Source organism: Pyxidicoccus sp. M15, from assembly GCF_056858435.1.
Genome location: NZ_CM166495.1, coordinates 12,812,501 through 12,869,886, shown reverse-complemented (window position 1 = coordinate 12,869,886; position 57,386 = coordinate 12,812,501). Strand labels below are relative to the sequence as shown.

Below are 57,386 nucleotides of genomic sequence, written 5' to 3'. Positions count from 1 at the left end.
GCGCGAGCGCGTCGTCCTGCGCCCAGCTGCGGTTGAGCACGTAGCCGGCGAAGGGCAGGCCGCGCTCGAGGAGCGTGTCGCGGAAGAAGGCGGCCTCGCGCAGCGCGGCGGACTCGGGTGACGTCACGAGCAGGAAGGCCGCCTCCGGAGAGGCCAGCCGGGCGCGCAGCCGCTCCGTGTGCAGGCGGATGCCGCCGAGCAGTCCGCCGAAGGCGCCGACGAAGCCGCGCATCTCGTGGGTGAAGCCCGCGCCGAAGACGCCGTCCAGCACGCGGCCCACCAGCGCCTGCGCGCCCTTCCACAGCCGGGCGCCGCGCACGGGCTCCTCCGGGCCGAAGAGGGAGACGATGCGCTCGTCGAGGAAGCGCGACAGGCGCCCGGGGGCGTCGAGGAAGTCCAGCGCGTGCCGGCTCGGGGGCGTGTCGAGGACGATGAGCTCGTAGGTGTCATCGTGGAGGAAGCCGTCGAGCGCCTCGGTGGCGGCGTATTCCTGCACGCCGGCGACCAGCTCGGAGAGGAAGCGGTAGATGCGGTGCTCGAGGATGGTGCGCGCGGCTTCGGGCGAGGGCGCGAGGCGGTGAATCATCCGCTCGAAGACGAGGCCCGGCTCCAGCATCCACACGTCCAGCCGGCCGGGGCCGGGCGCGCCGTCCGCGAAGAGGCGCTCGGTGGGGACGGTGGTGGGCTCGGCGCCATTCTCCGGCAGGCCCATGGCCTCGGCGAGGCGGCGCGCGGGGTCGATGGTGAGCACCAGCACGCGGCGCCCCGCCCGCGCGGCCGCGACGCCGAGGGCGGCGGCGGTGGTGGTCTTCCCCACGCCTCCCGCGCCGCACAGCACCAGCACGCGCTTGTCGCGCAGCAGCCGGTGCATGTTGAGGGCGCTCATGGTGTCGCCTCCCGTGCCGCGTTGCCGGCAGTCGATGGGGCGAAGGCGTCCGCGAGGCGCTCCACCAGGTCCGCGCCGGTGGTGGGCAGCTCCGGCAGGGTGAGCAGCGGCACGCGCAGGCCCGCGGCCAGCCGGGCCCGGGCGGTCCGCGCGCGCTCCAACCTCCCGAGCGCGCGCGTGCCCTGGTGCGGTCCATGCGCCGCCAGCAGCCGCCGGAGCGCGGCGTGTGACTCGGGCGTGAAGGGGTCCTCGGGCATGCGGTTGAGGACGGCCGCGGCCAGCGGCAACCCCAGTTGCTCCAGCTCCGAGGCCAGGGAGAGCGCCTCGCTCACGGGCAGCGGCTCCGGGAGGCTCGTGAGGAGGACGGCGGTGCGGGCCGGGTCCTGGAGGAGGTCGAGCCCCTCGCGCACGGAGCGGCCGATGGGCCCGCCCGGCATCAGCGCCAGCACCGTGCGCGGCAGCGAGGCAATGGCCAGCGCGTGGCCGGTGGCGGGCAGGTCGATGATGGACAGCGGGTACTCGAAGCGCCCATCCGGCAGGGTGCGCCGCAGCAGCGCGAGCATCTGATACAGCAGCCCCATCTCCCGCAGCGCCGGGCCCGCCTCCAGGAAGCGGCGCAGCGCGCGGGAGCGCAGCGCCGCGTCGGCCAGCCAGCGCAGGGGCAGGGTGTCCTGGAGGAAGTGCCGGTGTCCCTCCGACGCGGCCAGCCGCACGAAGCGCAGCCCGGGCCGCACCTGCGTCACCCGGGAGTCCACGCCCCGAGCGCCCACCAGCGTGCCCAGGACGGAGGGGCCGCCCTCGTCCGGAGCCATCTCCGCCAGCAGCACGGGCCGGCCGGCGCGCGCGGCGGCCACCGCGAGCGCCGCCGCCAGCGTCGTCTTCCCCACGCCCCCCTTGCCCGACACGAGCAGGGCGCGCTTGTCCCACAGTGCTCCGAGCACCGGTCACCGTCCTGTCGCGCGCCGGAGGGCGCCGTCATCTCACAGTGAGGAAGGTGGCGCGCCGCGACAACCGCCGCCTTCGTGCGCCGTCCGCTGGCGCGCAGCCGCCCGGATGCCCGGCAGGCTGCCTGCAAGAACCGATGCGGGAAGACGCTGACTCACGCCAAACCCTGCAATCCCTGGCGAGGCAATATCATGTATTTGAAACTGGATTGTTGACTGCAACAAAAGGGCAAGAAGGAGTTCGCCAGACGTCTGAACCATCAGACTTTCGTGTGAGCGAAGGTCTCGCCTGGTCCGCCTTCCCGCCCCCACATCCTGACTGTGTCCAGGTGTCTCACCCTCCCCCCCGGAGACACCGATGACAGCACTGCTTCGTTCCACACCGTGGTTGTTACTCCTCCTCGCGACAGGCGCCTCCGCGCAGGTCGTCAACGACGCCGCGCGCCCGGACAACGCAAAGGCGGTGCGTGACGCCGCCTCCGCGTACCAGCGCGGCCGGCCGGTCCCCACGCATGCCAACAACAATGACAGGGCCGACTTCGGCCGCTGGGCCACGTACTCCAAGGGCCTGCCGCACGACTCCTTTGGCGAGCCCAACACCACCCAGTACGACGCGCTGCTGAACGCGCTCATCTCCGGCAGCCCCACGGCGCTGGAGGCGGTGGTGCTCGGCGGGGTGCGCAGGCTGGTCAACCCGCAGGCCGGCTTCGCCTACGTGCTGGAGGGCGCGGACCCGCAGTCGCTCACCATGCGCCCGGCTCCGGACTTCGACAGCGACGAGGCGGCCGGGGAGATGGAGGAGCTCTACTGGATGTCCCTGGTGCGCGACGTGCGCTTCGACCAGTACACCGGCAACTCCACCATCACCAGCGCCGTCAACGCGCTCAACGCCCTGGACGAGTACCGGGGCGCCAAGAACAACAGTGGCCTGGTCTCCACGAGCAACATCTTCCGCGCGGAGCTCAGCGGCGCGGAGCAGGGCCCGTTCATCTCCCAGTTCCTCTACAAGGTGATTCCCTACGGCGGCGGCCCCCTGGCCACCGAGCTGGACCAGAACCCGCCGCCGCCGCCCGACCCGGACGGGGGCACGGACGCGGGCGTGGTGGAGCCCACCGCGCACCAGACCATCGACCAGCGCATCTACACGCGCTTCGCGGGGGATGACCGCGTCACCGCGTATGGCGAGTGGCTCGACATCCAGAACGGCGCGGCGCCCGCGGACCCGGTGGACACGCTGGAGGACATGGACAACACGAAGCGCTACCTGCGCAACGGGCGTGATTTGGCCGAGTGGGTGCACTTCGACTACCCGCTGCAGGCCAGCCTCAACGCCGCGTTCCTCATGGCGCGCCAGGGGGACTTCAACGCGAACGGGACGTACGACTCGGACCCCAAGTCCTCGCCGCGGGCGGTGGACACCAACAACCCCTACCGCAACTACGCGAAGCAGGAGCCCTTCGTCACCTTCGGCAACGGCGACACGCAGTCCTTCGCCGCGCTGGTGACGAGCACGGCGCTGCGCGCGCAGTGGTTCCAGAAGTGGCAGGTGCACCGGCGCCTGCGCCCCGAGGAGTACGGTGGCCGCGTCCACAACACGCTGACGAACACGCGCGTCTACCCGGTGCCGGCGGCGCTGCTCAACTCGGGGGTGATGCCGCTGGTGCTCGCGCGCAACGCGGCCCGCAACGCGGAGCGCGGGCTGGGCACGGCGGGCACGTACCTGCTCAACCAGACCTTCCCCGAGGGCAGCCCGGTGCACCCGGCCTATGCGTCCGGGCACTCCACGTACATGGGCGCGGGCATCACAGTGCTGAAGGCGTTCTACGCGGACTTCCCCGTCATCAACCCGCAGGTGCCCAACTCCTCGGGCACGGGGCTGGTGCCGTACAGCGGCACGCTGACGATGTTCAACGAGCTGGACAAGCTGGCCTCCAACGTCGGCGTGGCGCGCCTCTTCGGGGGCGTGCACTACCGCAGCGACCATGACCACGCGGTGCGCCTGGGCGAGCTGTTCGCACTGCGGGCGCTCCAAGACTGGTCGCGCCTGTACCCCGAGGACGGCTTCCAGGGGCTCCAGGTGCGCACGCTGGGCGGCAACACGCTCATCGTGACGGCCACCACACCGGCGCTGCCCAACCACGTCAGCGTGGTGAGCCACTTCGTCCTCTACAACGCGGACACCGGCCAGCCCGTGCCCGAGGCCAATCCCATTCGCAACGGCCAGGTCATCCGGATGGCGGAGCTGGGGCTCACCCGCATCAACATCCGGGCGACCACGTTCCAGCCCACGGTGGGCAGCGTGAAGTTCACCTACGACTCCGTGAGCTCCACCGACAACACGTCGACGTATGACCTCTTCACCACCGGCCAGGTGCCGACGACGGGCACCCACGTGCTCTCCGCCACGCCATTCAGTGAGACGAACGCGGGCGGCCTGGGTGGCGTGCCGCTCACCCTCCGCTTCAACGTCCAGCCGTAGCGTCGCCGCCGGCCTGGAGCCTCAGGTGCTCCAGGCCGGTGCGGCCGTCAGTGCACGGACCAGCGCTCGGCGATTTCCTCGCAAGCGAGCACCACGTCGCTCAGCCGGCGGATGTGGGCACGGGGCGCGGTGAAGATGGTGCCGGCGAACACGTCCACCACCTGGATGAGCCGGTGGTCACACGGGCCGAGCTGGCACAGGTGCTGCTCCGCAAAGCGCTGGAGCATGGTGCCGATGTACTGGCCCGAGCGCTCGTCGAGCGGGGTGTGCTTGGCGAAGTAGAGCTTCATCAGCCCCACGCGCGCGTTGCCGTGTTTGTCCATGCGCTGGAGCACCACCTCCGGCCGCACGCTGATGGTGACGCCCGCCATCTCCAGCACGGGCGGCTCGGCGCCCACCGCGCTGATGATGGTCTCGTTCAGGTCCAGCCACGGCACCAGGTCCGCGAAGCGCTCGAGCGCCTCCGAGCACAGGTGCAGGCGCTGGGCCTCGAACTCCGTCTGCGGCACGCTGCACGCGAAGCGGCGCTGGTGGTCCCGGAGGATGGACAAGTCGAGCCCGCGACAGAGGAAGTCGGTAATCGCGTGCGACGCCTCCGGATAGCGGAGGTACTGCTGCTCCGGCGGGTGCTTCTGGTCGTAGATGATGCGCTTTCGGCGCGCGGGCGTCGCGGTGAGGTACTCACCCAGCTTGTTTACAGACACGCGCGGCAGCTCACGGATTTCCGCCATGGATTGCTCCCCCTGGGTGCTGTCGATTGGGTTCACAGTACAGAAGGGGTCTGACATTCATGAGACAGCGTGAGTGCTTGAAATCAGGGGGGTGACGGGCCGCGTAGGTCGCGGTTGGGAGACGTGACTTCGCGAGGCGGGCAGCGCCCGGCTGCTTCGAGCAGGGGCGCGGCTCCCGGGAGCGCGCGCGGGGCGCGGTGGGCGCGCGGGGCGGGCTCCCAGAGGGAAACCGGGCGTCGTACCCGGGAGCTCGGGGCTCGGGGTTCAGGGGGAGGCGGAGGACTCGGGAGGTCTCCACGTGAAGCCGCGCGGTACTGGGGGCGGATCAACAGCGGAGGAGCGTGGGTGGGAGAGGCCGTGAGACGTAAGGCAGGCGGGCGCTCCCGGGCTTTCGCCGCGCGTGGAGCGCCCGCCGTGTGAGGACTCAGTCTTCTTCGGGTTTCCGGTCCGGGTATGCGGACCAGTAGACATCGGGCAGCGGGTTGGTGCCGGCGTCGCTGCGCGGGCCGTCACCGTCGGGTATCTCGTCGAGGATGGCACCCGGCGTGCGCTCGGTCGGGTCGATGGCGTGCGCGTGTTTCTCCTGCTCACGCCCTTCGTCGGGAGCCGGCGTCCCGATCCGCTTCTGGCCCTCCTGCTCCTGCGCGTCCCGCCGGGGACCCGTCTCACGCCCGTAGTAGTCCTCCGAGGGCTGGATGCCTGGCTGCTTCTTGTCGCGCTCGCCCATGGTGAAAACCTCCGTCACCCTACGGTCGTGACTGGGAATGAAAGCGGCAATGGGACACGTGGCCCCGCCGTGACGCCCGGAGGGCAGGCGGGCGAGCGGCGCGGACGGAGCTGGGCAGGCGCATTGCTCCGCGGTGGACACTCACGGCGGCGTGGATGGCACGGGCGCCTTTCCGTGCCCGGGGTGTCTGGGATTGCGTCGGCGGGAGGCCCGGGGTGGGTACCCGGCCTGTGTCGACGAAGCGACGGCCATGCTCCGTCCCGAGGTGATATCTGTCCTCCGAGAGCGGGGTCTCCGGCGGAGACTCCAGCTGCCTGGGGGAGCGCGCATGTCCGAGCAGTCGAGGGAGACGATGTCCGCGGTGACAGGGCCCCGGCTCCACCTGGGCTGTCCGTCGTGTGGAGCGCAGCTGGTGGTGGAGGCCTCGCTGCGCACCATGCGGTGCCCGTACTGCGCGGCGCCCAACGTGGTGGAGCGCCCGCCCTCCGCGGGAGTCCCGGAGCCCGTCTTCGCGCTGGGCTTCGCGCTCACCCACGTCGCCGCGAAGGAGCACGTGGCGCGGTGGCTGAAGACGCGCAGCCGCTTCACCCGCTCCGGCATCCGCTCCGCCGCGCCCGGCGAGGTGCGCGGCGTCTACGTGCCCGCGTACCTCTACAGCGTGCTGGCCCACTCGCGCTTCCGCGCGTCCATCGGCGAGGACTACCAGGAGCAGGAGACGTACACGACGACGGAGAACGGGAAGACGGTGACGCGCACCCGCACGGTGACGCGCACCGAGTGGCGCTCGCTGAACGGGGAGCTGAAGGGGTACGTGGCGGACGTGCTCGTCACCGCGTCCACCGGCCTGCGCAACGACGAATTGGAGGCGCTGGAGCCCTTCGACTTGCGCGGACTGGCACGGTACACGCCGGCCCTCATCTCCGGCTGGGTGGCCGAGGAGCCCTCCCTCACCCGCGAGCAGTGCCTCGCGCAGGCGCGCCAGGAGGCGGAGGAGCGGGTGGGAGGACGCCTGGGACAGTTCATGCCGGGGGACTCGCACCGCGAGCTGCAGCACGAGTCGCGCCTGGAGTGGGAAGCGCTGGACGTGTGCCTGCTGCCCGTCTGGGTGCTGGCCGTGCGCTACGCGGAAGGCGAGCCGCCGCTGCGGGTGCTGGTGAATGGCCAGACGGGCGAGGTGCACGGCAAGGCGCCCCTCTCCGTGTGGAAGGTGACGGCCGCCGTGCTGGTGGTGCTCGCGCTGGTGGCGGTGGGGTGGCTGCTGTCGCAGGGAGGTGGACGGTGAGCACGGCCGTGCCTGGGGTGGCGCCGTGCCAGCGCTGTGCGAGCGCGCTGGAGGCGGAAGACTTGCGCTGCCCCATCTGCGGGCTGACGACACCGCCGCCGGTGCACGGGGCGGTGGAGCGCGAGACGGCGCGGGTGGTGCGCTGTGAGAACTGCGGCGCGGCCATGGAGTACTCGGCCGAGGCGAAGGCGCCGAGGTGCGACTTCTGCGGCTCGGTGACGCGCGTGGAGACGACGGCGGACCCGGTGGAGCAGGCGGAGGTGTGGCTGCCCTTCACGGTGGACCCGGCGGCGGCGCGCGCCGCGCTGATGGGCTTCCTGGGGAAGGGGGGCTTCTTCCGCCCGTCCGGGCTGGCCGAGGAAGCCGCGGTGGAGTCGCTGCAGCCGCTGTGGTGGCCGGCGTGGAGCTTCCAGGCGGGCGTGGACGCGAGCTGGACGGCGGACTCGGACGCGGGAGCGGGGCGCTCGAGTTGGGCGCCGCACGCGGGGCGCACGCGCTTCGACTTCGAGCACATCCCCGTGCCGGCCTCGAAGGGCCTGAAGGTGAAGGAGTGCGAGGCGTTGGCACCCCACTACCAGCGCGGCTCGGCGGAGGGCGCGCCACGTGGCCCGGAGGGGGCGCACGTGGAGCGCTTCGAGGCCACGCGCTCGGGGGCGCGGCGCGCGGTGCTGGAGGCGGTGGAGCGGCTGTCGCGCGAGCGGCTCCAGCAGGGCGTCATTCCCGGGCGGCGCTTCCGGAACGTGCATGTCGCCGTGGCCCTCTCCAGCCTGCACACCACGCGGCTCGCGCTGCCCGCGTACGTGCTCGCGTACCGGTACAAGGGCAAGGCGTACCGCGTGGTGGTGCACGGGCAGGACGCCGGAGTCGTCCTCGGCGAGGCCCCCATCTCCGGATGGCGTGTGGCGGCGGTGGTGGCAGCGGTGCTCGTCCTCTTGCTGGGGGTGCTGCTGGTGATGGGACGGTGAGCCGCTCAGGGCTCCGAGTCCTCGGCGTCGGCCTGGGGCTCGTCGGTGTCCGGGCTCCGGGGAGCGCCCGGGGCCTCGTCAGCGGGCTGGTCCGGCGTGGCCGGGGGCCGGACGGCGTTGAGCGGTCCGACTTCGGATGGCCGTGCGTCTGCTTCAGCCTGGGCCGGGGGCGACAGGGCTTCCGGCGTCTGTGCTGCCATGGGCGGCTGTGCCGCGCTCGGGTCTCGGGGCTCCACCGGGGCGCTGCCTGACGGGGGCTCGGGCTCCAGCGAGACGGCGGCCTCCTCGGCCGTGAGCTCCTCCGGGTGGAGTCCGCCTTCGAGCAGCTCCGCCTGGTTGCGCCGGCTCGTGGCCTCCGCCGCGGCGCGGGCGAGCTCCTCCGCTGCCTCGTGCCGCCCGTAGCCCGGTGCGTTTGCGCGCAGCCAGGTGCGCAGCGCGGCCGCCATCTCCGCGCCCGACTGGAAGCGCTCGGCGGGTTCCTGGCGCAGGGCGCGGAGGACCAGGGCGCGCAGGTCCTCGGGGACGCTCGTCGTCAGCCGGGCCACCTTCTCGGAGTCCAGGAGCACCATCCGCGCGGCCACCTCGTTCACCGGCATCCAGGTGGGGCCCTGGGCCTCCAGGGGCCTGGTCTCCGTGGGCACGGGCACGGTGTCCTCCACCATCAGCGGGTGCCGGCTGGTGAGCAGCTCCAGCAGGACCAGCCCCAGCGAGAACAGGTCCGAGCGCGCATCTACCTCCGTGCGCTTCAGGGCCTCTGGAGAGGCATAGGTGATGTCGCCCTTCACCAGCGGGCGGCTGGTCACCTCGCGGCCCGTCATGGAGGATGCGGCCGCGGTGAAGTTCGTCAGCTTCACCTCGCCGTGGATGCCGACCCGGATGTTCCGGGGGCTCACGTCGCGGTGGACGATGTGGAGCGGCCGGTTGAGGTCATCCGTCAGGCCGTGCGCGTGGTGCAGGGCCTCGGCGACCTCGGCCATGACGTACGCGGTGAAGGCCGGGGACATGGGGCTGCGCCGCATGGCGGCCAGGTTCAGCACCGTGTCGAGCGAGCGGCCCTCGACGTATTCCATGACCACATGCGGGGCGCCCCGGTACAGCTTGAGGTGGTGCACCTTGGCGATGCCCGGGTGGTTGAGGCGGAAGGTCAGCTCCACCTCCTCCACCAGGCGGCGGCGCTCCACGAAGCTCGCCGGGTTGCTCAGCCGCTTCACCACCACCGGGCCTCCGAGTCCTCCGCGGTAGCGCCGCCGCGCGAGCATCAGCAGCTCTCCGGTGGAGCGCACCTCCAGCTTGCGGACGAACTCGAATGCGGTGCCGCCCACGGTGAACAGCACCCGTGGCCGGCGAGGAACTCCGGGAACCTCCTCCGTCGTCGTGTCGGGCGTCGTCATCTCCTGCCTCTGGACCTGTGAAGTCGGGTTGGGACTGCTCGACTCCGGAGGTAACACGAATGCAGGCCCGTAGGGAACCTCCTACGTTGGATGAGGCGGAGTGAACCTGGAGGGTTTGAAGTGTACTCAGTGCCGTCCACGTGCGCGGAGCGCGGCCAGTCCCCGCCGCAAGGTGCCCAGCCGCTTGCGCAGCCACACCTGCCACAGCGAGGGCCTCACGGCCCCCACGGCCCCCGGCTCCGTGCGAGGCGTGCGTCGCCGGGACGGCGGCAGCGTGTCCGTGTCCCAGTCCGCACCCGGCCGCTCCGGAGCGCGCATCCAGCGGCGCAGCTCGCGCGCGTCCTCGTCGCCATCGAAGAGCTCGTCGGCCTCCTCGGTGACGGCCTCCTGGAGCGGGCGCGGCGGGAAGAGGGGCTCGTCCCACGACGCATCCGCCGTCTCCAGCGCCGCGCTCAGCGCACCGTACAGCTCCGCGCCCGTGAGGTAGCGGCCGTCGGCGCGCTTGTGCAGCAGTCGCAGGGTGATGGGGTCCAGCGCCGGGGGCACGCGCGGGTTGAGCACCGAAGGCGCCCTCGGCTCCCAGGCCTCGATGCTGGCCAGCAGCGCGGTGGGCGGCAGGTGGGCCGGGTAGGGGAACCCTCCGGTGAGCACCTCATGGAGCACCAGCCCCAGCGAGTAGAGGTCATCGGTGGGCTCGAAGCGGTAGCGCGAGCCCGACACCCGCGGCCCCGTCCAGAAGCGCAGGGCCTCCGGGCTGCGGTAGCTGGGCGTGCCGGGCGGCAGGCTGCTCTCGGTAATCGCGGCCGAGCACGCGTGGTCTCCCGAGCCGAAGTCCACCAGCACCGGCTGCCCGTCCGAGACGCGGATGAGGATGTTGCTGCCCTTGATGTCGCGGTGGAGCACGCCCTCGCGGTGGATGGCGTCCAGTGCGAGCGCCACCTGCGAGAACACCTCCGCCACGCGCCGGGCCGTGGGGCTCGAGCGCCGGGCCCACTCGGACAGCGTGGGGCCCTCCACGTAGCTCAGGATGAGCATCAGGTAGCCGTCGTGCGCGTCCGGCCAGCGGCGGTAGCCCAGCAGCTCCACCACGTTGGGGTGCTCCAGGCGCATGAGGACGTTGGCCTCCTTCATCGTGCGCGCGTCCACGTGGGCCTCGTCTTCCAGGGAGGGCCCCTGCAGCGCGAACTTCAGCGCCACGGGCCGGTGCGTCTCCGACTCGGCGAGGAAGATGGCGCCATAGCCGCCGGTGGCCAGCCTCCGGATGATGCGGAAGGCGCCAATCTCCTCCGAGCCGCGCAACAGCAGCGGGTGCACGTCCTGGGTGGAGTTCATGGCGCGCGCCTCCCGGCCCCCGCGCGCGGGCCTCCCCGGCGGCGTCGGTCCGGAAGCGTTCCTCTCCCCGCACGCGGGGCATCAACGGGAGGATGTTGGAGGTCCTGCATACGTCTGGAGGTCGGGGTGGATGGCATCGTATGTGGCATGGAGATTCAACCTCTGGGGTCCATAGCACGCGGGCCGCCTCTTGGGGTAGTCTCCTGCCTTGGACGGTAGGGTTCCGGACATGGGACGTGACGGTTCCCATCAGGGAGAGGCGCGAGGACGATGAACGAGGAACTGGCCATCACCGTGGGGGCCGCCGCGCGGGCCGCGCGGTTGCGGCTCGGGCTGACCCAGGCGGACGTGGCCGAGCGCGTGGGCATCGCCATGGAGGTCTACAGCCGCATGGAGCGCGGCAAGGTGCTGCCCAGCGTCACCACGCTGCGCAGGCTGTGCCAGGTGCTGCGCATCGGCGCGGACACGCTCCTGGGCCTGGAGGTCGAGGCGCGGGTGGACGCCCCCGTGGAGGAGGCCCCCGTCACCACCGCTCCGGGAGAGGACCCGCCCCGCCTGCGCCGGGTGGTGCGCGCCCTGCGGGCCCTGGACGCCGAGCAGCTGCGCGCCGTGTCCCAGGTCGTCCACGGCGCGCTCGGCCTGCTGCGCAGGTAGGCCCCGCCCCGAGGCCGGGTGGGAAACTTGCGTGGCCCCGGGCCCGTGCGACGCTCGTCCGCCATGCGTGAGCCCGTCGACCACAAGCTCGCGGTCCTCCTGGGAGCGGCCGCTCGCGAGGCCCGCACGCGCCTGGGCCTCACCCAGGGTGACGTGGCCGAGCGCATGGGCATGGCCATGGAGGTCTACAGCCGCATGGAGCGCGGGAAGATGCTCCCCCGCGCGCAGACGCTCCGGCGCCTGTGTGACGTGCTGCAGGTCTCCGCGGACACGCTGCTGGGCGTGGGCCGCTCCGGCGCCCCGGTGCCGCTGGCGCCCCGCAAGTCCCCTCAGGAGGACCCGCTGGAGCTGCGCCGCATGACGCGCAAGCTGCGGGATTTGGAGCCCTCACAGCTCCGCGCGGTGTCCCGGGTGGTGAACGCCGTCGTCACCGTGATGCCCCGGCCCGGGGCCGCGGCCGCCGCGCGCCCCGTCCGCAAGCGCAGGGCGACGGGGTAGGGGCCGCCGGCGGCTCGCGAGCCGCCGCCTCCCATCCCCCCGGCTCCACTCCCGCGGGAGGGAGCCCGGCGGGCGTCGTGGCGCTCAGCCAATCTCGAGCTTGCAGACCGAGCTGCAGCCGTCGCGATTCTGGGTGTTGCCGTCGTCGCACTCCTCGCCGCCCTCGGCCTGGACCGTGTTGTCGCCGCAGCGCGGGCCACGCACGCAGCCGCGGGCGCACTGGCCGTAGCCGCCGTCATTCACCCCGTCGTCGCACTCCTCACCCCTGGTGGCGTCCACGATGCCGTCGCCACAGGTGGCGGAGCACACGGTGCGGCGCGTGGCGAAGTTGTTGAGGGTGAGCTTGTACGAGGAGCCGCTGGTGCGCCGCTCGGCCTGGAACACGGCGACTTCGTAGATGCCGCCCACGGTGAGGTCCAGCGCGGAGGCCCTCTGGGACACGGTGATGCTGCCGTCCAGCGCGCCGTGCACGCCGCCCAGGTCCATCGCCAGCTTCCGGTTGATGAACACCCACACGTCGTCGTCGCCGCGGAAGGTGAGCACCTCGGTGCCCTTGTACTCGAACCAGTAGCGGGCCTCGCTGGTGAAGCTGAAGTTGTGGCCGTTGTCGCGGGTGGGCTCGTCGCCCGAGGCCTGCCAGCCCTGGCCGTCCAGCGGGAAGAAGGCCGGGTTGTCGTACAGATATGCGCCGTCGCTCTGACGGCGGTCCAGCTCCAGTGTCCCGACGAGGGGCTTGTTGACGTTCTCCACGTCCCGGTACCACTGGTCGAAGCTCTCCTTGCCGTGGGTGGTGAGGGAGCTCACGCCCTCTTTCGCGTACACGGGCTTGCCGTCGGCCCCGAGCGTCGTCGTGACGATGCCCGTTTCGATGCCGTTGCCGTTCTCGAAGTCGATGTGGCCGCGCGGCAGGCTGCTCGTCGCCGCCAGGTCATGGCCGCGGAAGTCGCGGTAGACGATGGGGATGGAGAGCTTCGCGGGCGGGGCCTCCGTGACGACGGTGCAGGCGAAGCCCTCCTCCAGGCGGCACGTCGGAGAGCAGCCGTCGTCGGCGCGGGTGTTGCCGTCGTCGCACTCCTCGGCCGTGCTGTTGGGCAGCATCACCCCGTCGCCGCACACGGACTTGCAGACGCCGTTGGTGCACTCCGGCTCCTTCTTGCACTGGGGCGAGCAGCCGTCGCCCATGTCGTGGACCTTGACGGGGCCGTCATCGCACTGCTCGGTGCCCTCGATGACGCCGTCGCCGCAGAGGGTGGCCTGGCAGGTCTGGCCGAGGTCGGGGCACTTGTAGCCCTCCTCCAGGCGGCACTGCGTGCTGCAGCCGTCGTTCGCGGCGGCGTTGCCGTCCTCGCACTCCTCGTCACCGGCGATGATGCCGTCGCCGCATGCCGCCGCGTGGCAGCGACCACCGGACTGCGGGCAGTTGTAGCCGGGCTCCACGGTGCACGTGGCGCTGCAGCCGTCGTTGGAGGCGGTGTTGCGGTCGTCGCACGCCTCGGGCGCCTCGACGCGGCCGTTGCCACATGCGGCCTCGGTGCCCGCATCCGTCCCCGCGTCCGTCCCCGCGTCCGTGCCTGCATCGGTGTCGGGCTCGCTCCCCGCGTCCGTGCCTGCATCGGTGTCGGGCTCGCTCCCCGCGTCCGTGCCTGCATCGGTGTCGGGCTCGCTCCCCGCGTCCAGGCCGGCGTCGGCCCCCGCGTCGTCGCCCGCGTCCGTGCCCGCATCGGTGTCGGGTCGGGTCCCCGCATCGGTGCCGCCATCCCGCGTGGATGCATCCGGGGGGGACCCGCCGTCGGGCTCGCGGGAGTCGTCGTCACCGCACGCCGTCAGGGTGAGAAAGAGGGCGGCGAGCAGGACACCCGCGAGGCGCGCTGGCTGGGTCTTCATATGTGACGGATGGTGAAGTCAGCCTGCTCGGGGTGTCAATCGCAACCTCATGCCGGGTCATTCGTGAGCGCGCGGCTCCGGGCGTCCCACCCTCACGCCCGGCTGCTCGCGGAGCAGGAGTCACCGCGCGAGTTCGACGGGAAGGTACGATTCGCGCCTGCCCGTCCGCCCGACGCCTCTCGGAGCGGGCCGCCGCTGGTCGCCCTCTCCCCATTCGCGGGCATGTGGGTTAGCACTGCGGCGCCCTCCCATGATTCCTCCCTCCCTGCCCCCGGACGAGGCCTGGCGCCTCCAGGCCCTGCGCGGCCTCTGCGTGCTGGACACTCCGTCGGAGGAGCGGTTCGACCGCATCGTCCGCACCGCGGCGAAGCTGTTCCGCGTGCCCACCGCCCTGGTGTCGCTGCTGGACGAGGGCCGGCAGTGGTTCAAGGCCCGCGTCGGCCTGGACGCCTCCGAGACGCCGCGCGACATCTCCTTCTGCGGCCACGCCATCCTCGGCACGAGCACCTTCGTGGTGCCGGATGCCGTGCGAGATTCGCGCTTCCACGACAACCCGCTCGTCGTCGGCGCGCCCTTCATCCGCTTCTACGCGGGCCACCCGGTGCGCGCCCCGGACGGCAGCCGCGTGGGCACCCTCTGCCTCCTCGACTCCACGCCGCGCGACTTTTCCGACGCGGAGCGCGCCGCGCTCGCGGACCTGGCGGCGTGGGTGGAGCTGGAGCTGGACGCCATCACCGTGGCCCTGGCCCGTCAGGCCCTGGAGGAGCAGCAGCGGCTGAAGAACGAGTTCATCTCCACGGTGAGCCATGAGTTGCGCACGCCGCTCACCTCCATCCGCGGCTCGCTGGGGCTGCTGACGGGCGGCGTGGCCGGGCCGCTGCCCGGGCCGGTGGCGGAGATGGTGGACATCGCCCACAAGAACAGTGAGCGGCTCATCCGCCTCATCAACGACATCCTGGACCTGGACAAGGTGGAGGCCGGCAAGCTGGACCTCTACCTGGAGGTGGCGGAGCTGGCGCCGCTGCTCCACTACGCCGCCGAGGCCCACCGGGGCTACGCGGGCGAGTACGGTGTGCGGGTGGAGCTGGTGCTGGAAGCGTCCGGCGCCCGGGCCCGGGTGGACGCGGACCGGCTGGCGCAGGTGCTGGCCAACCTCCTGTCCAACGCCATCAAGTTCTCCCCCCGGGGCGAGGCCGTCACCCTGCGCCTGTCCCGCCACGCCGGCCGGCTGCGCGTCAGCGTGGAGGACCGGGGGCCCGGCGTGCCCGAGGACTTCCGCGCCCGCATCTTCCAGAAGTTCGCCCAGGCGGACGGCTCGGACACGCGGCGGCGCGGCGGCACGGGCCTGGGGCTGAGCATCGCCCGCGCGCTGACGGAGCGGATGGGCGGCGCGCTGGACTTCACCTCCGCCCCGGGCGCCGGCACCACCTTCTGGTTCGACCTGCCCGAGTGCCCTCCGGAGGCGAAATGAATCCGGAATCCCGCCGCATCCGTACCCCGACCCACGCCCCGGACCGAGGCCCGAATCCATGACCACGCTACGCAAGGTGATGCTCGTCGACGACGAGGATGACATCCGCACCATCGGCAACCTGAGCCTGAGCCGGGTGGGCGGGTGGCAGACGGTGCTGGCCGCGTCCGGCGCCGAGGCGCTGGAGAAGGCCGCCGCGGAGAAGCCGGACCTCATCCTGCTGGACGTGATGATGCCCGGCATGGACGGGCCCACGACGTTCGGCAGGCTGCGCGCCCAGGAGGCCACCGCGCACACGCCCATCATCTTCATGACGGCGAAAATCCAGAAGCAGGAGGTGGCGCGCTACCTGGAGCTGGGCGCCCTGGGTGTCATCGGCAAGCCGTTCGACCCCATGACGCTCCCCGCCGAGATTCGCAAGCTGGTGCCGGCGTGAAGAGGGGCTCGCGCCTGTCCAAGCGGTCGGTAGTGCTGGCGGCGGGCGCGCTGCTGCTCCTGTGTGGCCTGTTCATCGTGGGTCGCCCGTGGGAGGTGTCGCAGAACGACCGCTACCGCACTGCCTTGCGGCAGCTGCGCGTGGCCAGCGCCGAGCTGGAGCTGGACGTGCTGCGCTCGCGCCTGGGGCTGCCGGAGGTGCATGGCTCGGCCGCGTCGGACTTCGCCGCGCTGCGGGCCCGCGCGGAGGCGCTGCGTGACTACCCCTCCTTCCTGACGGACGAGGACCGCCAGACGCTCACCGCGTCGCTGGACGCGTACCAGCGTGCGCTCGGGGATGCGGAGGGCCTGCTCACCCGCGCCCGGGACGCGGATGCGCGGGGTGCGCAGCGCGAGGCGAACGCGGCCGTGCAGGCGCTGCTGGAGCACACCGCCAGCGTGCAGGCGGAGCGGCTCATCACCACCTATCTCCAGCTCTACGAGCGGGCGCAGGGGCGCAACGAGCGCTCGCGCGTGGCCTTCTTCGTGGTGTCGCTGGCCCTGGGTGCGTACGTGGTGGTGGTGCTGGTGCGGCTGTCGCGCGCCACCACGGAGCTGGCCGCGTTCAACGAGGGGCTGGAGCGCCGGGTGGAGGAGCGCACCGCCGCGCTGTCCACGGCCAACGCCGAGCTGAGCGCGAGCGAGGCGCGCAAGGCGGCGATTCTGGAGGCCTCGGCGGACGGCATCCTCCTGCTGGACGGGGAGGGGAAGCTGCTGGAGCTGAACCCCTCCGCGGAGCGCACCCTGCGGCTGGCGTCCGGGCAGGGCGTGGGCCGGGACTTCCTGACGCTGGCGCTGCCCGCGTCGCTGCCACCCGGAGAGCGCGAGCGCGTGGCCGCCGCGCTGGACGCACCCGCGGGCGCCTCCACCCGCCTGGAGTCACAGTGCCTGCGCGCGGACGGGGGCGTGTTCCCCGCGGAGCTGACGCTGGCCCGCGTGCCCGGGGACGGGCCGAAGCGCTTCACCGTCTTCGTGCGCGACATCACCGAGCGCAAGGCCGTGGAGCGGATGAAGAACGAGTTCATCTCCACCGTGAGCCACGAGCTGCGCACGCCGCTCACCTCCATCCGCGGCTCGCTGGGCCTTTTGGAGGGCGGCATCATGGGCGAGCTGCCCCCTCAGGCGCTGGACATGGTGCGCATCGCCCGCACCAACACCGAGCGCCTCATCCGGCTCATCAACGACATCCTCGATTTGGAGAAGATGGAGGCCGGCAAGCTGGAGCTGAAGCTGGCGCCGCTGGAGTGCGCGGAGCTGGTGGAGGCCACGCTCGCTGGCGTGCAGGGCATGGCGGACGCGGCCGGGGTGACGCTGCGCTCGGAGGTCGAAGGCGCGCCGCGCGTGCGCGGAGACAGGGACAGGCTCATCCAGGTGCTGACCAACCTGGTGTCCAACGCGGTGAAGTTCTCCCCCCGGGGCTCGCCGGTGGTGGTGCGCGCGCTGGACGTGGAGGGCGGCCGGGTGCGCTTCAGCGTGGTGGACCAGGGGCCGGGGATTCCGCCCGAGCAGCGCAGCCGCCTCTTCGGACGCTTCCAGCAGCTGGACGGCTCGGACACGCGCTCCAAGGGAGGCACGGGGCTGGGGCTGGCGATTTCGCAGGCGATTGTGGACCAGCACGGCGGCCGCATCGAGGTGGAGAGCGAGGAGGGCAAAGGCTCCACCTTCACCTTCGCGCTGGACGCGATGAAGCCCGAGACGCACACGGCGCCCGCGTCGGTGCCGCGCGACGAGTCCCGCCACAACGTGCTGGTGACGACGGCGGACACGGAGCTGTCCACGCTCTTGCGCGGGCTGCTGGCGGCGGAGGGCTACCGCGTGGTGCGCGCCGCGAACCTCGCGGAGGCGGCGAAGGCGCTGGACGAGTCGCTGCCGGACGCGCTGGTGGTGGACACGCAGATGCCGGACGGGCAGGCGCTGGAGTGGGTGCGGGGTCTGCGCGAGCAGCCGCGCACGCGGGAGCTGCCGGTGCTGGTGCTGTCCGGACGCTCCTCCGAGGGCGAGGGCGTGGGCATGCCGATGTGGGTGGACTGGATGGCGAAGCCGCTGGAGGAGACGCGGCTGCTCAAGACGCTGCGCTACGCCATGCGGCAGCCCGGTCAGGCGCGCGTGCTGGTGGTGGATGACGACGCGGCCACCCGGCGCGTGCTGTGCGCGCAGCTGGAGCGGCTGGGCGGCGTGCAGGTCTTCGAGGCGGCGGACGGCGAGAGCGCGGTGGCGCTCGCGCGCGAGACGACGCCGGACCTCATCGTGCTGGACGTGGGCCTGCCGAGGCTGGACGGCTTCGAGGTGGTGGACATCCTGCGCCAGGGCAAGGGGCGCACCACGCCGCTGATTGTATTCACGGGCCGCGAGCTGTCCCGCACGGACCAGCGGCAACTGACGCTGGGAATCACCCGGCACCTCACGAAGGCGCGCTCCTCGGAGGACGAGCTGGTGTCCTCCGTGCGCGAGCTCCTCAACGGCCTGCTGGCGCGGCGAGATGCCGTGACGGCGGCGGCGAGAAAGGTCTGAAGGGTTTTTTATGAGCAGCACTCGGACGCTCCTGTTCCTCGAGGACGACAAGGATTTGCAGTCGCTGGTGTGCACCTTCCTGCGGGAGAAGGGCTACCGCGTGGAGCCCGCGCGCACCGCCGCCGAGGCCATGGCCGTGCTCTCGCGCGTGCCGGTGGACGCGGCGATTGTGGATGGCCTGCTGCCGGGGATGACGGGCGCGGACTTCATCCGCGAGCTACGCAAGACGCAGCCGGAGCTGCCCATCCTCTTCGCGTCGGCCTTCTGGAAGGACCTGAAGAGCCACGAGCTGCTCACGCGGCAACTGCGCGTGGCGCGCATCATCCACAAGCCGTACCGGCCGGAGGAGCTGCTCGTCTGGGTGGCGCAGCTCTTCGCGTCCGTGCCGCCGCCCCCGCCGCCCGAGGCGCTGGAGGAGGTGGAGGCGGTGGTGGGGGACGACCTGGCCGCGAGCCTCGCCGCGCTCAACGCGGAGTACGGCGCGAGGCTGCGGGAGAAGGTGTCCGGGCTGGAGGCGCTGCTGGGCCGGGCGCGCGCGGGGGAGACGGAGGCGTTGGACGAGGCGTACACGGTTGTCCACAAGTTGCACGGCACGGCGGGCAGCTACGGCTACGCGGAGGTGAGCAGCGCGGCGGGCCGGCTGGAGCTGGTGCTGAAGCCGGCGCGCGAGGGTGGGGCGCTGGACGTGGGGGCGATGGAGGAGGCCTTCCGCGAGCTGGCGGCGAAGGCGGCGGTGTCGGTGAAGCCGGCGCCCGCGGCGAAGGCGCCGGGGCCGCTGCTGCCCACGGAGGGCGTGCTGCTGGTGGTGGACGGGGACGCGGCGGTGCTGGCGGAGGCGGAGCGGCTGGGGAAGGCGCACGTGGTGCGGGTGCTGACGGCGCGCACGGCGGACGAGGCGCTCGCGGTGGCGCGGCGGCAGTGGGTGGACGGGGTGCTGGTGCACATGCACCTGGACGGCCCGCTGGGCGGCATCCCGGTGGCGCACGCGCTGCGAGCGGAGGAGGGGCTGGGGATGTTGCCGCTGGCCTTCACGGGGGCGGGCGGGACGCTGGAGGACCGGGTGGCGGCGGCGCACGCAGGGGCGTCGCTGTTCCTGCCGAGACCGTTCACGTCGCAGGACTTCACGGCGGCGGCGGAGCGGATGGTGGCGGCGCGGCGTCCGGAGCGGGCGCGGGTTTTGGTGGTGGACGACGACCCGGAGGCGATTACGGCGCTGACGCACGCGCTGGCGAGCGACCACATCGAGGTGGTGGGGCTGGGGGACGCGCACGGGCTGATGGAGGCGCTGGCGGAGCACCGGCCGGACCTGCTGTTGCTGGACGTGCAGATGCCGGGGCCGAGCGGGTTCGATTTGTGCCGGATTCTGCGCTCGACGCCGGAGTGGCAGGAGCTGCCGGTGCTGCTGATTACGGCGCACGTGGGGCTGGAGTTCCGGCTGGCGGCGTTCCAGGCGGGGGCGGACGACTACCTGTCGAAGCCGGTGCTGCGCGAGGAGCTGCGGGCGCGCGTGCAGGCGAGGCTGGAGCGGGCGCGGCTGTCGAAGGAGCGCGCGGAGCGGGATGCGCTGACGGGGCTGCTCTTGAGGCGGCCGTTCATCGACGGGTTGAGGGCGCGGCTGGCGGAGGCGCAGCGGCTGAGCAAGCCGCTGGCGTTGTGCTTCCTGGACGTGGACCACTTCAAGCAGGTGAACGACAAGTACGGGCACCTGGCGGGAGACCGGGTGCTGACGCGGCTGGGGCGGCTGTTGGGGGCCAGGTTCCGTCGCGAGGACGTGCGGGGACGGTGGGGTGGAGAGGAGTTCGTGGTGGCGCTGCTGGGAGAGACGGCGGCGAGCGCGAAGGAGATTCTGTCGCGCACGGCGGCGGAGCTGGCGGGGATGACGTTCGAGGGCGACGCGGGCGAGTCCTTCCACATCACGTTCAGCGGGGGCATCGCCGTGTCATCGACGGACGGGGCCACGGTGGAGGAGTTGTTGAAGACCGCGGACGCGCGGCTGTACCGCGCCAAGGCGAACGGGCGGAACCGCATCGAGACGTGAGGGGCTTCAAGGTCTCACGATTCTGTGAGGCGCTTGAATGTGTCGATGCGCTCCTGGAGTTCAGGAGGAATCGGGCGCTGAAGGAGTTCATGGAGCTTCTTGACGTGAGCCACCATGAGGCCGGTGTTCTGCTCCAAGGGCTTTGGAAAACGCAGGAAGAATGGCCAGAGCGTCTCGATGGCCTCAATTGCTGCGATAACAGCCTCTCTCTGTCTGCCCAGGGAACTCAGAATGGAACCCAGGTTGTTGAGGTTCGCGGCAAGGAGGGGTTGGAATGCGTCCGAGTTGCGTGCCGCGAGGCCCCGGTAAAGTGACACGGCTTCTTCGGTCGCTATCAGTGCCTCCTGCCGCTGACCCAGGGCACTCAGCCTGTTGCCCAGGTTGCAGAGGCCGATGGCGAGGTCAGGCTGGAAGACGTCTGGTTGGCGTGCCGCGAGGTCCCGGTAGAGTGGAACTGCTTCCTCCGCGGCCGTCAGCGCCTCTTGTCTCCGGCCCAGGTCACTCAGCCTGTTGCCCAGATTGTTGAGGCCGCTGGCGAGGTCAGGCTGGAAGACGTCTGGTTGGCGTGCCGCGAGACCCCGGTAGATGAAAACCGCTTCCTCGGTGGCCACCAGCGCTTCCTGGTGCCAGCCCAGCGCACTCAGCATGCTGCCCAGATTGTTGAGGCTCATGGCGAGGTCGGGCTGGAATGCGTCCGGGCTGTGCGCCACGAGGGCTCGGCGAATGGATACAGCTTCCTCGGTGGCCGTCAGCGCTTCCTGACGCCGGCCCAGGTCACTCAGTACACTGCCCATGTTGTTGAGGCTGGTGGCGAGGTCGGGCTGGAATGCGTCCGGGCTGCGTGCCGCAAGGGTCCGATAGAGTGCCCCGGCTTCCTCGATGGCCGTCAGCGCTTCCAGCCTCCGGCCCAGCGCGCTCAGCATGCTGCCCAGGTTGTTGAGGCTGGTGGCGAGGCTGGGCTGGAAGACGTCCGGATTGCGTGCCGCGAGGCTCCGATAGAGTGAAACCGCTTCCTCAGTGGCCGTAAGCGCCTCCTGCCGCCGGCCCAGGTCTCTCTGCCTGTTGCCTAGGTTGTTGAGGCTCGAGGCTAGGTCTGGCTGGAAGGCGTTCGGGCTGCGTGCCGCGAGGCCTCGGCGGATGGATACGGCTTCCTCGGCGGCAGCCAGCGCTTCCTGCCGCCGACCCAACGCGCTGAGCATGCTGCCCAGGTTGTTGAGGCTCATGGCGAGGTCGGGCTGGAAGACGTCCGGTTGGCGTGCCACGAGGCCTCGGCGGATGGACACGGCTTCCTCGGTAGCTGTCAGCGCCTCCTGCCGCCGGCCCAGCGAGCTGAGCATGTTGCCCAGATTGTTGAGGCAGGAGGCGAGGCCAGGCTGGGAGGCGTCCGGATTGCGTGCCGCGAGGCTCCGGTAGAGCGACACGGCTTCCTTGGTGGTTGCCAGCGCCTCCTGCCGCTGGCCGAGCGCGCGCAGCCTGGTGCCCCAATTACCAAGAAGCCCTGCGCGCTCAGCGACTGCCTCGTCGTCATGCTGATTTGGAAGAACCTGCAGACGCATACGGGTCGTCCATTCGGCAACCCGGTCAAGCGAGACCGTGGGGAAAGGAATCCCCACTGCGTCAAGCCGGCGCGCGTGCTCGATGGTGCCCGCTGCTTCAAGCCTGTCAGCCAGAACATCACCCAGCACGGAGAAGGCGGTGCGCTGCCCAACAGCCAGCGCAGCCTCCAGTGAGAGCACCGCGCGCGCGTCGAGCAGCGAGCCCGCGAGGAGTCGTTCAATCCATGGCCGCGTCAACGCAGGCAATACTGCGGATACCCGCCCCAGCACCCTAAGGCCCGTGCCGACGACCTGCTCCCCCTCGTTCGCTGGAAAGACCCGGTCTATCCAGTCGGAAGGCACTCGCTCGTCAGAAGAGGGGTGGGCGGAAGCGACTCGCAGCACCATCGCTTCGCCGAGAAGGTCTGGTTCCAGAGGGGGCAAGAAGAGAGCAGGACTTCCAGCACTGCGCTGGTAGACCCAGTGGAGCAGTCGCAACAAGATTGCGTCATTCTCGGTCGCGGGACGTCGTAGGAGCCTACCGATCACGAGCTCCGCCCCCTCCTTCTCCGGGAATCCCCCTCGGAGCGTGGCAGCAGCGACCACCTGGCGGGCCAGTGAGCGCTGCACCGCGTGCCCAACGTGCGCCTGTCCAGCACGCACCTCCCAGAAGTGTTCCTCATGGTCGAGGATGACATCCATGAGCGTGTTCGGCTCGAACGCCAATCCTTCTACCGACGCGAGCGCGGCCATGTGTACGTAGAGCACGCGACTGAAGCACTCGTCGCCGAGGAGCGCATCCACGGGCCGCCGCACGTATGTCTTGCTCAGCTTCTCGGCGAACCTCTTCGCCGCTTCGTGGAACACCAGGACACGGTCGGCCAGAGAATTCGAGAGCGACGGCAGCTGGCGAACCGACATCGAGTCAAGCCATGCCGCCAGCATCGAGTCCCGTTCGCGTAGGGACTTCCACCAGTCGCCGTTGTTCCGTGCAAGCAGCAGTAGACGAATCGGGCGCCGCTCGGCGGCACCCTGCTGCTGCGCGTACTGGTGCAACCGCGAGAGCATCTCGTGCAGCCTGGGGTGGCTCTCCGCGTAATCGATCACCACCAGTAACGGCAGGCCAAGTGACCAGAGCCGTTCGAGCCAGTCCTGGGCGGCATCTCTGGAGACGCTCTCCGGCAGAAAGCCAGCGGCCCACCCCAGTTCCCTGCGCCGACGTATCCACTCAATCGCTACTCGTGTCTTACCCGCCCCACCCTCGGCATGAAGCAGTCGAACGGCGACAGAGGGGCCCTCGTCGCACCACTGGTCGAGTTCCGCGAGGAGGGGCTCTCGTCCATGAAACGGTACGACCTCGTGGTGCGCATTGAGGAGCGCCGAGGGAGGAGCGCTCTCCGGAGGCTCACCGATGCTTCCCGTGCTTAGAAGGTCATCAATCCCGGGGACCACCTCCGGGTCCAAGTGCTCGCGGAGAAACGCCATCAAGCATTCGGCTGACACCCGGGCCGCGTACTGCTTGAAGTGGTCATCACGCCCGGAGTTGGCGAAGTCCATCACGCTCTTCATCACCAACGCATCGAGCTTCCGGTGCGGCTGGGTATAGGCCATCGCTCCGACCGCGGCGGCCTCCATCTCCAGGCCCAGCGCCTTGCGCATGTACTCGGTGACTTCGCCCCAATAGGCCACGTCCTCAATGACCTGGCTGCCGCTGCCCATGGGATCGAGATGAACGCGGAAGGGGAACATCTCTCCCGTGGGAGAAAGGTCAGGGAGGCGCCCCTTGTGCCGGAACAGGAGCGCCTTGACCCGCTTGCGTCCCTCGTCGGTGAGCTCCCCGCTGTCGGACACGTCGCCGGACTTCACGAGTGCGTCGACGACCTTCTCCCAGTGCGGGCAGTACTGCTCGCACTCCGGAAGCGTCCATGGCTCCGAAACGCCTTCATGGAGCTTCAGCAGTGCCCAGTTCTCCTGCCACTCGTAGGGCACCGGGCGGTTCTTCCACCACGGCTCGTCCTTGAAGCGCGTCACGAAGTCGAAGTGCTTGAGGTCTTCCTTCCAGTCGTAGCGCAGGTTGTACGTCGTGAGGTCCTGCTGCACGCCCTCGGGGCGCCGCTTGCCCGTGTCGTGGAAGAACAGCCTGTCAGGCGCGATGACATCGCCCAGGTTCGTCTTCCCCGGGCGTCCCGCGCAGACGCCGCACATCGCCACGCACCTCGGCTGGTACTCCTCGACCAACGGCAGTAATGCGGAGGTCGCTTCCACCGCGCCCATGCCGCCCGCCAGCGCCAGCGCGAAACGCAGCGGGCGAGCCCCCTGCTTGCCGTGAAACGAGCGGAACGACACCCGGAGGCCGTTCGGGCGTCGCTCCTCCTCCCACTGACGCCCCTCGACTGCACCCGCGCTCACCTGCAGCGCCGCTTCGTACTCCAGCTGAATCGCCGTCAGGATGACCACATCGACGCGGCGCGAGCGTCCCCCATGCGTTGACATGCCCGGCAGTGTACGGACCTCCATGAAGCCCCGACAATCACGTCAGGACCCAGCGCGGCGTCCATCTCGCCGTGGACTGCCGTCTCCAGTTGGAAACACCCGAACGCCCGGTCTCCGCCGCACTTCACTCGTCACCCAACTCGCACACTTCGGCCCACCTCTTGCTCTGCCTCGTCGCTCCACAAGGACGGGAGCAGGGCGGGAGCGCGCATGGCGGAAGCAAGGTCGGAGGAAGTCGCGGACGAGCAGGTCGAGAGGCAGACAGTCACACGGCAGGCAGTTGACCTCCAGGGTAGGATGCCGCACGCTCACCCCATGAGGCCCAATTCGGGGAAGCGCGGAGACAAGTACCCTCGCGCTCCCTCCCAGGCTGAGTGGGACGCGATGACGCCCGAGGAGCAGGCTCGGGTGTACGCGGCCCTTCCAGGAGAGGTGACGGACGCGGAGATGTCTCCGCCGGAGGGAGACAGGCACTTCCTCCCCAAGGTGCGCGCTCTCGACACGCTCAAGGGGCACTTCGGCCGCGAGCGTCGCCGCGTCTACCTGGCCTGCGAGCTGCCCGTCTACTACCCCGACGAGCGCCGCTTCGCGCCAGACCTCCTGGTCGTGTTGGATGCAGAGCCACACGTGCGCGACAAGTGGGTTGTCAGCGCCGAGGGGAAGGGCCTCGACGTCGTGCTCGAGGTCCACGTCGGCGGCCCCCGCAAGAAGGACGCGGTGCGGAACGTGGCGCGCTATGCCCGTCTGGGCATCCCGGAGTACTTCATCTACGACGGCGGCCGGCAGACGCTGTGGGGCTACCGGCTGGCGGGTCCCAGGTCGCGGAAGTACGTCCCCATCAAGCCGGTGGAGGGACGACTGCCCTCGAAGCGGCTCGGGCTGGAACTCCAGGCGGAGGGGGACCGGCTGCGCTTCTACGAGAACAACGTCCAGCTTCCGGAGTCGGCGGAGCTCATCGACCAGCTGCACAAGCTGGCCGAGGGGCTCCAGCAGCGCGTGAAGAAGCGGGTGCGCAACCTGAAGAAGGAAGCCCGCCTCCGCGAAGAGGCGCAGCACCGACTGGCGGAAGAATCCCGGCGCCGCGAGGAGGAATCCCGACGCCGCGAAGTGGCGGAGCGGCAACTGAAGCAGCTCAAGGCCGAGGTGGCCCGGCTCAAGGCACGGGAATCCCGCCCCGCCCCCCGACGCTGACACCCCCGCCCGCGCTACGGCTCCTTGAAGATGAACAGCCCGCGCGAGGTATCCACGGCGTACACGTACCCATCCCCCGGCACGCGGATGCCGATGGCACCCTCGTACAGGCCCTCGGACCTGCTCGGGTCCGTATCGCGGAACGTATTGAAGTGGGCCACCAGCCGCGGCTGCGTGGGGTTGGACACGTCCAGCACGCGCACGCCCTCGTGATACCAGGCGATGTACAGCCGCTCGTCCTTGAGGAGGATGTTGTGGATGGATGCGACGTCGCGAAGCTTGAGCTCGCCAATCTTCACGATGTTCGCCGGGTCATCCACCTTCAGCACGCGCAGGTGGGCGCCCATCTGCTCTCCGCCCTCGAAGGCAATCGTCTGGCCCGCGATGGTGCCCACCGCGCTGTGGTGGGCGTAGCTGTTCTCGAACGTGTAGCCACCCAGGCGCTTGAAGCGGGTCGGGTCGCTGACGTCCACCACCTGGTACCCACCCTGCGTATGGCTGACATACAGCCGTCCTCCAAAGGCGAACGAGTCATGCGGATAGCCCGGAACCCCGAGCACCTGCCGGCCGAGCAGCCGGGGCTCCAGGGGCGAGGACACATCGAAGACGAGCGTCTCCGCGTTGGGCGACGGTGACATGGCATACAGCCGGTCCCCGTCCACCAGCACCGTGTGCACGTCGATGGCCGGACCGCCCGGAAGGCTGCGCAGGAAGACGGGCGCGCCGGGATTCGAGATGTCGAACATGACGACGCCCGTGTCCGCACTGGCGACGTAGAGCGCATCCCCCTTCGCCCACACCCCGTTCCAGTAGCTGTCCCCCGGCATGCTGATGGACGTCTTGAAGACGGGGTGGGCCCTGTCACTCACGTCGAACACGCTGAGCCCGCCGTCGGTACCGCGCCTGTTGATGGACACCACGTACGCGTGGTCCTTCGCCACGTAGAGGTCCACGGGGAACCCCTGCTCCACCCGTGACTCGGAGACGGGCTTGAGCCCTCCGCCGGACTCACGCTCCGCGCGCCCCCACGTCATCCGCTCCGCGCGGAAGGTGCCGGAGTAGAGGTGCCGGCCGGCGGAGCAGAAGGAGAAGCACCCCGTGAGCACTAGCGGCGTGGGCGCCTCGCAGCCCGCGAGCGTATAGCGCGTGGAGTCCTGCCCGGCCGTCCCCTGCTTGAGCCCCGTGACGACGAACGTCTGGCCATCCAGCCGCGGGTCGACGGCCGGGTACCCCTGCACACTCCAGGGAGCGCCGTCCGCGGTGAACCGGAGGCTCCCGCTCCCGCCGACGCCGATGCTGCTGAGCCCGTCTTCACTGGGGAACTCGTAGCGAAGCTTGGTCCGGTAGATGCCCACGCGGTCCAGCGCGCCGAGCGTGGAGCGCTTGCACGAGGACAGGTTGAAGGACTCCACGGAGGAGGTGCACGGGTCCGTGAAGTTGACGGAGCAGCTCGCGTAGGGGCCCGTGTCCAGCCAGTCCCCCCGCTCCTCCAGCGCCGTATACCGTCCGTCCCACGGCTTCGAAGCCTCGTCGTCCGAAGAACCACAGCCGGTCAGGGCCAGCACGCAGGCGGCCGCGGCCGCACCCATCCCACGCAGAGCTTTCGACACGGTACCCCCCCAATGAAGCGCGTCCCCCGGCCGTGGGCGCGCGAAAGTCCCACCGGTATACCCGCTTCACCCCGGGCGCCGCAAAGCGCCTCACGGCTCCTTGAAGATGAGCAGCCCGCGCGCCGTGTCCACCACGTAGACATACCCGTCCCCGGGGACGCGGATGCCGATGGCGCCCTCGAAGAGCCCATCTTCGCGGCGCGGGTCCGACTCCCGGTAGGTGTTGAAGTACGCCAGCTCGCGCGGCTTCGCCGGGTCCGCCACGTCCAGCACGCGCACGCCCTCGTGGTACCAGGCCACGTACAGGCGCGTGCCCTGCAGCACCATGTTGTGGATGGAGGTGAGGTCTCGGAGCTTGTACTCCCCCACCTTGACGATGTGCGCCGGGTCGGTGACGTCCAGCACGCGCAGGTGCGCACCCGTCTTCTCGCCTCCCTCGAACGCAATCGTGCGGCCGTTGAACGTGCCCACCGCGTTGGTGTGGCTGAAGGCATAGGGGTAGTTGTACCGGCCCAGCAGCGTCGTGTCCGGAGGTGCGCTCACATCCAGCACCGCGAAGCCGTCCGAGAGGTAGTTGACGTAGAGGCGGCCCTGGTACGCGAACATGTCGTGCGGATAGGACTTCCGCGCCGGGCCCAGGCTGGGGTCCCTCGGCTCCGAGGGCGGCTTGAAGCGGGTGAGGAGCCGCGGCTCCAGCGGCGAGGAGACATCGAACATCAGCAGGGCGTTGCTGAAGAGCGCCGTGGCGTAGAGCCGGTCTCCGTCCACGGACACCGTGTGCACTCCGTCCCTCGCGCTGCCCGGCACGTTGCGCACGAAGCGCGGCAAGGCGGGGATGGAGATGTCGAACACCAGCACGCCCCATTCATTGCTGGCGACGTAGAGCGCGTCGCCCTTCGCCCAGACGCCGTTCCAGTAGGAGTCGCCCGCAAAGTTGAAGGACTCTTTCCGCACGGGATGTCGCCGGTCGCTCACGTCGAAGACGGTGAGGCCTCCTTCCCGCGACTGCGCGTCAAGCGAAACGACATACGCATGGTCCTTCGCGACGAAGACATCGACGGGCTTACCGACCTTCACGAGGGACTCGGAGAGGAGCTGGAGTCCTCCGGAGGACTCGGCCTCGCCCGGGCGCCACGTCATGCGCTGGGCGCGGAAGGAGCCGATGTGGCGCAGCTGCCCGTTGATGCAGGAGCTGAAGCAGCCCGTGAACTCGCGCGGGCTGGAGGCCCTGCAGCCGGTAAAGGCATCCAGTTGAGTGGCGGTATGGCCCGCCATGTAGAAGCCCTGGCCGAGGTCTACCGGGAAGGCCGGAAGCCCGTTGACAGAGACCAGCGTCCCGGTGGCATCGAACCGGAAGCCTCCCGCCTCCTGGTAGTAATACGGCTCGGGTCCAGAGGCTCTCTGGAGGGTGCTCTCGATGCGGATCTCCGCGCGGTAGATGGCGCCCTGGGTCTCCAGCCCCGCGAGCGAGGCCAGGTCGCAGGCCGCCGGGTTGGGCGGTGTCGTCTCATTGCAGTAGACGATGGCGCGACCCGCTTCGGCCTCGGAGCACGGCGCGAAGGAGCCGCGGTACTGCCAATCCCCCTCCTCCGGCAGCGGCGTCCAGGGGCCGTCGTAGACGAAGGCCTCCGGCTCGGGCGGAGGCGGAGGGGGCGGCTCACTGCTGGAGCAGGCGGAGAGCGTGGCGGCGAAGGCGAATACCAGCAGCGCCCGTGAGGTCGAACGTTTCATGGATGTTCTCTCGAGGATGAAGGGCGCTGTTGGCTACAGCTCCTCCAGGATGAGCAGCCCGCGCGCCGTGTCTACCACGTAGACGTGCCCGTCCCCCGGCACATGCAGCCCGGTAGCGCCTTCCTCCATCGCGTCACCCCGGCCCGTGTCCGTCTCGCGGTACGTGTTGAACCAGGCCACCTCGCGCACACGGGTGGGGATGGACACGTCCAGCACGCGCAGCCCTTCCTGGTGATACGTCACGTACAGCCGGGTGTCCCGCAGCTCCAGGCTGCGAGGGGACACGACGTGGCGCAGGCCGTACTCGCCAATCTTCTTGATGGAGGACGGCTCGCTGACATCCAGCACGCGCAGCCGCGCGCCCAGGCCCAGGCCCAGCTCGAAGGCGATGGCGCGGTCGGCGAAGGTGCCCACCGCGCTCGCGGCGCTGCTTCCATACGGGTACGTATACTTCCCGAGCAGCGACACATGGTCCGGGTCCCGGATGTCCGCGACCTTGAAGCCCTCCTGCTGCTGATTCACGTAGAGGCGTCCCTCATGCGCGACGGACCCACGGCCCGAATAGAGCCGGGTCGACCCTCCGGCGGACACCATGTCCCTCGCGGCCAGCGTGACGTTCTCCACCAGGCTGGGCGCGTGGGGCGTGGAGACGTCGAACACCAGCGTCCCGCGCTCGGGCGCCTCCACCGTGGCGTAGAGCCGGTTGCCGCCCACGCTCACCCCGCTCACCTGGAAGCGTCCCTCCGGCACGGTGCGCACGAGGGTCGGCCGTGAGGGCTCGGTGATGTCCACCACCGCGATGCCCGCCTCCGCGGTGGCGACGTAGAGCGTGTTCCTCAGGAGCGCGGCGTTCTTCCAGTCCGTGTTCCCCTCGGGGCTCAGGTGCCCCACGGCCACGGGCGCGCGCGGGTCGCTCACGTCGAAGACGGTGAGGCCCCCGGGGCGGCCCGGCCGGCTCTCCGAGACGACGAAGGCATGGCCCTCCGTGACGAGCACGTCCACGGGCCTGCCCAGGTCGACGAAGGACTCGGCCAGGAGGCGCAGCCCGCCTCCGGACTCATCCTCGTCCTGGAAGCGGCTCATGCGCTCCGCGCGGAAGGTGGCGGATGCCTCCAGCCTGCCGTTCCTGCACAGGGAGTAGCAGCCGGTGAGCACGCGCTCGTTCACCGCGTTGCAGCCCGCGAAGGTGGAGAGGGCGTCCCCGTCACGGCTGGAGAAGAAGAGCGTCCGCGCGTTCCACACGCCGGCCGCGGGCGGTGCCCCCATGACGAGCTCCGGCGCTCCATTCACTCCCAGCTTGAAGCCGGCGGGCGCGGCCGGAAGGCGGGACTGCGAGGGGGAGCTCCCCGGCTCGTAGCGCAGCTCCGCCCGGAACACGCCCCGGCGCTCCAGGTCTTCCAGCGAGCGGCGCTTGCACGCCGACAGGTCGAAGGACTCCAGCGAGCCGCACGGCGCGGCCCCGTCCTCCAGCACCCGGCAGGGGGAGAGGGCGCCGGAGTCCACCCAGTCGCCCCGCTCCTCCAGCGCTACGTAGCTTCCATCCCAGGGCTGCTCGACGGAGGGGCTGCATCCGAGCACGGACGCGGCGCACGCAAGCAGGACCGTCCACGCGGCGCGAGCAGGCAGCATCGACACCTCCTCCGGGTAGCGCCCGCGCCGGCCCACGGGCCACCAGGACTCCCAGTGTAGAGAGGACGGTGTGCCGCCGGGAAGCCCGGCTGTCTACGGCTCATCGAAGAGGAGCAGTCCGCGCGACGTATCCACCACGTAGATATGTCCATCACCGGGCACGCGCATGCCAATGGCCCCCTCGAACATGCCGTCCGCGCGTCTCGGGTCCGCCTCGCGGAAGGTGTTGAAGTACGCCACCTCGCGGGGCTGCGTGGGGTCCGCCACGTCGAGCACGCGCACGCCCTCGTGGTAGTACGCGACGTACAGGCGCGTGCCCCGCAGCACCAGGTTGTGAATCGACGTGAGGCCGCGCAGCTTGTACTCGCCCACCTTCGCGATGCCGGCGGGATTCGTGACGTCCAGCACGCGCAGGTGCGCGCCGAGTGTCTCGCCACCCTCGAACGCGACGGTGCGGCCGTTGAATGTCCCCACCGCGTTGGCGTGGCTGTACGAGTACCCGTAGGTGTACTTGCCCAGCAGCGTCGGTGCCGTGCCCGTCACGTCCACGGCGAGGAAGCCGTCCTCGGTGTGGTTGATGTAGAGCCGGCCGTCGTACGCGAAGGCGTCATGCGGGTAGCCCGTCCCTCTGGGGTAGGCGTAGCGCATGACCAGCTGGGGCTCGAGCGGGTTGGCGAGGTCGAAGACGAGCGTCTCGCGAATCGAGGGTGCCATGGCGTAGAGGCGGCTTCCGTCCACGAACACGGTGTGCACGTTGAGCGTGCTGTTGAAGCCGGGAACCCTGGCTCTGCGCACGAAGGCGGGATGGGCCGGGTCGGTGATGTCATAGACGAGCACGCCCGCCACGCCGCTGGCGATGTAGAGCGCGTCGTCCTTCGCCCACACGCCATTCCAGTAATTGTCATTGGGCTGGTCCAGGGACACGCGCTGCACGGGATTGCGCGCGTCACTCACGTCGAAGACGGTGAGGCCGCCGGGCCGCCCCCGGCTGGGAACGGAGACGACGTAGGCATGGCCCTTGGTGACGTACACGTCCACGGGGAGGCCGCGGTCCACGCGGGACTCGGAGACGCGCTGGAGGCCGGAGGACTCTGACTCGCCCTCGCGCCACGTCATGCGCTCGGCGCGGAAGGTGGCGCCGTAGCGCAGCTGGCCGTTGCGGCACCACGCCAGGCAACCGGTGAGTGTGCGCGGCCCCGTCGCCTTGCAGCCTGCGAAGGTGAATCGGTCCGTGGCATTGCCGGCGGCCACCTGCAGGGACGAGACGATGAACGTCCCGGTGTCCACGCGGGACATCAGGGAGCTCGCCTGCCCCATGACGCTCAGGGGCTGCCCGGCTGCGTCGAGCTGGAAGCCGCCGTTGCCCGGGGCGGCACTCACGCCGCCCGTGCTCTTGGGGACCTCGTAGCGAATCTCCGCGCGGTAGATGGCGCCCTCGCGCTCCAGCCCCGCGAGCGAGGCGCTGTCACAGCGCGACAGGTCGAAGGCGGACTGGGTGCCACACTCGGCGGAGGTGCTGGAGCGCACGGAGCAATCGGCGAAGGGGCCGGGGTCCACCCACTCGCCGCTCTCCTGCAGCGGCGTCCAGGGGCCGTCGTAGGGGAGGGCGTCCGGGTCGGGTTGCGGCTGCGGTGTGGCCTCCGGCTCCGTCGAGCAGGCGGACAGCGACGCGACACAGGCGAGCGCGAGCAGCAGTCGCACGGCACGAACAGGCATGGGACAGGTCCTCTTCTCTTCTGCCCACCACCGGCCGGCGGGCGCATGGCGCAGGAGCTTAGGAGCCCTCGGGTGTGCCGGGAAGCGACGCACCGCCCGAGGTGGAAGCGGGCGGACAGGTGCCCGCTTCCACCGCGCGGCTACGGCTCGTTGAAGATGAGCAGGCCGCGCGAGGAGTCCACGAGGTACACGGCCCCGTCACCGGGCACGCGGATGCCGTAGGCGCCCTGGAGGAGGTTGTCCGTCCGTCCGGGGTCGGTTCCCCGGAAGGTGTTGTAGTGGGCGACCTGCCTCGGCTTCGTGGGGTTGGACACGTCCAGCACGCGCAGCCCCTCCAGGTACCAGGCGACGTACAGCCGCGTGCCCCGGAGGAGGAAGTTGTGGATGGAGGTGACGGGCCGGAGGCGGAACTCGCCCATCTTCACGATGTGCGCGGGGTCGGTGACGTCGAGCACCCGCAGGTGGGCGCCGTTCGTCTCGCCGCCTTCGAAGGCAATCGTGCGGCCGGCGAAGGTGCCCACCTCGCTGTGGTGCGCGTAGGCGCCGCCGCCGTGGACGAACTGGCCCAGGTGCCGCACGTTCTCCAGGTCGGTGACGTCCATGACGGACAGGCCGCCAAACCCGTTGCTGACGTAGAGGCGGCCCTCGTACGCGAAGGCGTCATGGGGGCCTCCGGACGAGAGCTCCACGGGTAGGGCGATGCTCTGGAGCAGCACGGGGCTCAGCGGAGTCGTGACGTCGAACACCAGCGTCGAGCTGTCCAGCGACATGGCATAGAGCCGGTTTCCGTCCACGAGCACGGTGTGCACGCCCTCGGGGCCCGCGGCGAAGCTGCGCACGAACTCCGGCTTCCCCGGGTCCGTGATGTCATAGACGAGCAGGCCCGAGTTCAGGCTCGCGATGTAGAGGGCATCCTCCTTCGCCCAGACACCGTTCCAGTAGCTGTCTCCGGGCAGGCTGATGGACGCCTTGAAGATGGGGTGTCGCGGGTCGCTCACGTCGAAGACGGTGAGCCCACCGTCGACGCCGGCCTCGTTGAATGAGACGACATACGCGTGGCGCTTCGCGACGTAGACGTCCGCGGGCAGGCCCAGCGCGACGAAGGACTCGGAGAGGAGCTCGAGTCCGCCGGAGGACTCGGTCTCGCCCGGATGGGCCGCCAGGTTGTGGGCCTCGAAGGTGCCTGTCCCCGAATACGTCCCGTCGACGCAGCGGGTGAAGCAGCCGGTGATGATTCCGGGCGATGGCACCTGGCAGCCCGCGAGCGCCGTCACGATGCCGCTGAAGGGATTCTCTCCGACGACGAAGAACGTCCCGCCATCCGTCTGCCGCCGGGTGAGCGGCGCGCTGGACATCGTGTCGGGGCCTCCATCGGAGCGGAGCTGGAAGCGGGTGAAGGCGGGGCTGATACGGGTGCCGCCGTCAGCCAGGCGCCGCTCCGTGCGCAGGTCGGTCATGTAGATGCCGTGCGGCTCGACGGTGGCGAGCGCATCCGGTGAGCACCGCGACAAGTCATAGCGGGACAGGTCATCGCAGGCGACGGTGCCCGGGGCGCCCACGGCGTCGAAGGCACACGGCGCATACGGGCCGCGGTCCACCCAGTTCCCCGTCTCCGGGAGCACGGTGTAGCCGCCATCCCAGGGCTCCGGGCCCGCGTCGGGAGTGCCGGAGTCCTCCGGACCCGCGTCCCCGGAGCCCGCGTCCTCCGCGGTGCCGGAGTCGGACGTCCCCGCGTCCTTCACGGGGTCCGGGTCGGGTGGGTCATCGGTACAGCCCGAGAGCGCGAACAGGTACAGGGCGCCGGTGCACAGCAGCGCCCACGGCGAGCGTGGAAAAGACGTCATGGATGTGGCCTCGCGAAAGAGGCGTCCCGTCCGAGTCGCGGGTCGCCAGAGCGGATACGTCTTCGCGGGCCCGGCATAGCTGCGTGCCGGTTGGAATATTTGCGCCGTGAGCAGGAACTCCGCCGCGAGCGTGGCCGACGGCGCTTCCGGCCCGGGTTGGTCCTGTCATTGCAACGTGGGCGCCGGGCGTGGGTTGGGGGTCGTCATCACGGCCGGAAGATGCGATGGAGCAGGGCATGCTCTCTCGCGCCTGGCCCATCACGCGCCTGGAAATCGCCGGCTACCGCTCGGTGCGGCGGCTGTCATTGGAGCTGGGGCCGGTGAATGTGATTGTCGGACCCAACGGCAGCGGGAAGACGAACCTGTACCGCGCGCTGTACCTCCTGGTGGCGGCGGCGGAGGGGCGGCTGGCGCGCACGCTGGCGGAGGAGGGCGGCACGCCGAGCGTGCTGTGGGCGGGCCCGCGCGAGGGGAAGAAGCCCGTGCGGATGACGGTGGGCGTGGAGCTGGGGGACGTGGCGTACGAGCTGAGCTGCGGCATCGTCCCGCCAGTGCCGGGGGAAGCGGGGCACTTCGCGCTGGACCCGGAGGTGAAGGAGGAGCACCTGTGGGCCTTCTCGGGAGGGCGCAAGGTGGTGCTGATGGAGCGCAAGGACCGCACGGCCTTCCTGCGGGACGCGGAGGGGACGCGGGTGACGTTCCCCACGCAGCTCTGGAGCGCGGAGTCGGTGATGGACCAGCTCGCCGAGCCGCATCGCTTCCCACGCCTGGCGGAGGTGCAGCGCACGCTGCGAGCGTGGCGCTTCTACCACCAGTTCCGCACGGACCCGGATGCGCCCATGCGGCACCCGCAGGTGGGCGTGCGCACGCCGGTGCTGTCGCATGACGGCAGGGACCTGGCCGCGGCGCTGATGACCATCCTGGAGATTGGCGACTCCCGCGCGCTGGAGCAGGGGCTGGAGGATGCGTTTCCGGGCTCGCGGCTGGAGGTGCGCTCGCCGGAGGGACGCTTCAGCCTGTACCTGCACATGCCGGGGCTGATGCGGCCAATGGGCGCGGCGGAGCTGTCGGACGGGACGTTGCGCTACCTGTGCCTGCTGGCGGCGCTGTTGAGCCCGCGGCCGCCGCCCTTCCTGGCGCTGAACGAGCCGGAGACGAGCCTGCACCCGGACCTGCTGGAGCCGCTGGGCCGGCTCATCACGCGCGCGGCGAAGCACAGCCAGATATGGGTGACGACGCACGCGGAGCCGCTGGCGAGGGTGGTGGCGGAGCGCTCACATTGCGCGCCGGTGCACCTGGTGAAGCCCGGAGGCGCCACGGAGGTGGTGGAGCAGTCGACGGGTGAGGAGGACTGAGGTGGGCGGCGCATGACTCCCGGCATCTATCGGGTCCACAAGCCGGTGGGCCCCACGAGCTTCTCGGTGGTGCAGTCGTTCCTGGAGGAGACGCGGGCGAAGCCGGGCAAGCGTGTGCCGGTGTGTCATGGCGGCACGCTGGACCCGTTCGCGGAAGGGCTGTTGCTCGTGCTGGTGGGCGGGGCCACGCGGCTGTTCGAGCTGCTCCACGCCGTGCCCAAGACGTACGAGGCCGACGTGGTGTGGGGCACGGAAACGGACACTGGAGATCTGCACGGCAAGCCGGTGATGCACGGAGACACGTCCGCGCTCACCCCCGAGTCACTGGACGCGGTGCTCGAGCGCTTCGTGGGCTGGCAGGAGCAGGTGCCCCCGGCGACCAGTGCGAAGAAGGTGGGAGGAGAGCCGGCGTACCGGAAGGCCCACCGGGGCGAGGTGGTGGAGTTGCCCCCGTCCCGCGTGTACCTGCACCAGGCGCGGTGGCTGTCCCACGCGCTGCCGCATTCGAGCCGGCTGCTGCTGACCTGCCGCGGCGGCTACTACGTGCGCTCGCTCGCAAGGGATGTGGGCCGGGTGCTCGGCTGCGGCGCGCACCTGTCGGCCCTGAAGCGCACCGCGATAGGCCCGTGGGAGGACCCGCCGCCGGGGCAGCGAGTCGGACTGCACGGACGCGAGCTGCTCCCCTGGGGCCGCGCACGCCTGCTGACGGACCTGGAGGTCGGCGAACTGCGCCGCGAGCGAGGCATCCCCCTGGGAGCCACCCAGCCTCCGGACTGGAGACCGCCGCCGGGCTTCCCCGACCCGGAGGCCCCGGTGCGAGGCTTCCATCAAGGCCGGCTCACGTTCCTCCTCCGCGAGCGGGGCGGCGCGCTGTGGAGTGAGAGCGAGCTTCGCGGAGGGCTGTGAATGGTGACTGCCGTCACCACCCCCCGACTCCGGGGTGATGACAGGTGTCATCGGTGGTGACTGTTGTCACCACCCCCCTGGGGCCCTCCGGAAGCACCCATATGCGTCCAACCCCTTGAAAAGACGAGGGAGTGAAGGTGAGGCCACGGGGGCAGGTGTGTGGCACGCTGCGCGCAATGGGGATGGTCACCACGCTCCAACACGGAGATCCAAATGACCACCCGAATCCCCACGAACCTCGTCGCCCCGGCCGTCCGCGGCCCCGTCGCCCGCACCACCCCGACGCTCACGAAGCCGACCACCGTGCCGGTGAGGACGGCCCAGCCGGAGCCCCGCCAGAGCATCGTCGCCGGCGGCTGCTTCCCGTCGGACCACGGCCACTTCCCGCACCACCCGTCGCCGTTCCCGCGGCCGTCGCCGTTCCCGCGGCCGTCGCCGTTCCCCTTCCCGCCGCCCTCGCCGTTCCCCGGTGGCCACTGCGGCACGCCGGTGCCGACGAAGCCGGGCGGCTGCTGGCAGCCGCTGGACCTGAGCGCGCTGGTGGAGCTGAACAAGCTGGACCAGTCGAAGGGCCCCGTCAGCGCCGAGGAGATGGCGGACGCCATCAAGAACGGCACGGCGGACCTGGACGGCCAGGCGGCCTCGGGTGAGTACCGCGCCTTCTCCGAGTGGGCGCAGAAGAACGCCGGCCGGATGACGCCCGAGGCGAAGCAGGTGATGGACATCTACTCCAAGTACGCGGCGCAGTCGCAGGCGCGCGGCGAGACGGGCATCTCCCAGGCGGACAGCCAGAAGATGCTCGCGGAGATGGCCAAGGTCGGTGACCAGGGCGCGAAGCGCACGCTTGCGAAGCTGGACAAGCTGCCGGCGCCCATCTCCGGCCGCGACATGGCCCGCGCCATCGAGAGTGGCGTGAAGGACAAGGACGGCAACACCAAGGCCGAGCTCAACGCCTTCCGCGACTGGGCGAAGAACAACAGCGCGAAGCTGTCTCCCGAGGCGAAGGACGTGCTCAAGTCCTTCGAGAAGCACGCGACGAAGTCGCTGGCGACCGGCAGCAAGGACCTCTCCAGCGCCGACTGGGCCGCGATGAAGAAGGAGTTCCGCGAGGTGAGCGGTGACGCCAGCGCGCGCAAGGCCCTGGCGAAGCTGGACAAGGAGCACGGCTCCATCTCCGGCGAGGACATGCTGGACGCCATCAAGGAGGGCGTGTCCGACACGGACGGCCACTCCACCACGTCCGAGCTGCGCGAGTTCCAGAACTGGGCCCGCGAGAACAAGGACCGCCTCACGCCCGAGGCGAAGAAGGTGCTGGCCACCTACGAGAAGTACGCGAAGAGCGCGGGCGCGGCCGGCCTGTCGCAGGGCCAGTTCGACAAGATGGTGAAGGACGCGGGCCAGTTCAAGACGTTCCGCGACGACTCCATGCGCAACGCCCTGGAGAAGCTGGACGTGAAGAACGGCCGCATCTCCGCGAAGGACCTGACGGCGGCCATCAAGTCCGGCGTGGCCGACCACGACGGCCAGGCGGCGGGTGTGGAGTTCGCGGACCTGCAGAAGTGGGTGCGCGACAACTACAGCCGGCTCGGGCCGGACGCGCGCAAGGTGCTCGACATCTACGAGAAGTACGCCACCAAGGCGATGGCCTCGGGCAGCACGGGCATCGCGAACTCGGACTTCCAGCGGATGCTGCGCGAGATGAACAGCGTGGGTGCGCCGCTGCACCGTCCCACGCACATCACGGCCTGAGTTTCCTGGTGGACTCACGTCGCGGGAACCCGGCGGGGGCCGGGATGCGGGGGGCCGCAAGTCCCGCGGCGTGAGCGAGCCAGGAGTTCTTTGTTGGGGGGGATTTCGAAGGGTGCCCGGGTTGCCGGGGGGCGGTCCGGGACACCCTGTTGCTTCAGTCTCACGAAATGCGAGGGCCTCGAACCGTTGGGGGACGGTTCGAGGCCCTGTCTTTTTCAGCGCCTGTCCGCGGAGCGAGCGCCTACTTCTTCGCCTTCGCCAGCGTGTCCTTCGACACCTGCACCACGTTGTCCACGGTGAAGCCGAACTTCTGCTGCAGGGCCTTGATGGGGGCGGACGCGCCGAAGCTGCGCATGGCGATGACGCTGCCGGCGTGGCCCACCCAGCGCTCCCAGCCGAAGGCGGCGGCCTTCTCCACCGCGACGCGGGCCTTCACGCCCGGAGGCAGCACGCTGTCCTGGTACTCCTGGGGCTGCTGCTCGAACAGCTCCCACGACGGCAGGCTCACCACGCGGGACTTGATGCCCTCGGCCTTGAGCTTGTCGTGCGCGTCCAGGACCAGCGACACCTCGCTGCCCGTGCCGATGAGGATGAGCTCCGGCTTGCCGCCCTCCGCGTCCGCCAGAACGTAGCCGCCGCGCTTCACGCCGGACGCCGCGCCGTACTTGCTCCGGTCCAGCGTGGGCACCGGCTGCCGCGTCAGCACGAGCACCACCGGGTGCTTGCGCTGCTCGCCAATCACCCGCCACGCCTCCACCACCTCGTTCGCGTCACCGGGGCGCAGCACGATGATGCCCGGAATCGCGCGCAGGGAGGCCAGCTGCTCCACCGGCTGGTGCGTGGGCCCGTCCTCGCCCAGGCCGATGGAGTCGTGCGTGAAGATGTGCAGCGCGGGCAGCTCCATCAGCGCGGACAGGCGGATGGCGGGGCGCTGGTAGTCACTGAAGATGAGGAACGTGGCGCCGTAGCCGCGCAGCTTGCTCAGGCACAGGCCATTGACGATGGAGCCCATCGCGTGCTCGCGCACGCCGAAGTGGATGTTGCGGCCGGCGTACTCCCCGGGCTTCATCGACTCGGAGCCATTGATGTACGTCTTCGTGGACGGGTTGAGGTCCGCCGAGCCGCCCACCATCCACGGGTAGTGCTTCGCCACGGCGTTGAGCACCTTGCCGCTGGACTCGCGGGTGGCCATGCCCTTGGCGTCGGCGGGGAACGTCGGCAGCTCCGAGTCCCAGCCCTGGGGCATGTCGCGGCGCTGCATCCGCTCCAGCTGGTCGGCCAGGTCGGGGAACTGCTTGCGGTACTCGGCGAAGCGCTGATTCCACGCATCGCGCAGCTGCTTGCCGCGGTTGCCCATGCGCTCCTGGAAGCGCTCGCGCACGCCGTCGGGGACGAGGAACTTCGCGTCCTCGGGCCAGCCGTAGTTGCGCTTGGTGCCCTTGATTTCCTCGTCGCCCAGCGGCTCGCCGTGGGCCTTCGCGGAGCCCTGGAGCTTGGGCGCGCCGAAGGCAATCTGCGTGGTGACGATGATGAGCGTGGGCTTGCCGCGCAACGTCTTGAAGGTGCGCAGGGCCTCGCCCATGGCGTTGAGGTCGTTGGCGTCCGCCACGTGGATGACGCGCCAGCCGTAGCCCTCGAAGCGGCGGCCCACGTCCTCGGTGAAGGCCAGGTCGGTGCTGCCGTCGATGGAGATGTGGTTGGAGTCGTAGATCCAGCAGAGGTTGGGCAGCTGGAGGTGGCCGGCGACGGAGGCCGCCTCGGAGGCGACGCCTTCCATCAGGTCGCCGTCGCCGCAGATGGCGTAGACGTCGTAGCTGAACATCTCGAAGCCGGGGCGGTTGAAGTGCCCGGCGAGCCACCGGCTGGCGATGGCCATGCCCACGCTGTTGGAGACGCCCTGGCCCAGGGGGCCGGTGGTGGTCTCCACGCCGCTGGTCCACCGGTACTCCGGGTGGCCGGGGGTGGACGAGTCGAGCTGGCGGAACTTCTTGATGTCGTCGAGCGAGACGGTGGGGGCGTCCTCGACGGTGTACTCCCGGGTGACGCGCTTCACGCCGGCGAGGTGGAGCAGCGCGTACAGCAGCATGGAGGCATGGCCGTTGGAGAGGATGAACCTGTCGCGGTCCGGCCAGATGGGGTGGGACGGGTCGTAGCGCAGCTCCTGCTGCCAGAGCTGATACGCCACGGGGGCCAGGGACATGGGCGCCCCCGGGTGGCCCGAGTGGGCCTGCTGCACCGCATCCATGGCCAGGGTGCGGATGGTGTTGATGGCCAGCACGTCCTGCTTGTCGGTCGTCATGGGTGTCCTCGCGTTCCCGCTCGCGTGCGGCGCACCATGCCGTAACCTGTGCCGGAACGCCGCACGAAACGCGAGCCCGCCCCCCAGGCCGTCCGGCAGTCCACGGGGCATGGGGAATTCCTGCCCCGTGGGGCAGGGGAATGCGGCCCGCCGCCCTATCTGCGCGCCGCCACGCCCTTCACGGTGCGCCCGCGCGTCAGGTGCGTCACGGCCTCGCCCAGGCCCTCCACGGTGAGGGGGAACATGGGGAAGACGCGGGCCAGGACGGAAATGGTGCCCGAGCGCCACGTGCCCATCGGCTCGGGGTTGAGCCACACGTTGCGCTCGAAGTGCTGGGCCAGCTGCATCATCCACGTCAGCCCTTCCAGCCCGTCCGCCTTGTAGTGCCCGTCCGCGTCGGTGCGGATGGACAGCTCGTACGGGGCCATGGAGGCGTCGCCCACCATGACCAGCTTGTGGTGCCGGCCCACCTGCGCGGTCAGCTCCGGCACCGTCATGCCGCCGGTGAGCTGGGGCGTGGCGTAGAGCTTTCCGTAGACGCAGTTGTGGAAGTAATAGATGCGCAGTTCCTTGAAGTGCGTCGCGTGGCTCGCCGCGCTGAACAGCCGGCTCATCACCGCGGCGTACGGGTCCATGGAGCCGCCCACGTCCATGGCCAGCACCACGCGCGTGTTGGGCCGGCGCGGCGGGCGCACCACCACCTCCAGCTCGCCCGCGTTCTTCGCGGTGGCGGCAATGGACTCGTCCACGTCCAATTCGTCCGGAGCGCCGTCGCGAGCGAAGGCCCGCAGCTTGCGCAGCGCCACCGCGAGCTGCCGCGTGTCCAGCACCAGGTCATCGCGGTAGCCCGCGTACCTGCGCGCGCCCGCCTGCATCAGCGCCGCGCCCTGCCGGCCGCCCTTGCCGCCCACGCGGATGCCCTCGCGAGCGAAGCCGCCGTTGCCGAAGGGAGACGTGCCCCCGGTGCCAATCCACCGGTTGCCGCCGTCGTGACGCTCCTGCTGCTCGCGCAGGCGCTCCTCGAACATCCGGCGAATCTCCTCCGGGTCCAGCTGCTCCAGGAGCGCAATCTCCTCGGGGGACAAATCCCGCCGCTCCCGGGCCTCCTCCAGCCAGGACAAGAGCTCCTGCGTCAGCTCCAGGCCCGCGGTCTCCACGCCCTTGAAGTGCGCGAGGAACGCCTGGTCGAACGTGTCGAGCTGCGTCTCCGAGTGGACGAGGAGCGCGCGCGCCACGTGGTAGAAGCCATCCAGGCTGCTGTCGTGCAGGCCCGCCTGGAGCGCCCCCGCGAGCGCGAGCGCCTCCTGCGCGCCCACCTTCACCCCGCGCCTGCGCAGCTCGTAGAAGAATGGCAGGAACATGGCGCCTTTCCTCTCTAGGCCCGAGGACGCCGGCCGCGCCCGAAGGCCTCCGCCACGGAGACCAGGTCCTGCTCCTTCTTCAGCAGGGCGCCCAGGAAGGGCAGGTTCTCATCCAGCTTCAGGTCGGTGACGCCCTGGGACTTGAGCACCGCAATCCAGTCGATGAGCTCGCTGGTGGAGGGCCGCTTGCGCAGGCGGGTGAAGGCGCGCAGCTCGTAGAAGACCTTCAGCGCCTGCTCCGTGAGCGTGGCCTCCAGCCCGGGGTGGTGCACGGCGACGATGCGGCGCATGAGCTCCGCGTCGGGGAAGTCGATGAAGTGGAAGACGCAGCGGCGCAGGAAGGCGTCCGGCAGCTCCTTCTCGTTGTTGGACGTAATCACCACCACGGGGCGGTGCTTCGCGGCCACCTCGTCGCCCGTCTCGGTGACGCGGAAGCGCATCCGGTCCAGCTCGTGGAGCAAATCGTTGGGGAACTCGAGGTCCGCCTTGTCCACCTCGTCGATGAGGAGGACGACGCGCTCGGGGGCGGAGAACGCCTCGCCCAGCGGGCCCATCTTGATGTAGCGGCGGATGTCGCGCACGTCGCCGTCGCCGAAGCGCGAGTCATACAGGCGCTGCACGGTGTCGTAGACGTAGAGGCCGTCCTGCGCGCGGGTGGTGCTCTTCACGTGCCAGGTGAGCAGCCGGTGGCCCAGGGACTGGGCAATGGCCTCGGCCAGCAGCGTCTTGCCCGTCCCGGGCTCCCCCTTCACGAGCAGCGGGCGTTGCAGCGTCAACGCGCAGTTGACGGCGGCCTGGAGCCCCTCGTTGGTCAGGTAGGAATCGGTGCCTCGGAAGCGGACGGGGGTGGGAACCGGAGTCATGTCCCGCCTCCTTTAACATCCACGCCGCTACCGCGGGGGGCCGCCTGCCACCCGGCCCGGGCGCCGGGCTCCCGAGGGCTTCCCCGCGCCTCGCCAAAGGGACTCCCCGCCCTCTCGGGCACGTCAGACCGGAACCGTAGGCTCGTACGTATGAAGGAAACGGCCTGATGGCGTTTTCCAAGGAAAACCATCGGGCACGTTCTGGAGTCGGGCAGGTTCTTTCCTGGGAGGCGGTCGTGGGTCACCCGTTCGTTCCGACACTGCTGGTCGTGTGGGCACTCTCCATGGCGCTGCGCGCCTGTGGCGTGACGGCGGCCACCCTGCCGCCCGAGCGTCCGGCGACGCACCCCGCGGACTCGATGACGGAGACGCGGCCCGTGGCTCCGAAGGCGCCCAGCGCCCGGGGCTGAAGGGGTTCTCCTCCGGCAGCCCCACCGGGCGGGATGTATGGCTTCGCCCGCTGGCCAACCGTTGGCGTGACGTCTGCAATGGATTTCACGCCCGAGACATGGGTCGGCGTGTATCCTGGGGCCAATGGACCTTGCGAAAGCCCTTGGGGACATCTTCCGGAGCGAGCTTCAGGCGCAGCTGGCCCCGTTGCAGACCGCGGTGCGGCGCCTGGAAGAAGGCCTGGATGCCCTGGAGATGCTGCGCTCGGCGACGTTCCGCCTGGCGCCACTGACCAGCCGTCTTGGCGCGATGGCGGGAGTGCGGACGCCCGTGGCGATTCCGGAGCCCGCGGCGAAGCGGGGCGTGGCGAAGGCGAAGCGGGGCGCGGCGAAGCGCGGCCGGCCGCTGGCCGACGGAGCCGCGGGCCGGGCCACGATGGCGAAGGCGCCGGCGGCGGTGAAGCGCGCGCGAGTGGAGGAGGGCACCCGGGCCTGCGCCGTCATGGGCTGCAAGCGTCCGAGCCGCTCGAAGGGCTACTGCTCGGCGCACTACCAGAAGCTGCGGCTGCTGATGCGCACCAACCGCCGGCCGGCCGAGTGGGTGGACGACGCGAAGCCGCAGTCCGTGCGTGAGGTGAAGCTGCCGCGCGGACGCGCCGCGAGCAAGGCGCTGCGGGAGGCCACGCCGAAGAAGGCGTCCCCGCCCGCTGCGCCGCCCAAGCCCAAGGCGTGGGTGCGCAAGAAGGGCAAGAGCGACAAGGTGTCCCTGCACTGAGGCGCGGCCGTTCCGTGAGCGCTGCCCGCCAACGGTGTGGCGGCGCTCCTGGTGGGCAGTGCAGCTCGGCGGGCGGCGAGTCCCGGCCCCAGCGTGTCCTGGGGGCCGGCGGTTCCCGGTTGCCAGCAGTTCCCAGCTGCGGGTGCGTCCTGGCGGTCGACGCATCCCGGCGACAGCCACATTCCGGCTCCCGCGCGTCCTGGCGCCGGCGGTTCCCTCCCGGTCTTCAGCCCGTCCCGGCCACCGGCACATCCCGGTGCGGATGCTGGACCTGGAGCATCCAGTCCGCACCGTCACCGGAGGGACGGTGTCCCGTCCTGCCGGGCCGCCGGAAGTGGCCTTCCGTGAAGCGGCCGGGGGACACCCGCGTTCCTGTCCAGGCGAGCGGGCCGGATGCCGGACATCGGTGCGCGCGCCGTCGTTGACAGTGCCCGGGCGGAATGGGATTCGGGCCGCATGAGCGAGCAAGGCTATCCGGTCACCGTGGCGGTGCGGCGTCCCGATGGACGTGTGGAACAGGTGCGCGTGGGCACGGCGTTCAAGAACGCCGAGGGCTTCACGCTGAAGCTGGGAGAGATGTCGATTGGCAGCGCGCCGGACGCGGCGTCCGCGGCTCCGCGCCGTGCGGCGGCCCCGGCGGGCGGCGGCGGTGGTGGTGGCGGAGACGGAATGGTCTTCCCCAACTACGGCCGCAGCAAGGGCGCCCCGGTCGTGGGCGCGAGCATGGGAGACCTCGAGTTCTACGCCAATGGCGCGCGGCGCTCGCTGAACGACCCGAGCAAGTCGCGCTGGCACGACAAGGAGCGCCAGCTCCTCGCCGCCATCGAGGCGGAGATGGCGCGTCAGCAGGGCGGCGGTGGTGGCGGCGGTGAGAGCTACGGCGGCGGTGGTGGTGGCGGCCGGGGTGGTAGCGGAGGCTTCGGGGACGACGACATCCCCCCTCCGGGCGACGACGACAACATCCCGTTCTGAGTCACGGAGCGCGACCGGCGCGTCCCCCTTCCGGATGAAGGAGGGGGACGTGCGGTGGCACCGGTCCTCGCCCGGGTGGCGGCCCGCTCCTTCAGGAGTGAGGCGCCCGGGCAGGGCCCCCGAGGGCGAGCAGCCCTCACCCCGGCACGGGCACCTGGCCGGCATACGGCAGCCACACGGTGAAGGTGGTGCCCTGGCCCACGGTGCTGTGGACGGACACCTCGCCATGGTGGCTGTCGACGATGCGCCGGACGATGGCGAGCCCCAGCCCGGTACCGCTGGCGCGCGTGGTGAAGAAGGGCTCGAAGATGCGCGCCCGCACCTCCGGGGCCATGCCGTGCCCGGTATCGGAGATGGTGAGCCGGGCATGCGGCGCGCCCGCGCGCGTGTCGGGCTCGAGCTTCGCGGTGAGGGTGCCGCCGCCGGGCATGGCCTGCATGGCATTGGTGAAGAGGTTGGTGAGCGCCACGTGGAGCAGCTGCGGGTCCACGGCGACGGGCGGCAGGCTCTCGTCCACGGCGCGGGAGACGGTGATGTGCGCGGGGCCGGAGCGCAGGGACGCGCTCAGCGCACCCTCCACCACGGGAGGCAGCGGCTGGGGCTGCAGCCGGGGCTCCATGGGGCGCGCGAAGTCGAGCAAGTCATTGACGATGAGGTCCAGCCGCCGCACCTCCTCGTCCATGATGTCCAGCATGGTGCCCGCGGGGCCGACCATGGCCTTGGGCGCCAGCCGGCGCAGCGCCGCCACGGCGTTGGAGATGGCGCCCAGCGGGTTGCGCACCTCGTGGGCCACGGTGGCGCTCAGCTCTCCGAGCGCGGCCATGCGCTCGCGCCGCACCAGCTCCGCCTGCGTCACCGCCAGCGTGCGCAGCGACTCACGCAGCTCCTGGTTCAGGTGGCTCACCTCGTCCTGAGCGCGGCGCCGCTCGCCGAGCGCGCTGGCCAGCAGCAGGCCGGACATGCTGGCGGCGGCGAGGAATGACTGGAGGTAGGCGAGGCTGAGGTTGTGCCATGCCGCCAGGGCGAAGGGGCCGCAGCCATGGGCGGTGTGCCAGAGGGCCACGGTGGACAGCACCGCGGTGGCCAGCGCGGAGCCGCGGGCCTCGAAGCGCAGCGCGGCCCACAGCAGGAAGGGGAAGGCCAGGTACGTCATCGGGTGGAAGGCGACGACCTCCGGGGCCGCGGGGGGCGGAGTGCGGAACACCAGGTGCGTGGCCACACCCAGGCCCACCAGCAGCGCCGCCAGCTCCCCGCCGCGCCGGGGCGTCCATTGGGCCGTGCTGCCCGACAGCCAGGTGAGCAGCAGCGGCGCCACCACCAGGACGCCCATGGCATCGCCAATCCAGAACACGCGCCAGGTGGGCCAGAAGTCCAGCGTCCCCGGCGGCACGCGCATCATGAGCAGGCCCATGCCCACCGTGGCGCCGAGCGCGCAGCTGCCGAGCGCCGCCAGCCCCACCAGCCCCAGCACGTCCCGCACCCGGTCCATGGAAGGGCGGAAGCGCACCAGCCTGCGCAGGAGGAAGGCCCCCAGCGCCGCCTCCAGGAGGTTGCCTCCGGCGATGCCCAGCACGTTCGGCAGCTTTCCCCAGTCCTCGTGGAAGGCGTAGGTCGCCGCGAGGAGGGACGCCAGCAGCAGGGCCGGCCACTCCCGGTACCGGGTGAGCAGGAGCCCCGCGAGCGCCACGCCGCTGGGGGGCCACATCGCGGAGACATTCTCGGGAGGGAGGACGAGCAGTCCCCCCAGCGTGGCGGACACCCCATAGGCCACCGCGAGGAGCACGAGCCGCGCGAGCGGCCACCACCTGCGCGAATTGAACCTGGATGTGAGCACGCGCGTGGTTCCGCCTGACTCCCGCTCCGGGGGGGCCGTTCCCGGAGCCACTGCCGTGCCGCCGAGCCTTGCACGGCGCTCTCGAGCCAGGAAGCGGACTCGAGGGAGGGGCGGACGTCCTGCGTGGGAAGGAGAGATCCAACCGGGGCCCGTCGCCGCAATCACCCAGGGTAGAGGCCGCCAGCCGGCCACACGCGAAGTCGCCAGGGCTTCAGCGTCACGAATACCCCGGTGTGTCACGGCCTCGCGAGTGTGGGCCGACACCCCGGGTGAATGAGGTGCTCACTGAGAGGGGAAAACCCCTCAGGCTGTGCTTCATTCTCATCCCCTGATACTTCATTCTTGAAGTATAGTGTCCACTTCAGGAAGTCCGGCCACTTACAGGCTCATCCGGACATGGGATGCTTCACGAGTGAATCGCCCGACGGTGCCGAATCAATGTCATTTCAATGACTTCGAAAGTGGCCTGGATCCTGCTCAACCGCATGAAGGCAGGGAAATCCTTCCATCCAGTCTGGCTGTGGAATGACGGGGCCATGAAATGACATCCAATGTCTGTGTTGTCGGTGCCGGTGCCTTCGTTCCTTCACGGATTGTGAGCAACGCGCGCATCGCGAAGGCCATCCCCGGGTGGCCGGCGGAGCGCATCGAAGAGAAGATTGGTGTCCGCGAGCGGCGCTTCCTCTGGGACATCGACGAGGTGACGGGCCGCGCGGTGCCGCCGCCGGAGAACGACGGCCACTTCTACCCGGCGAACAACACGGACATGTGCGAGGTGGCGCTGAAGAAGGCGCTGGCGCAGTCCGGCGTGGCGGCGGGCGAGCTGGACGCGCTCTTCGTCGTCACCTGCACGCCGGACGCGCCGCACTTCAACCACGACGCCATGGAGCTGCACCGGCGGCTGGAGCTGCGCGAGGACGCCTTCGCGCTGCTGATAGACGACGGGTGTGGTGGCACGCCGTACGTGTTGGACCTGGTGAAGAAGATGATGGAGGGCGGGCGCTTCCGCACGGTGGCGGTGGTGGCCTCGGCCTTCACGTCGCCGCTGGTGAACCGGGAGGTGTACACGGACGAGCTGCCGCCCGGCCCCGGGCGCAACCGCGCGCTCCAGGGCTACCTGTCCATGTACGTCTTCGGCGACGGGGCGGGCGCGGTGGTGCTCCAGTCGAAGCCGGGCGAGGCGGGGAGCGAGGGAATCCTCGCCTCCTTCTCGGGCAATGCGCATGGGGACCTGGTCATCCGCAAGGGCGGTGGCGTGCTGAAGCTGCCCTACCAGCCGGGGCGGATGCGGCCGGCGGACATGGCCTTCGTGGTGGACGGCTTCAAGGTGGCCCGCAGTTATCCGGAGTACATGCAGAAGTGCCTCGACACGATTCTGGACCCGCGTCCGGACATGCGCGCCCAGGTGAAGCGCTACTATTTCCACCAGCCGAACAAGCGGGTGATGGACGCCTTCGTCGACCGAGCCGGACTTCCCCCCGAGGCTGTGGCATGCAACGTGGACCGGTACGGCAACACCTCCGCGGCGGGGATGCTCATCCTGATGGCGGAGGACCTGGAAGCGGGGCGGGTGAAGCTGGGCAGTGGTGACCTGGTGGTGGTGGCGGCGGTGGGAGCGAACATCCACTACGGCGCGCAATTGGTGAGGCTATGAGCGACAAGGGCAGACCTGTCGAAGGGCTGGATGCGAGCGTCTCCAAGGATTTGGAGACGCGGCTGGCGCTGGCCACGAAGGACGACACGGCGCGCGGGCTGTTCTTCAACGGCGTGGTGGCGGCGGTGAAGGTGCTGGGCGGAGACGCGGCGGTGGAGCGCTGCCTGGCGGCGAGCGGGGAGAAGAAGTTCATCGACTTCTTCAACTACCCGGTGGCGGCATTCCTCCGGCTGGCCTTCTCGGCGGCGCAGCTGATGGGCCCCAAGTACGGCGGCTTCGACGGGGCGCTGCGGCGCATGGGCGTGGTGGCGACGCAGGACTTCCTGTCGTCGGCGGCGGGCAAGACGCTGCTGCTGCTGGCGTCGGACAGCCCGAAGCGGCTGGTGGGCAACCTGCACGCCGGCTACCGGGCGGCGGTGAGCTACGGCGAGCGCGGGGTGAACTGGACGGGAGACAAGACGGGCGTCTTCTTCATGAAGCGCGACTTCATGCCGCCGGCCTACCACGAGGGCACGCTGCAGGCGGCCATCGAGGCGGTGGGCGGCAAGCAGGTGGAGGTCCACGGCCGGCAGACGGGGCCGCTGGACACCGAGTACACGCTGTCCTGGCAGTAGCGGCCCGCGAGGGTGCGCGGCTCCCGCCCTTCACGGGGCGGAAGGTGGGAAGGGTCTGCCCGGAGCGGTAGGGCGGCCCTGGTGCTCGAAGGATTCAACGTCCCGCTTCCCGAGAAGGGAGGGGCGGGCGCACGGGAGAGGTGTGTCCGTGTGCTGGAGGTGTCGCGGCAGGCGACTGAAACAACCCCGCGGTCCGGATGGAGAACTCCATGTCGCGTATGCAGGGTGGTGCAGTGGTGATGCTGGGGATGCTGGCGCTGGTGTCGGTGGCCTCCGAGGCCCGGGCCGGCGAGGTGGTGTACCAGTTCCGCACGGAGGAGGACCCGGCGTCGCCTCCGGACCCGGCGGTGTGCGCGGAGGCGCCCTTCGCGGTGAACGTGCGGTTGGGCGGGAGTGTCTACGTGCCGCTGCACAGCATCCGGGATGGGCAGGTGGTGTTCGAGGGCCGCAAGCGGGTGGGCTCGGCGACGGCGTGCGTGAGGCTGACGGACTTCACCTTCCCGGCGGGGCAGCAGGTGCCCTTCTACGCGCGCTTCAACCTGCCGGACGGGAAGTTCACGGCGTCGGGCACGTGCACGCTGGTGAGCAACGACGTGCCCGAGGCGGGGCTGGTGCTGGCCGGGTGCGCGCTGAAGTTGGTGGACGTGCCGCGAGGCTTCGAGGGAGGCACGGTGTCCAGCACGAGCGTGTTCAACCCGTTCCAGCTGCCCGGGTATGCGACGGGCTCGTACTACACGCTGTACGCCTTCCGTGACGACCGCCGCCGTGACGCGCGAGAGGAGCGCGAGGAGTGGGAGGAGCGCGAGGCCGCCGAGCTCGCCGCCGCGGCCGAGCCGTAGGCCCGGGCGCTCCGGCTCGCCACGAAGGAAGGCCCGCCTCCGGTCCGCCCGGGGCGGGCAGCGTCGGTGCGAGGGTGCTGGGACGGGCGCACTGTTCTTCTATCGCCCGAGGTGGGCACGGACGGGCGCACCATTCTCCAGTCGCCCGAGCCGGGCACGGATGGGCAGCGTCGGTGCGAGGGTGCTGGGACGGCGCACTGTTCTCCTATCGCCCGAGGTGGGCACGGACGGGCACCGTCGGTGCGACGGGGCGGGCCATCGCCCTGGGACGGGCGCACCATTTCCCCTGTCGGTGGACCGGGGGATGATGCGCGCCATGGACCGCAAGCGGATGGAGCTCTTCACGGCGCTCGGGTATCGGGCGCCAACGGCCTCACGGCACGGGCGCGGCCCGGCATCGCAGCCCGCAGCCGAGGCGGAAGCGCAGGAGCTGTCTCCGCTCGAGCCCGAAGAGCTCGATGCGCTGCGAGCCCGCTTCCTGAGCGAGCCCGAGGAGGTGCTGCACCTGGCGCGAGCGAGCCTGGGCGCGCCGATATCGGAGCTCGACTTCGCGCGAGTGCTCCAGGAAGCAGAGCAGGCGCTGCGCGAGCCGGAGGCGGCGCTTCAGGCGCTGCGGCATCCGCCGTTTCAAGCGAAGGCGTCGGTGCGGCTGCCCCCGGACTTCCGCTTCCCGCTGATGACAGACGAAATCCCCATCGACCCGTCGCGCACGAAGTTCGAGCCGGTGGCGGACCTGCGAGGCTGGCTGCTCTTCACGGGCAAGGCGTGGCTGCGAGGCACCACCGTGCCGAAAGCCCCCTTCCGGAGACACGACAGCGAGCGCCACCCCAGTCGCTTCCGCTATCCACTGCGCGCCCCCGCGCCCGGCAAGCCCGTGGAGGTGGCCCTCTTCTCGGACTTCGGCACGGGGGAGTACCCCGCGCGCTACCTGACCCGGCAGCTCCTCATGCGAGGCGAGCGCCTGGAGTACGCGGTGCACCTGGGCGGCGTGTACTACGCGGGCCGGCAGGGAGAGTTCGACGCGCACGTGGCCGAGCCACTGGAGTCGCTCCTGCCGGTGACGACGCTGCTGACGCTGAACGCGAGCGCGGAGATGCGCTCGGGAGGTTCGCCCTATTTCCGCTACCTGGACGAGCGCCGGGGCGCCGCGAGGACCCGCCAGGTGCAGGAGGGCAGCTACTTCTGTGTCGCCTCGGAGCGTTTCCAGCTCATCGGTCTGGACACGGCGTACTTCGAGCCGGGCCGGCACCGGGATGCGGAGCTGTTGGGCTGGCTGGACACGGTGCTCGCGGAGGGACGCCGGCGGGGAGCGGTGAACATCCTGCTGAGCCACGGAGCCCCGTACCGGTATGGAGTGAAGGGAACCTCACCCCTGCTGGAGGACCTGAAGGCGCTGGTGGTGGACGAGTCCCGGGTGGACCTGTGGTGCTGGGGCAGCACGCCCTACGGAGCGCTCTTCGACCATGGACCGAAGCTGCCCTTCGTCGGAGCGAGCCTCGGACACGGAGGCCTGCCAGTACCCAGGGTGGAGCCGGGAGGCCTCGCCCCCGCGCCCCTGCGCTTCCTGGAGTCCGCCCCCCGCTTCCCGGAGTGGACGGGAGTCCGTCCGGAGCTGGGCAACAACGGCTACGGCTCGCTGCTGCTGCACGAGGATGGAGCGGTGGACCTGCGGTTCCTCGACTGGATGGGGAACCTGCGCTGCAAGGCGAGGCTGGCCCGTGAAGAGGGCCACGGCCCGTTGCGCATCCAGCACCTCGAGCCCACGGACGCGTGAGCACGAAGCACGAAAAAGTCACAGCCGCGCGCGCGTGTACCAGGGAGCCCGAGCGGGCACGGCCATCATCCGCTGCACGTCCCGAGGCACGGGCACGGTGGTGTAGTGGAGCCGGTAGCCGCGAGGCAGCGTCTTCCAGTAGGTGACCTGCCAGGGGACCAGCTCCTCGCCGCGCTTCGACGCGTGAACGGGCTGGTTCCCGTCGCCGAGCGCCTCGTGGAAGCGCACTTCCTCCTCGGCGGCCTCGAGGCTCGCGGCTTCGATGACCCACGCGTCCGGGCCTCCATCGGGAGTGGGCTCCTCCCCTGCGTTGACGTAGCGGCTCCAGTCGGGACGGGCTTGCCGCTCCCACGCGGCGCCACCCTCGGGGGTGAGCGAATAGCCGAAGTAGGAGCGGTTCCGGCGCGCGTCGATGGCACGGGAAATCTGCTCCGGCGAGTACAGCTCCTCCAGTCCATCCGGCATCTCGTGCACGCGGATGAAGCCGCGCTCGGAGAGGAAGGACAGGCGCTCGCACAGCTCCTCGCGGGAGAAGCGCGGGTCATCCGGCATGTGAAGCGCGACGTGGGGACTCGGCTCCGCGAGCATGTGCAGGGGCGTGGGCAGCTCCATGGCGACTTCCAGGAGCCAGAGGTCCAGCACGTCCAGGTTCTCGTTCTCGGGAGGCGTCATGACCCGGAGGATAGAGCATCCAGGCCCGCCGGATGATTATTACGAATTCGGAACTTCCGAAATCGGAGCATGTGTTATGCAAGGGAGCATGAAGCCGCTCCGCCTGGTCCTGGACGTGCACCGCGCCACGCACCGCATCGGTCTGTTCCTCGAAGGGGCCGAGCCCCCGCTGGACGTGTCCCAGGGCGAGGCCCACCTGCTGGCATACCTGCTGGAGGTGGGAGACACCTCGCTGGGCGAGCTGCACGCGGCCTTCGCGCACAAGCGCTCCACGCTCACCAGCTACGTGGACCGGCTGGAGGCGAAGCGGCTGGTGCGCAGGGAGCTGCGGCCCGAGGACCGGCGCTCGTTCCAGGTGTCGCTGACGGCGGCGGGCCGGACGCTGGCGACCCGGGTGCACCGGCACCTGGAGGCGCTGGAGGCGGCGGCGCTGGAGGGGCTGTCGGCGCGGGACGTGGAGGCACTGAAGAAGGGGCTCGCGGCCCTCGCGGAGGCAGGGGAGGCGGCCCTTCCGAAACGGAAGTCACGCACAAAGGGAGGTGGCGGATGAGCGCACCGGCGGCACGCATGCAGCAAGGGCAGATGACGGACGCGGACTTCCTCGCGGCGGTGGAGGCGGCCACCTACCCGGGCGAGGCCTTCCGGCACCGCGAGCACGTGCGGCTGGCCTGGCTGTGCCTGCGCGAGCACGGCTTCGAGTCTGGTCTGGAGCAGGTGCGCGGCCTCATCCAGCGCTACGCGGCGGCGCTCGGAGCGACGGGCAAGTACCACGAGACGCTCACCCGGGCCTGGGCGGAGCTGGTGCAGGCGGGGCTGGACGCGGCCCCGGGCCTCACGTCCTTCGACGCCTTCCTGGAGGCGAGGCCGGAGCTGACCGACTCGCGCCTCCTGGACCGGCACTACCGCAAGGAGACGCTGGACTCGCAGGCGGCGCGAGCCGGCTGGGTGGCGCCGGACGTGGCTCCGCTGCGGTGACTCACGGCCCCTGGACGCCGCGCTCCTTCATGAACTTGTCCAGCGCCCCCCGCGCCTGGGAGCGGACCTTGTTCTTCAGCAGCGGGGTCCATCCGAGCAGCAGTCCCATGGGCCCCAGGGCCTGACGTGCCCACGCATGGAAGTCGAAGCGGTCGAGGTGGCGGACAATCTTCCCGTCGCGGAACTCGAACTCGGCGTCGATGCGGTTGATGACCTTCCGGCCAGTGCCGCTGAAGGTGTAGTGCGCGTCCCAGTGGGCGCGGCCGGTGCGGTCATCGGCCTGGACGTCGCGGAAGGTGAGCTGCAGGTCCTTGCCGCGCTCGCAGAGCATGCTCCACATGGAGGTGACTCCTCCGTGGCGCAGGCCGACGAAGACCTCGTCGGAGAACTCGACGTCCGGGTGGTAGCAGGCGGCCATGGCCTTCGCGTCGCGCCGCTGGAACGCGGTGTAGAAGTCCGTGATGAGCTGGGAGTGCGGGTGCATGCGGCAGGTGTAGCAGACCTGTCAGTGCGCATGCGCCAACTGTCGGGCGTTCACCTGCGGGCGGGAGCCAGCCCCTGGGAACGCTGTCAGGCGGTTGGCACGTCCTTACCTCACCCGACACAGCGCCGCATGGCGCGGCGCCGGGAGGGGTGGGGCACATGGGGAGTCCGAAGCGCGGCGGCACGGTGGGGGCGTTGCTGGCCGCGGCGGTGACGGTGGTGGCGGTGCTGCCCGGAAGCGCGGGGGCACAGGTCTTCTCGCCGGCGCGCAGCCTGACGACGACGGCGGCGGGCTACCAGGAGCCCCAGGTGTCCGCGCTCGGCGCCGACGTGCACGTGGCCTGGGTGGACGCGGCCACGGGGGCCGGGGACGTGTACTACCGGCGCAGCGCGGACGGTGGCGCCACCTTCGGCATGGTGCGCAACCTCAGCCAGGACGGAATCACCCCCGAGGATGAAGCGCGCGACGTGCGCGTGCTCGCGCAGGGCAGTCGCGTCTACCTGACGTGGGTGGAGGGCGGCCTGCGCTTCCGCTCGAGCGACGACGGCGGCGCCACCTTCGGCCCGGTGCTGGAGCTGACGAGCTACTCCGAGGGCGGCCTGCGTCTCGCGGCCAGCGGCGACAACGTCTACATGAACTGGTACCGCTCGGTGGAGGACGAGGTGGGCGACGTCCTCTTCATCCGCAGCCCGGTGGCGGGGCACGTCTTCGCGGACCTCGACGTCCTGAGCGAGAACCGCCGCTATGGCGGCGTGGAGCTGGCGGCGCGCGGGGACAACGTCTACGTGCTGTGGGACGACGGCGGCTCCAACGACGGCTCGGACCTCTTCTTCCGGCGCAGCACGGATGGCGGCGTCACCTTCGGGCCCATCCTCCGCCTCACCGACACGGACGCGGAGTCCGACCAGCAGGAGCTCGCGGTGCTGGGCAACAGCGTCTACGTGGTGTGGAGCGAGTGCGACTTCCCCACGTGCGAGGTGCGGCTTCGCAAGAGCACGGACGCGGGCGCAACGTTCGGCCCGGAGGTGAAGGTGAGCCACGCCCCGGCCACGGCCTTCGACCCGAGAGTCGTGGTGAGGGACTCGCGGGTGTTCGTGTCCTGGGTAGGCCAGACGCCCGAGCGGTACGAGTCGGACGTGTACCTCTCCGTGAGCCTGGACGGGGGCGCCAACTTCGCCGCGCCGGTGAACGTGAGCGCGTCGGCGGCGGACTCGCGGGACGCGCGGCTGATTCCGGCGGGCTCGGGCGTGCGGCTGGTCTGGACGGAGGGCTACTTCGGCGAGCGGGACGTCTACACGCGGGCCACGGCGGGCTTTGGCCTGGCGCTGGGGGCCGCGGAGAACCTGAGCCGCACGGTGGCGGGGGACTCGGGGGAGGCGTCCATCGCCGCCTCAAGGTGCGGAACGCAGGTGCACGTGGTGTGGCTGGAGTGGGCCGACTCGGGCAACTCGGTGCGGTACCGGAGGGCCTCGCTGCCCTTCTCGTCGCTCTACTGCGCGCTGCTCCCGGAGGCCCGCTAGCCCTCCAGGGAAGCCTGGGCCCCCTGGGGAGGGAGTGGGGGCCCGGCGTTCCGGAGGCCCGGGGTGTACGCCGCCGGACCGTCGGTATGCGGAATGGCGCGGCGGCGGCCGGGCGTGCATGGCAGATTCGGGTCCATGGCACGCGACATCGTCATCTGGCCCCACAAGGTACTCACCTCGCCCACGAAGCCCGTGACGGACTTTGGCCCCCCGCTCCAGAAGCTGCTGGAGGAGATGGCCGAGTCGATGAAGGAAGCAGAGGGCATCGGCATCGCCGCCAACCAGGTCGGCGAGCCGCTGCGCGTGGCGTTGGTGGGACGCGAGGACGGTACGTCCTTCGAAATCGTCAACCCGCAGATGTTGGAGAAGAAGGAGCCCGTGACGATGGAGGAGGGCTGCCTCTCCGTCCCCCGGGAGTGGGAGAAGTGCCCGCGCTTCCACCGGGTGAAGGTGCGCTACCAGGACAGGACGGGCGAGTGGCACGAGCTGGAGGCGGAAGGCCGGCTCGCCCACGTGCTGCAGCATGAAATCGACCACCTGGACGGGCACGTCTTCGTGGACCACCTGTCCAGCCTCAAGCGCACGCTCATCCTGGGACGGATGCAGAAGCTCCAGAAGGCGAAGGCCCGGCAGAAGGGCTAGGACCGGGACACCGGGGGGAAGCCATGGCCGCACACACCATTCCCGAGCGGGTGACGACCTTCCGGGAGGAGTACCGCCGGAAGTACGTGGGCCCGCGCTACTCGGGGAGGGCGCACTTCGCCTTCACCAGCGTGGGCGCGCTGGCGGCCATCGGCTTCTCGCTCTCCCGGCTGGACACGGTGCGTCCCCTGGAGTGGCTGACGGTGCCCGCGGTCTTCCTGCTGGGGAACGTCGTGGAGTTCCTTGGCCACCGAGGGCCCATGCACCACCGCCGCCGGGGGCTGGGGCTGCTCTTCCAGCGCCACACCGAGCAGCACCACCGCTTCTTCACTCACGAGGCGCTCGCCTACGAGTCCGCGCGTGACGTGAAGATGGTGCTCTTCCCGCCCGTGCTGCTGCTCTTCTTCCTGGGGGCCATCGCCACGCCGCTGGCGGCGCTGTGCTTCGCGCTCGTCTCACCGAATGTGGGCTGGCTCTTCGCGGCCTCGGCCGTGGGCTACTACCTCACCTACGAGTGGCTCCACTTCTGCCACCACCTGCCGCCCGAGCACCCCGTGGCACGGCTGCCACTGATGGCGCGGCTGCGGCGCCACCACCAGGCGCACCACGACCCCTCGAAGATGCAGCGGTACAACTTCAACATCACCTTCCCGCTCTCGGACTGGCTCTTCGGAACCGCCTGGAGGCCGGGAGCTCCCAGCGGGGCAGATCATCCCGAGCCCTCGAGCCCCCGGGCCTGACGGGACGCCCGTTGCGGCCTGCCCGGTCGCTGTCCGAGCGGCAAGCCGGGGATTTTGCTGGAGGATGCGGCGTCCTGGGGCGGGGGGTTCACACCCATGAAGGGGCTGCATAAATCCCTTTTTGCGACGGTGGGACCTGTACCTTCGATCAAGAGGATTTGACGCCCTCGTCACGAAGCGTTAGTAACTGGACCTCCGCTCGACGCCCTGGTGCCTCTGCCGGGTGGCGAATGGAGGAAGAAAAGGTCAACGAAGCCTGTTGACCCTCAACGCGGTGGTGGTAGAAGCCGCGCCCCTCGAACGAACGGCTGATCTCAGCGTCTCGCCGGGGCGAACAGAAGAAATACGAAGGCTCGACCAAATAGGTTGATCCACGGAGCGGCGGTGGTAGAAGCCGCGCCCCACTCGACGAACCCGCTGGCGGGCAGCAGCAGCCAGGTGGAGTCGCCGGGAGCAGGACGGCAGAAAGAGTCAGCAGGTAGCGGTTGACTCGAAGCGCGGTGGTGGTAGAAGCCGCGCCCCTCGCACCGAAGCCCGCGCACTGGCGCGGAAGGCACTTCGGAGGCGGGACAGCAGCACCGACAGATTGAATACGGCGGTCGACGAAGCGAGTTGACAGAAGATGCGGCGGTGGTAGAAGCCGCTCCCCCGACAGAAGAAAAGCCCGGGAAGAAGTGGAACGGGCGGCTCGGTTGGGGAAGTCAACGAAGCAGCGGTTGACAGGGATGGCGGCGAAGCGGTAGAAGCCGCGCCCCCTCGAAAGAAAACAGCGGAAGCCACTGGGCGGCGCTGAGGACTTCGAGAGGCCACGAGGACGCAAAAGTCGAAGTTGACAACGGATGCGGACTCGAATAAAGAATGCGGCCCCGCCGGTTGGAAACGGCAGGCAGCAAGAGCAGCAACGGTAACAAAAAGTCGCGGATGGTACAAGCGACTCGGTCTTTGAAAACCAA

General features: G+C 70.3%; 44 protein-coding genes (1 of these 44 cut by a window edge). 25 read left to right on the top strand and 19 right to left on the bottom strand.

The features are described 5' to 3' along the window. Together ACX9TP_RS48130 and ACX9TP_RS48125 are read right to left on the bottom strand one after the other, a co-directional pair. Positions 1–886: the 5' portion of an ArsA family ATPase gene (locus tag ACX9TP_RS48130; RefSeq protein ID WP_482977480.1), read on the bottom strand. It extends 239 nt beyond the left edge of the window; the window shows 886 of its 1,125 coding nt (coding positions 1–886); the start codon lies at positions 884–886; its stop codon lies beyond the left edge, outside the window. Continuing rightward, positions 883–1,827 (bottom strand): ArsA-related P-loop ATPase, encoded by a 945-nt coding sequence (locus ACX9TP_RS48125; protein ID WP_482977479.1) that lies wholly within the window; start codon positions 1,825–1,827, stop codon positions 883–885. The genes ACX9TP_RS48130 and ACX9TP_RS48125 overlap by 4 nt, the downstream gene beginning before the upstream one ends. Before the next feature lie 361 nt (positions 1,828–2,188). Here ACX9TP_RS48125 and ACX9TP_RS48120 point away from each other — a divergent pair, with 361 nt between their 5' ends. Further along, positions 2,189–4,309 carry a phosphatase PAP2 family protein gene (locus tag ACX9TP_RS48120; RefSeq protein WP_482977478.1) on the top strand — a complete coding sequence of 707 codons (2,121 nt, stop codon included), beginning with the start codon at positions 2,189–2,191 and terminating at the stop codon, positions 4,307–4,309. A gap of 47 nt (positions 4,310–4,356) precedes the next feature. On the opposite strand, the gene ACX9TP_RS48115 is transcribed toward ACX9TP_RS48120, so the two are convergent. Further along, the gene (locus ACX9TP_RS48115; RefSeq protein ID WP_482977477.1) at positions 4,357–5,040 is read right to left on the bottom strand and encodes a hypothetical protein; all 684 of its coding nucleotides are present in this window, start codon (positions 5,038–5,040) and stop codon (positions 4,357–4,359) included. Between the two features lie 424 nt (positions 5,041–5,464). Next, entirely contained in the window at positions 5,465–5,785 is a 321-nt protein-coding gene (locus ACX9TP_RS48110; RefSeq protein ID WP_482977476.1) for a hypothetical protein, read from the bottom strand. 310 nt (positions 5,786–6,095) lie between these two features. Between ACX9TP_RS48110 and ACX9TP_RS48105 the strand changes: the two genes are divergently transcribed. Then, positions 6,096–7,049 carry a TFIIB-type zinc ribbon-containing protein gene (locus ACX9TP_RS48105; protein WP_482977475.1) on the top strand — a complete coding sequence of 318 codons (954 nt, stop codon included), beginning with the start codon at positions 6,096–6,098 and terminating at the stop codon, positions 7,047–7,049. Beyond that, positions 7,046–8,014 carry a TFIIB-type zinc ribbon-containing protein gene (locus tag ACX9TP_RS48100; protein ID WP_482977474.1) on the top strand — a complete coding sequence of 323 codons (969 nt, stop codon included), beginning with the start codon at positions 7,046–7,048 and terminating at the stop codon, positions 8,012–8,014. Before ACX9TP_RS48105 ends, ACX9TP_RS48100 begins: the two co-directional genes overlap by 4 nt. Positions 8,015–8,019: 5 nt before the next feature. Here the strand turns inward: ACX9TP_RS48100 and ACX9TP_RS48095 are convergent, their stop codons facing one another. Both ACX9TP_RS48095 and ACX9TP_RS48090 read right to left on the bottom strand, forming a co-directional pair. Next, positions 8,020–9,405: a serine/threonine protein kinase gene (locus ACX9TP_RS48095; RefSeq protein WP_482977473.1), complete on the bottom strand. Its 1,386-nt coding sequence runs from the start codon at positions 9,403–9,405 to the stop codon at positions 8,020–8,022. A gap of 126 nt (positions 9,406–9,531) precedes the next feature. After that, complete coding sequence (locus tag ACX9TP_RS48090; protein WP_482977472.1) at positions 9,532–10,737, bottom strand: serine/threonine-protein kinase; 1,206 nt, start codon at positions 10,735–10,737, stop codon at positions 9,532–9,534. 270 nt (positions 10,738–11,007) lie between these two features. Here ACX9TP_RS48090 and ACX9TP_RS48085 point away from each other — a divergent pair, with 270 nt between their 5' ends. Then, on the top strand, positions 11,008–11,391 hold the full coding sequence (locus ACX9TP_RS48085) for a helix-turn-helix domain-containing protein (protein WP_482977471.1): 384 nt from the start codon (positions 11,008–11,010) through the stop codon (positions 11,389–11,391). Between the two features lie 63 nt (positions 11,392–11,454). Next, complete coding sequence (locus tag ACX9TP_RS48080; protein WP_482977470.1) at positions 11,455–11,889, top strand: helix-turn-helix domain-containing protein; 435 nt, start codon at positions 11,455–11,457, stop codon at positions 11,887–11,889. Between the two features lie 84 nt (positions 11,890–11,973). Here the strand turns inward: ACX9TP_RS48080 and ACX9TP_RS48075 are convergent, their stop codons facing one another. Further along, on the bottom strand, positions 11,974–13,773 hold the full coding sequence (locus ACX9TP_RS48075) for a DUF4215 domain-containing protein (protein ID WP_482977469.1): 1,800 nt from the start codon (positions 13,771–13,773) through the stop codon (positions 11,974–11,976). Positions 13,774–14,023: 250 nt separating this feature from the next. On the opposite strand from ACX9TP_RS48075, the gene ACX9TP_RS48070 reads away from it, so the two are divergent. The 4 genes from ACX9TP_RS48070 to ACX9TP_RS48055 are packed head-to-tail and all read left to right on the top strand — an operon-like array spanning position 14,024 to position 20,267. Beyond that, the gene (locus ACX9TP_RS48070) at positions 14,024–15,244 is read left to right on the top strand and encodes a GAF domain-containing sensor histidine kinase (RefSeq protein WP_482977468.1); all 1,221 of its coding nucleotides are present in this window, start codon (positions 14,024–14,026) and stop codon (positions 15,242–15,244) included. A gap of 58 nt (positions 15,245–15,302) precedes the next feature. Beyond that, a complete protein-coding gene (locus tag ACX9TP_RS48065; RefSeq protein ID WP_482977467.1) occupies positions 15,303–15,680 on the top strand; it encodes a response regulator in 378 nt (125 codons plus the stop codon). Continuing rightward, a complete protein-coding gene (locus ACX9TP_RS48060; protein WP_482977466.1) occupies positions 15,677–18,229 on the top strand; it encodes an ATP-binding protein in 2,553 nt (850 codons plus the stop codon). Before ACX9TP_RS48065 ends, ACX9TP_RS48060 begins: the two co-directional genes overlap by 4 nt. Positions 18,230–18,239: 10 nt before the next feature. Then, positions 18,240–20,267, top strand: coding sequence for a response regulator (locus ACX9TP_RS48055; protein ID WP_482977465.1), 2,028 nt, complete (start codon positions 18,240–18,242; stop codon positions 20,265–20,267). A 14-nt stretch (positions 20,268–20,281) separates the two neighbouring features. Here the strand turns inward: ACX9TP_RS48055 and ACX9TP_RS48050 are convergent, their stop codons facing one another. Next, on the bottom strand, positions 20,282–24,319 hold the full coding sequence (locus ACX9TP_RS48050) for a tetratricopeptide repeat protein (protein ID WP_482977464.1): 4,038 nt from the start codon (positions 24,317–24,319) through the stop codon (positions 20,282–20,284). A 360-nt stretch (positions 24,320–24,679) separates the two neighbouring features. Between ACX9TP_RS48050 and ACX9TP_RS48045 the strand changes: the two genes are divergently transcribed. Further along, positions 24,680–25,486, top strand: a complete 807-nt coding sequence (locus tag ACX9TP_RS48045) for a Uma2 family endonuclease (RefSeq protein WP_482977463.1) — start codon at positions 24,680–24,682, stop codon at positions 25,484–25,486. Between the two features lie 14 nt (positions 25,487–25,500). Here the strand turns inward: ACX9TP_RS48045 and ACX9TP_RS48040 are convergent, their stop codons facing one another. The 5 genes from ACX9TP_RS48040 to ACX9TP_RS48020 all read right to left on the bottom strand — a co-directional run bounded on the left by ACX9TP_RS48040 (position 25,501) and on the right by ACX9TP_RS48020 (position 34,016). Beyond that, entirely contained in the window at positions 25,501–27,096 is a 1,596-nt protein-coding gene (locus ACX9TP_RS48040) for an LVIVD repeat-containing protein (protein WP_482977462.1), read from the bottom strand. 90 nt (positions 27,097–27,186) lie between these two features. Continuing rightward, positions 27,187–28,827, bottom strand: a complete 1,641-nt coding sequence (locus tag ACX9TP_RS48035; protein ID WP_482977461.1) for an LVIVD repeat-containing protein — start codon at positions 28,825–28,827, stop codon at positions 27,187–27,189. Positions 28,828–28,860: 33 nt separating this feature from the next. Then, entirely contained in the window at positions 28,861–30,456 is a 1,596-nt protein-coding gene (locus tag ACX9TP_RS48030) for an LVIVD repeat-containing protein (RefSeq protein WP_482977460.1), read from the bottom strand. Positions 30,457–30,549: 93 nt separating this feature from the next. After that, positions 30,550–32,172 carry an LVIVD repeat-containing protein gene (locus ACX9TP_RS48025; RefSeq protein ID WP_482977459.1) on the bottom strand — a complete coding sequence of 541 codons (1,623 nt, stop codon included), beginning with the start codon at positions 32,170–32,172 and terminating at the stop codon, positions 30,550–30,552. Between the two features lie 140 nt (positions 32,173–32,312). Then, positions 32,313–34,016, bottom strand: a complete 1,704-nt coding sequence (locus tag ACX9TP_RS48020; protein WP_482977458.1) for an LVIVD repeat-containing protein — start codon at positions 34,014–34,016, stop codon at positions 32,313–32,315. Between the two features lie 236 nt (positions 34,017–34,252). Here ACX9TP_RS48020 and ACX9TP_RS48015 point away from each other — a divergent pair, with 236 nt between their 5' ends. The 3 genes from ACX9TP_RS48015 (at position 34,253) to ACX9TP_RS48005 (ending at position 38,026) form a co-directional block, all read left to right on the top strand. Then, entirely contained in the window at positions 34,253–35,371 is a 1,119-nt protein-coding gene (locus ACX9TP_RS48015) for an AAA family ATPase (protein ID WP_482977457.1), read from the top strand. Between the two features lie 12 nt (positions 35,372–35,383). After that, on the top strand, positions 35,384–36,277 hold the full coding sequence (gene truB, locus ACX9TP_RS48010; protein WP_482977456.1) for a tRNA pseudouridine(55) synthase TruB: 894 nt from the start codon (positions 35,384–35,386) through the stop codon (positions 36,275–36,277). Positions 36,278–36,490: 213 nt separating this feature from the next. Beyond that, positions 36,491–38,026 (top strand): hypothetical protein, encoded by a 1,536-nt coding sequence (locus ACX9TP_RS48005; RefSeq protein ID WP_482977455.1) that lies wholly within the window; start codon positions 36,491–36,493, stop codon positions 38,024–38,026. Between the two features lie 241 nt (positions 38,027–38,267). Here the strand turns inward: ACX9TP_RS48005 and tkt are convergent, their stop codons facing one another. The 3 genes from tkt to ACX9TP_RS47990 form a co-directional block, all read right to left on the bottom strand. Then, positions 38,268–40,325, bottom strand: coding sequence for a transketolase (tkt, locus tag ACX9TP_RS48000; RefSeq protein ID WP_482977454.1), 2,058 nt, complete (start codon positions 40,323–40,325; stop codon positions 38,268–38,270). A 155-nt stretch (positions 40,326–40,480) separates the two neighbouring features. Next, on the bottom strand, positions 40,481–41,686 hold the full coding sequence (locus ACX9TP_RS47995) for a vWA domain-containing protein (RefSeq protein ID WP_482977453.1): 1,206 nt from the start codon (positions 41,684–41,686) through the stop codon (positions 40,481–40,483). A gap of 14 nt (positions 41,687–41,700) precedes the next feature. Beyond that, entirely contained in the window at positions 41,701–42,549 is an 849-nt protein-coding gene (locus ACX9TP_RS47990; RefSeq protein ID WP_482977452.1) for an AAA family ATPase, read from the bottom strand. Between the two features lie 236 nt (positions 42,550–42,785). On the opposite strand from ACX9TP_RS47990, the gene ACX9TP_RS47985 reads away from it, so the two are divergent. The 3 genes from ACX9TP_RS47985 (at position 42,786) to ACX9TP_RS47975 (ending at position 44,685) form a co-directional block, all read left to right on the top strand. Continuing rightward, positions 42,786–42,959 carry a hypothetical protein gene (locus tag ACX9TP_RS47985; RefSeq protein ID WP_482977451.1) on the top strand — a complete coding sequence of 58 codons (174 nt, stop codon included), beginning with the start codon at positions 42,786–42,788 and terminating at the stop codon, positions 42,957–42,959. 124 nt (positions 42,960–43,083) lie between these two features. Continuing rightward, on the top strand, positions 43,084–43,713 hold the full coding sequence (locus ACX9TP_RS47980; RefSeq protein ID WP_482977450.1) for a vegetative protein: 630 nt from the start codon (positions 43,084–43,086) through the stop codon (positions 43,711–43,713). Positions 43,714–44,169: 456 nt separating this feature from the next. Then, the gene (locus tag ACX9TP_RS47975; protein WP_482977449.1) at positions 44,170–44,685 is read left to right on the top strand and encodes a hypothetical protein; all 516 of its coding nucleotides are present in this window, start codon (positions 44,170–44,172) and stop codon (positions 44,683–44,685) included. 136 nt (positions 44,686–44,821) lie between these two features. Here ACX9TP_RS47975 and ACX9TP_RS47970 read toward each other — a convergent pair whose 3' ends face one another. Further along, positions 44,822–46,519 carry an MASE1 domain-containing protein gene (locus tag ACX9TP_RS47970; RefSeq protein WP_482977448.1) on the bottom strand — a complete coding sequence of 566 codons (1,698 nt, stop codon included), beginning with the start codon at positions 46,517–46,519 and terminating at the stop codon, positions 44,822–44,824. Positions 46,520–47,060: 541 nt separating this feature from the next. On the opposite strand from ACX9TP_RS47970, the gene ACX9TP_RS47965 reads away from it, so the two are divergent. The 4 genes from ACX9TP_RS47965 to ACX9TP_RS47950 all read left to right on the top strand — a co-directional run bounded on the left by ACX9TP_RS47965 (position 47,061) and on the right by ACX9TP_RS47950 (position 51,400). Next, positions 47,061–48,173, top strand: coding sequence for a 3-oxoacyl-ACP synthase III family protein (locus ACX9TP_RS47965; RefSeq protein ID WP_482977447.1), 1,113 nt, complete (start codon positions 47,061–47,063; stop codon positions 48,171–48,173). Next, positions 48,170–48,787 (top strand): DUF2378 family protein, encoded by a 618-nt coding sequence (locus tag ACX9TP_RS47960; RefSeq protein ID WP_482977446.1) that lies wholly within the window; start codon positions 48,170–48,172, stop codon positions 48,785–48,787. The genes ACX9TP_RS47965 and ACX9TP_RS47960 overlap by 4 nt, the downstream gene beginning before the upstream one ends. A 209-nt stretch (positions 48,788–48,996) precedes the next feature. Then, entirely contained in the window at positions 48,997–49,626 is a 630-nt protein-coding gene (locus ACX9TP_RS47955; RefSeq protein WP_482977445.1) for a hypothetical protein, read from the top strand. A gap of 316 nt (positions 49,627–49,942) precedes the next feature. Continuing rightward, positions 49,943–51,400, top strand: coding sequence for a hypothetical protein (locus tag ACX9TP_RS47950; protein WP_482977444.1), 1,458 nt, complete (start codon positions 49,943–49,945; stop codon positions 51,398–51,400). A gap of 18 nt (positions 51,401–51,418) precedes the next feature. On the opposite strand, the gene ACX9TP_RS47945 is transcribed toward ACX9TP_RS47950, so the two are convergent. Further along, positions 51,419–52,072 carry a hypothetical protein gene (locus tag ACX9TP_RS47945; RefSeq protein WP_482977443.1) on the bottom strand — a complete coding sequence of 218 codons (654 nt, stop codon included), beginning with the start codon at positions 52,070–52,072 and terminating at the stop codon, positions 51,419–51,421. 88 nt (positions 52,073–52,160) lie between these two features. Between ACX9TP_RS47945 and ACX9TP_RS47940 the strand changes: the two genes are divergently transcribed. Together ACX9TP_RS47940 and ACX9TP_RS47935 are read left to right on the top strand one after the other, a co-directional pair. Then, a complete protein-coding gene (locus tag ACX9TP_RS47940; RefSeq protein ID WP_482977442.1) occupies positions 52,161–52,622 on the top strand; it encodes a MarR family winged helix-turn-helix transcriptional regulator in 462 nt (153 codons plus the stop codon). Further along, positions 52,619–53,047 (top strand): hypothetical protein, encoded by a 429-nt coding sequence (locus ACX9TP_RS47935; protein ID WP_482977441.1) that lies wholly within the window; start codon positions 52,619–52,621, stop codon positions 53,045–53,047. Before ACX9TP_RS47940 ends, ACX9TP_RS47935 begins: the two co-directional genes overlap by 4 nt. Before the next feature lies 1 nt (position 53,048). Here the strand turns inward: ACX9TP_RS47935 and ACX9TP_RS47930 are convergent, their stop codons facing one another. After that, entirely contained in the window at positions 53,049–53,531 is a 483-nt protein-coding gene (locus ACX9TP_RS47930) for a nuclear transport factor 2 family protein (protein WP_482977440.1), read from the bottom strand. 158 nt (positions 53,532–53,689) lie between these two features. Between ACX9TP_RS47930 and ACX9TP_RS47925 the strand changes: the two genes are divergently transcribed. The 3 genes from ACX9TP_RS47925 to ACX9TP_RS47915 all read left to right on the top strand — a co-directional run bounded on the left by ACX9TP_RS47925 (position 53,690) and on the right by ACX9TP_RS47915 (position 56,433). Further along, on the top strand, positions 53,690–55,051 hold the full coding sequence (locus ACX9TP_RS47925) for a hypothetical protein (RefSeq protein WP_482977439.1): 1,362 nt from the start codon (positions 53,690–53,692) through the stop codon (positions 55,049–55,051). Positions 55,052–55,186: 135 nt separating this feature from the next. Continuing rightward, positions 55,187–55,693: a peptide deformylase gene (gene def, locus ACX9TP_RS47920; RefSeq protein ID WP_482977438.1), complete on the top strand. Its 507-nt coding sequence runs from the start codon at positions 55,187–55,189 to the stop codon at positions 55,691–55,693. Between the two features lie 23 nt (positions 55,694–55,716). Further along, complete coding sequence (locus ACX9TP_RS47915) at positions 55,717–56,433, top strand: sterol desaturase family protein (RefSeq protein WP_482977437.1); 717 nt, start codon at positions 55,717–55,719, stop codon at positions 56,431–56,433. Positions 56,434–57,386 lie beyond the last annotated feature (953 nt).

Coding starts and splice junctions, on each gene's coding strand:
- ACX9TP_RS48055 (WP_482977465.1), top strand. CDS start 18,240: ATGAGCAGCACTCGGACGCTCCTGTTCCTCGAGGACGACAAGGATTTG.
- ACX9TP_RS48070 (WP_482977468.1), top strand. CDS start 14,024: ATGATTCCTCCCTCCCTGCCCCCGGACGAGGCCTGGCGCCTCCAGGCC.
- ACX9TP_RS48095 (WP_482977473.1), bottom strand. CDS start 9,405: ATGACGACGCCCGACACGACGACGGAGGAGGTTCCCGGAGTTCCTCGC.
- ACX9TP_RS47935 (WP_482977441.1), top strand. CDS start 52,619: ATGAGCGCACCGGCGGCACGCATGCAGCAAGGGCAGATGACGGACGCG.
- ACX9TP_RS47940 (WP_482977442.1), top strand. CDS start 52,161: ATGAAGCCGCTCCGCCTGGTCCTGGACGTGCACCGCGCCACGCACCGC.
- truB (WP_482977456.1), top strand. CDS start 35,384: ATGACTCCCGGCATCTATCGGGTCCACAAGCCGGTGGGCCCCACGAGC.
- ACX9TP_RS48050 (WP_482977464.1), bottom strand. CDS start 24,319: ATGGAGGTCCGTACACTGCCGGGCATGTCAACGCATGGGGGACGCTCG.
- def (WP_482977438.1), top strand. CDS start 55,187: ATGGCACGCGACATCGTCATCTGGCCCCACAAGGTACTCACCTCGCCC.
- ACX9TP_RS48015 (WP_482977457.1), top strand. CDS start 34,253: ATGCTCTCTCGCGCCTGGCCCATCACGCGCCTGGAAATCGCCGGCTAC.
- ACX9TP_RS47950 (WP_482977444.1), top strand. CDS start 49,943: ATGGACCGCAAGCGGATGGAGCTCTTCACGGCGCTCGGGTATCGGGCG.
- ACX9TP_RS47990 (WP_482977452.1), bottom strand. CDS start 42,549: ATGACTCCGGTTCCCACCCCCGTCCGCTTCCGAGGCACCGATTCCTAC.
- ACX9TP_RS48035 (WP_482977461.1), bottom strand. CDS start 28,827: ATGAAACGTTCGACCTCACGGGCGCTGCTGGTATTCGCCTTCGCCGCC.
- ACX9TP_RS47915 (WP_482977437.1), top strand. CDS start 55,717: ATGGCCGCACACACCATTCCCGAGCGGGTGACGACCTTCCGGGAGGAG.
- ACX9TP_RS48005 (WP_482977455.1), top strand. CDS start 36,491: ATGACCACCCGAATCCCCACGAACCTCGTCGCCCCGGCCGTCCGCGGC.
- ACX9TP_RS47960 (WP_482977446.1), top strand. CDS start 48,170: ATGAGCGACAAGGGCAGACCTGTCGAAGGGCTGGATGCGAGCGTCTCC.
- ACX9TP_RS47980 (WP_482977450.1), top strand. CDS start 43,084: ATGGACCTTGCGAAAGCCCTTGGGGACATCTTCCGGAGCGAGCTTCAG.
- ACX9TP_RS48020 (WP_482977458.1), bottom strand. CDS start 34,016: ATGACGTCTTTTCCACGCTCGCCGTGGGCGCTGCTGTGCACCGGCGCC.
- ACX9TP_RS48105 (WP_482977475.1), top strand. CDS start 6,096: ATGTCCGAGCAGTCGAGGGAGACGATGTCCGCGGTGACAGGGCCCCGG.
- ACX9TP_RS47930 (WP_482977440.1), bottom strand. CDS start 53,531: ATGCACCCGCACTCCCAGCTCATCACGGACTTCTACACCGCGTTCCAG.
- tkt (WP_482977454.1), bottom strand. CDS start 40,325: ATGACGACCGACAAGCAGGACGTGCTGGCCATCAACACCATCCGCACC.
- ACX9TP_RS47975 (WP_482977449.1), top strand. CDS start 44,170: ATGAGCGAGCAAGGCTATCCGGTCACCGTGGCGGTGCGGCGTCCCGAT.
- ACX9TP_RS47955 (WP_482977445.1), top strand. CDS start 48,997: ATGTCGCGTATGCAGGGTGGTGCAGTGGTGATGCTGGGGATGCTGGCG.
- ACX9TP_RS48090 (WP_482977472.1), bottom strand. CDS start 10,737: ATGAACTCCACCCAGGACGTGCACCCGCTGCTGTTGCGCGGCTCGGAG.
- ACX9TP_RS47925 (WP_482977439.1), top strand. CDS start 53,690: ATGGGGAGTCCGAAGCGCGGCGGCACGGTGGGGGCGTTGCTGGCCGCG.
- ACX9TP_RS47995 (WP_482977453.1), bottom strand. CDS start 41,686: ATGTTCCTGCCATTCTTCTACGAGCTGCGCAGGCGCGGGGTGAAGGTG.
- ACX9TP_RS48115 (WP_482977477.1), bottom strand. CDS start 5,040: ATGGCGGAAATCCGTGAGCTGCCGCGCGTGTCTGTAAACAAGCTGGGT.
- ACX9TP_RS48120 (WP_482977478.1), top strand. CDS start 2,189: ATGACAGCACTGCTTCGTTCCACACCGTGGTTGTTACTCCTCCTCGCG.
- ACX9TP_RS48065 (WP_482977467.1), top strand. CDS start 15,303: ATGACCACGCTACGCAAGGTGATGCTCGTCGACGACGAGGATGACATC.
- ACX9TP_RS48025 (WP_482977459.1), bottom strand. CDS start 32,172: ATGCCTGTTCGTGCCGTGCGACTGCTGCTCGCGCTCGCCTGTGTCGCG.
- ACX9TP_RS48080 (WP_482977470.1), top strand. CDS start 11,455: ATGCGTGAGCCCGTCGACCACAAGCTCGCGGTCCTCCTGGGAGCGGCC.
- ACX9TP_RS48075 (WP_482977469.1), bottom strand. CDS start 13,773: ATGAAGACCCAGCCAGCGCGCCTCGCGGGTGTCCTGCTCGCCGCCCTC.
- ACX9TP_RS48085 (WP_482977471.1), top strand. CDS start 11,008: ATGAACGAGGAACTGGCCATCACCGTGGGGGCCGCCGCGCGGGCCGCG.
- ACX9TP_RS47965 (WP_482977447.1), top strand. CDS start 47,061: ATGACATCCAATGTCTGTGTTGTCGGTGCCGGTGCCTTCGTTCCTTCA.
- ACX9TP_RS47945 (WP_482977443.1), bottom strand. CDS start 52,072: ATGACGCCTCCCGAGAACGAGAACCTGGACGTGCTGGACCTCTGGCTC.
- ACX9TP_RS48045 (WP_482977463.1), top strand. CDS start 24,680: ATGACGCCCGAGGAGCAGGCTCGGGTGTACGCGGCCCTTCCAGGAGAG.
- ACX9TP_RS48030 (WP_482977460.1), bottom strand. CDS start 30,456: ATGCTGCCTGCTCGCGCCGCGTGGACGGTCCTGCTTGCGTGCGCCGCG.